Genomic DNA, 57,671 nt, shown 5'->3' on the forward strand with positions numbered 1-57,671 from the left:
TACAGGCTCGAACCATACCCCAGGCAAGCATGCACGGTCAAAATCGTAAGATTTTAAATATAAAGAGGACTAACCCATAAAGGATTAGCCCTCTTTTTTTGAGATTGGGTATTTATGTCCCAGCCTCTTATTATATTGATTATTGTAAGAATTACTATTTTTTATATCCAAAATCAGGAATACTATCCCAACGTTTCTTGAAGTAATGCGCTACTGCTTTAGGTCTTCTTTCACGAGTGAAAATACCTTTTTTATTTCCTTGAACTCGAATAATACCTGTAGACGTTTCAAAATCTGCAAAGTTCCAAGTTTGTTCACCTATAAATTGTGGGTATTTATCAATCACTTCATGATTTGCTTCATAATAACGAATTTGATATTCTTCTGTAAATAATTCATCATTTAATGCATGCATGCCTGCAACTGTATCAGCACCATATTCGGTAAACATGATTGGTTTTCCTGGTTGTTTTTCAGTCCAACCATCTAGCTCTTTAGCTAAAGCTGTCTTTGCTGCTGCTAAATCTGCAGTTTGAGTGTACCAACCATAGTATCTATTAAGACATAAGACATCAACCAAGTCTTGAACTTGGCATGTGTCAGGTTGCGAAGTTAAAATAGTTACTATTGTAACTGGTCTATGTTGCGGATCACTTTCGCGCGCTAAATTTACCAATGGTTCAAAATATGCTTTTGCTCCTGGTTCATCTGACGCAGGTTCATTTGCAATAGACCACATAACGACACAGGCATGATTTTTATCACGTTCAATTAACCCCTGTATGACTGCTTCATGCGCTGACTTGGTACCAATTTCTTTAAATGTATCTCTAGTCTTGCCACCACTTAAAATGGCATTGAAATTCAGATGTACACCAACTGCGGTAGTTTCGTCTATAATAACTATCCCTTGCTCATCTGCTAAGCGCATTATCTCTTCAGAATATGGATAATGTGACGTTCTAAATGAATTAGCGCCAATCCATTTCATCAGATTAAAATCTAGTACATTCGTTACTTCATTCATTCCTCTACCATTATAATAGCTATCTTCATGTTTACCAAAGCCTTTAAAATAAAATGGTTTGTTGTTAATAAGGAATTTACCATCTGATACTTCTACAGTTCGAATTCCACAACGTTCAGTATAAATATCTACTACTTCACCATTGATACTCAAGCTAACTTCTAAATGATATAGATAGGCATCTAAAGGCTGCCATAAGCGTGGATTTTCAACCTTTATCTCTCCTTTATCACCAATTGCTGAACCGACAACTTGACCATCTGCATCGATGAGTTTTGCATTTATATCACTAGTTGTATTACTCTTAGATACTTTATAGTTAACATACGCAACGTCGTCGGATACAATAGGAACAATTTCGATATCTTTAATATAAGTGTGTGGCGTCGTATATATTTTTACGGGTCTGTGCAAACCCGCATAGTTAAAGAAATCAAAGTTAGGTGAATTTTTCTTAATTACACGTCCCTCTTTATCTGTATATTCACTATATTCACCAACTGGTAAGGTAGTTTCATCTAAGACATTATTGACACATACGGTTAATCGATGGGGTGTGGTATAAGAAACATGATCTAATTCAATCTCAAAAGGTAAAAATCCTCCCTGATGTGAAGTTACTTCCTTACCATCTATATAGACGGTAGCTTTATGTGTTGCTGAACCAAATCTCAGAACAACCCTTTCATCGCTCAACACTTTGGGTATGGTAAACATTCTTTCATACCATACATTACCTACATGATTTCGAATATCTGACGTCACTCCCTGGTCATTATATGAACCTGGTACCGCCATAACTTGGTTAGTCTCTATAGGTTGTGATACATCAATATGTTCATTAGGTTGTTCTAATTTAAAGCGCCAAACACCATTTAAATCAATGATACTTCTATACGTATTTACAATTGGGTATAACATTTTTTAAATACTCCTTTTCATCTGTCAAAATCTATAATTTTTCTTATATTTCCTCTCTAAGTGCTAACTCCTTAACAATTTGCTTATGTTTACGATCAGTCAATGGATAGCCAAATAAGAATATTAAAACAGCAATCATACAAGCAGTAGCTGGCACCAAGAAGAACAAGATTTTCAATCCTTGTAAAGTACCCTCAGATTGACTTACATTGGGTACAAGTCCGATAAGTGATAATGCCGCACCAGGTACAAACCCTGCTAAACCTTGCGAGATTTTTCTAGTAAAGCTATAGCTGGCGTAAATAATCCCTTCTGAGCGAAGTCCTGTTTGCCATTGACCATACTCTACAACATCCGCTATAAATGCCCAAGTTACCGTATTCGGTATTACTAAGAATAGCTGAGCAAGTGTATTGATCACTAGGAACATAACGACATGATCAGAGAAAAACATAAAGTTTATAAATTGGAAAATAATAAATCCACTCACACCAATAATTGCCGTCATTTTTTTACCAAATTTTTTACTTAAAAAAGTAGTGAGTATTAATGCTGGTATTAATACTATAAAGTTCAGTGTACTGACTACACCCACTAAATTTGGCTCATCCAACACGTATTTAAAGTAATATAACTGTGTTGTTTGTTGTAAAAATAGAGCAGTAATCGTTAATAACGTATAAACTGCTAAGACAATAAATGGTCTGTTTTTCAATAAATTTAAAAATGCTTTACGACCAAGTCCTTTTTCATTTGGTCTTTCAACCGTATGTCGTTCCGTAACACCTCTATAACAAATCATATGTAGCGATACTCCTACAATCGCTAACATTCCTACTGCAATCGGATAGCCTATTTGATGATTTGGAAAAAGGCTAACAACAGGGATAACCACGATACCTGAAATAAACATAGCACCTTGTGAACCTAAATTACGAAATACTGAAAGTTGCGTACGGTCCTCAGCATTAATTGTCATCGAAGCTGACAGCGAACCGTAAGGGATATTTACAAATGAATATGCTGCATTAAAAAGTAAATATGTTACAAAAGCCCAAACGATTTTACCGGTTTCACTAAAATCAGGCGATAAAAAGGTCATAACGGTTAAGATTGCTAATGGAAAGCTACCATATAAGATAAAAGGCTTGAATTTACCCCGTTTCGCAAAGTTTTTTTGATTATCTACTAATGTGCCTACACCGGTATCAACAAATGCATCAAAAAATTTAGATACTAAAAATACGAGCCCACCAATCCATGAAGCTATGCCTAATATATCTGTATAGAACATGAGCAAATAGATTTGTCCCATATCGAACATCAAACCATTACCTAAATCGCCGAATCCATAGGACAATTTTTCTTTAAATTTCAACCTTGGCTCTTGAATTTCTTTAAAACGCTTCAACTTACTATGTGATGGTTTTAATTTTGCTGTAACCATATCGATTACCTCTTTCCACTAATAACGTGCTTATTGCTACACTTTTCGACACCTCATTAGTATATATTCGTGATTTTATATACACTGACTAACACTCATAAGTATATGTAAGCGCTTACTAAAGCACTTGAAAATATTCACTCCATAAATTTAATCGATTGATCAGGTCGATTGCATACATCCCCTGTATGTATTTATAGAGCGCTTACTTTTATTATATTTTTAAAATAAAGACAGTCAATCTTAAAATAACAACGTTGTTATTTTGATAGAAACGTCTCTGTTAATTTTTACTTTTTTAAAGTATGCATAAATACGATGGTTAACGCTTTTAACTTCAATAACCAATACATCAGCAAACCATCTATTTGTGCACAATCTATCAATTGAAAAGGATTTTTAAATCTCTTTTCGCATAGCATTTTCTGCATAATTTTAAAATTATTTTGACATTTTTAATAATATATTTACTAAAAATAACATATTTTGATTATTATTCGTTTATCGAAAGTAATCGTCAATAAAATTCTTTATGCATTGTTCTATACTTCAAGGGTGTAGTACCGTATTGCTTTTTGAAACATTGGGTAAAGTAACTTTGTTCTTTAAACCCTACATAGAGCGCGATTTCGGACACAGTCATTTTCGTTCGTGTAATTAAATCGCGACCTTTTTTTACTCTCAATTCAATAATATATTGTGAAATAGATTTTTGAGTTTCCTGATTAAAAATTCTAGACAAGTAACTAGGCGCTAAATCAACATAAGTTGCTAATTCTGTTAGAGTCAACGGGCTGTCTAAGTTTCGTTCTATATATTGAATTACTTTACTGATTTTAGGACTATAAGCATTCGCCTTTGTTTTCATAACACGTTCTGAATATTCTTTAACGATGTCCCGTATAATTTCATATAAGATTTCTCTATCCATCGTTTGATCTATCAATGCAGCATACTTTTCAGAAATTTCATCAATATGGAGCAAACTGATACCTGCTTTCTCTCCAGCTTTACGACATAATGTATTAATTAAAAATGCTTTGTATTGTTCATTGGACACATCATCCTTTACTCTACGCAATCCTGTTACAGATAAATTCATCTCATTTAAAATTTCTAATGCCTCATTAACATTACCATTTTCAACGGCAGTGAGCAGTTGATTTTCTAAATTATAGCGCTGTTCGATTTCTCGTAACGTATAATCGCTCTGTGATTTAGATTCTGCAAGCATCTCAGTATTTGAATGAAAATTTAAATCTACTTTTTCTGTCTCATATACAATATTTCTCTTTTTCAAAAATCGAATTGACAATCGGCACATCTTTTGCGCTTTTACCTGATGACACAGTGGTATACGTAATAAATATTGCTTTAATATATAAAGTTTAGAGATTTTAATGCCTGCTAGTTGAAGCAGTTCATTACAACGTCGTTCATTTGGCCGTTGTTCCATATACGGACCTATAATATAGACCTGTTTATATTTTTTGAATTTAAAGATTAAAAAGTTAACATCAAAAATATTAGTATAATGGTAGATTTTATTACTAGCCATATGAACAATAAAATGCTTTAACTCCCTTTTAAATTGTTTACGTGATGTATTCGTAAATGGTGTCTTAATATGATCACTAATACCTTTTAAGTCATTCATATCATAACCTTCTAATTGAATACCTAATAATTGCAGTGCATTCATCTTTAAAATTTCTAATGTTTCTTCATTCAAAAAAACCCCCCCCTATTCCTTTATTTTATTATACCTAAAAATAAAGATGAGGTGTGTTTTGAAATGATTACGCCATTTCATTCATGTCGCGTTTATGACATATCATTGGTGATTACAATATACTTATTATATTTCTTTCTGACCAAACTTTAACTTAAATGGTGCATAAAACAATACAAAAATTAATACAAGTCCTAAGTAACCGATTAATGGATAGAAAATAGCTACTAAATCTGTAAAACCAACAAAACTGAGACATAATCCTATGATGACAGTCATCGTATAGAATACTTTAAATCGCTTCGTGTCTACAACTGTAAATCTTGTAGCAAACGCGTAAAACATACCTAACCCTGTATTAAAAATCATACCAAAAATAACAATTGCCATAATTATCCCAAGCACTGGTGATATATGATTTACGATACCTAACATTGGCATTTCCAAATTTCCAACAACATTTATTTGTGTGAAAATAGCTAGATGGCTCAATACAATCATAATGCCTAATGCTAGTCCACCAACTAACCCACCGATAGCTGCAACTTTCGTATTTTTCTCTGAGCCTCCCATCACAATCGCCATAGAGGCACCCACTGCTGTATTGAATGATGCATAATTTACACCAGCTACAAACCAATTTGGTAAAGTAGATGGTTTGGCATCAGAAAGAGTGTTTAATTGGGAAAATGAGCTATCTACCGTCACAAAACTATAAACCGAAATAATAATAATAAATACAATTAAGAATGGTGTGATATTCCCAATCACTTTGACTACGCCTGCTACTTTTAACATACCAGCAAGTAGTATGAGTATAGTCATTAATAATGTACCTACAATAGAAGGTACTCCAAATTGTTGATTAAGATTGGAACCTGCACCAGCAATCATAACGACCCCTACGCCAAAGAGAGTAAATATAATGACCAAATCAATAATCCAACCAAGCAATTTACCAAATAATGACTTGCCAGTTATACGATGTATCACTACTTTATGCGAATCTGTATTAGACTTACTACCAAGCCAGACTAACATCATGCCTACATAAGTAAATAAAGCCGTCGTTATGATTGCCCCCATTGTACCCTTCATGCCAAAACTTGTGAAATACTGAAGTACTTCCTGACCTGAAGCAAAGCCAGCACCAACAATGACCCCAATAAAAGCACTTGCAATCAATAATATTCTTTTCATTATTTCTCCCCCTATATCTATGTCACTGGTCCCTTTACCAATAGCCCTCAACCCTTTTCTATTATTAAAGATGAACATCAAAATAATTCAAAACGAGTCATGTCTAATATGTAAAAATAATTTCAACTACTCTATTTTAGCATTTTCAATATAATTCATGTTGTAATATTAATGTTCTAACAAATCAAAACCATATAAATATAAATTTCATCGTGATCATAATTTAGAAAGTTTTTGTTCTAAATAATCCTTTATTTGTATTAACAATATATTTTTGTATCACCTAAACTGATTGTTGATGTACTAATCTCCCTTTTCATTAGTGCCATTCACTGTCAAAGCCATCGTATAATACTTTTCATATCGAATTTTTCAAAAAAATAAACCAAACTCAAAAACACCCATGTTAAATAAGCTTGTACTTAGCCATTTAACATGGGTGTGTTAATAAGTTTGGTTAAACTATTGCTATACTACTAATATTAGTCTAATCTATTTTCTATGTTATTATGCGCGCATTCAATTTTTTAGACAAACAGACTTAAAATCAAGATAAAGACGAGGCCTGAAACTGAGATGACCGTCTCGAGTAATGACCATGTTAAGAAGGTTTCTTTGACCGTTAAACCGAAGTATTCTTTGAACATCCAGAACCCTGCATCATTAACATGAGACAAAATAACACTACCTGCACCAATTGCTAATACAACTAATGCAACATTAACATCCGATGCTTGTAGCAACGGTAAGACAATACCAGTTGATGAAATAGCTGCTACTGTTGATGATCCAAGCGCAATACGAAGCACTGCAGCTACAAGCCACGCAAGTAAAATTGGAGACATTTCTGTACCTTCAAACAATTTAGCTATGGTATCACCGACGCCACCATCAATTAATACTTGTTTGAACGTACCACCACCACCAATAATTAAAATCATCATACCTATTGGATAAATTGCATTTGAAACTGAATCCATGATGTCAGCATTTTTACGCCCTTGTTTGACACCCATAGTAAATATAGCAAACAAGACAGCAATCAACATTGCAGTTGCTGCTGTACCAATAAAGTAAATAAATGATTCAAAACCATTTGTTGCTGATTCATGTCCTGTTACTAATTGTACTATAGTAGATAATAACATTAAGATAACGGGTGACACCGCAGTTAAAAAGCTTATACCAAAACTAGGCATTTCTTCTTCAGAAAATGCTTTTTGAGCACCTAAGGCCGATATATCACCTTCACGTGTATAAGCCGTTGGTGTGATTTTTTGCGCAATTTTATTAAAAAGTGGACCCGCAATCAATGTCACGGGTATAGCGATAATAATACCGTACAGTAATACATGTCCTAAGTTCGCTTGTAATTCTTTTGCAATTACAACTGGCCCAGGATGCGGTGGTAAAAATCCGTGAGTTACAGATAATGCTACTACCATTGGAAGGCCCAATTTTAATTGTGATACATTGGCACGTTTAGCAATTGTAAAAACTAATGGAATTAATAATACAAGGCCTACTTCAAAGAATAAGGCAATACCTACAATAAATGCAGCAACTAACATCGCCCACTGTACATGCTTATGACCGAATCTCTTTATAAGCGTATCTGCAATTCGAGTAGCACCGCCACCATCTGCTAGTAATTTACCAAGAATAGCACCCAGTCCAAATATTAAGGCAATATGCCCTAACGTACTACCCATACCATTCTCTATGGTTTCTACGATTTTATCTAAAGGCATACCTAATAATATAGCCGTAACAACAGATGTAATAATGAGTGAAATAAAAGTGTTTAATTTCAAGAAAATAATGAGTGACAATAATACGACAATGCCTATTACCACAGTGATCAGTGGCCAAATTGTTTCAAACATGTTCGTTCTCCCCTTTCAAAATAAAGATTGTATTTTAGCTATTAAACATAGCACACCAATCTTGGTACCGCTTTCTTAATTACATAAAAGTTTTGTCTTTAAAAACAAATCACAGGCAAGTCAGTGTCATGACTAATAACCCTATGTTTCAAATGTTTTAGTCACGACTGGCTTCATGCCTATTTTTATTTATTCTTTTTCATTGATATGTTCACGTTGGAACGCAGCTATTTCTGAATAACGTTCTTCTAATGAACGACTCAAATTAATAAATATGGCTATCAACTGTTGATAAGTTTTTACATTATCATCATCAGGTTGATGTTTGTTTGTTGTTCCAACCATATCTTCTATAATTGAAAAATCATCAATTTCTCCCAATGCCTTCATACCTAGTACACAAGCTCCTAAACAGGAACTTTCATAACTCTCTGGAACAATTAAATCGGTATCAAAAATATCTGACATCATTTGTCTCCAGAGTTCACTTTTAGCAAAGCCCCCAGTTGCCTTTATTGTCTTAGGTGTTTCATTCATCACTTCTATGAGTGCAAGATAAACCGTGTATAAGTTATATAGTACGCCTTCTAATGCAGCTCTAATCATATGCTCTTTCTTATGTGATAACGTTAATCCAAAGAATGAACCTCTCGCGTCAGCATTCCATAATGGCGCACGTTCTCCTGCTAAGTATGGATGGAATATCAATCCATCCGCGCCTGGTTTAACGTTATTAGCTATTTTAGTAAGCACATCATACGGGTCTACACCCAAACGTTTCGCTGTCTCTACCTCACTTGCTAGCAATTCATCTCGTAACCAACGTAGTACAACACCACCATTATTAACTGGTCCACCTATGACATAATGATCTTCTGTTAATACATAACAAAATATTCTTCCTTTATAATCCGTTCGTGGTTTATCAATCACTGTTCTAATTGCACCAGAGGTTCCAATTGTCACTGCAACTTCACCTTTTTTAAATGCATTAACACCTAAATTAGAAAGCACACCATCACTTGCCCCAACAACAATAGGCGTATTTTCATCAATGCCCATTAACGTGGCATATCTCCGGTTCATACCTGTTAAAATATGAGTTGTTGGTACTATTTCAGGCAAGTGAGCTTCATCTATGCCTAAGAGCGCTAACACCTCTTTATCCCATTGCAACGATTCCAAATTTAGCATTCCTGTTGAAGATGCCATAGATTGATCTATCACAAATTTCTCAAAAAGTTGATAAAAAATATACGTTTTTATATCTGCAAACTTTGCGGTTTGATCAAATATTTCTTGTTGTTCATGCTTCATCCAGAAAATTTTAGATAAAGGTGACATCGGATGGATGGGAGTACCTGTTCTTTGATAAATTGCATCACCATTATGGTCGTTTTTTATTTTTTCTGCATAACGACTTGAACGATTATCCGCCCAAGTTAAATTTTCTGTTAAACGCTGATTACTTGCGTCCATCGCAATTAAACTGTGCATCTGTGCACTAAAAGAAATTAGCTTGAGATCTTCTTTATTAATGTTCGCTTCTCGCATAACGTATTTTATCGTCATTAACACTGCATCAAATAATTCATCTGGATTTTCTTCCGATATTTCCACATTTGGTGTATGCAATGGATAACCAATATTATGTTTCATTATAAACTGACCTTTTTCGTCATATAGTACAGACTTTGTACTTGTAGTGCCTATATCGACACCAATCATGTATTTCATGATTTTCCCTCCCAAATTCTTGCTACAGTAGCTAACTAAGTTAACCAAAAGCCTTCGATATCTTCGCCTACATCATCAAAATTCAAATGGAAAGCTTCTTTTAATTTCTTAGCATCTTTATGCTCAATAGCCTCTATAAATATCTCATGATTATGATGAATACGTTCAAAATCCTCTGGATTTACATTCATTCGTTTACGCATAGATAATAATATGAGTGCTTCCATAACAGGTCTCAAATTATTCCAAAAAGTTTTCAAGTATTGATGTTTAGAAGCCATAATCGTTACTTCATGAAATTTCATATCATGTTCAGTGAATGCCTCTGCATCTTCAAACTTAACCGCAACTTTCATCATTTCAAGTTGCTTTTTTAATTCCTTTACAATTTGGGCATGGTCTAACGTTTTAATTCTACTAAAAGCAAATGACTCGAGCATAATCCTTAAATCATAAAGTTCTTTTTTCTCTTTGTCTTCAAATGACAATACTTCCGCACCCATTCGTTCAAGATGAATCAGTTGGTCTTGCTTTAATAATTTAAATGCATCTCTTACTGGAGATCGACTCACATTATATTCTTTAGCAATTTGATTCTCCGTCAATAATGTATCTGGTGCAATGCTACCATCCACAATACTCAAACGAATTTCTGCTGCAATTATTTCACCCTTTGAAACACCTTCTAACCATTGTTCAGGGTAATTGTATTTCACTAGAACATCACCTCGTTACTGTTAATGCATACTTGTATACAAGTATGGTAATACACAAACATCAATTTTGCAAGCGCTTGCAATGATGATTTAAATCCTCCGTATATTAAAAAAACCGACATGCCAGGTTTCTAAACCTACCAAGTCGGTAACTATTTTTATTTTAGTGAAAATAATTTAGTAGTGGATGCTTTAAAATGATTACATTTGCTTTGATGATTTCGTCAATTTCATGCGCTTATCTATGGCCATACAATGACTCGTCTCATGACAATGTGGACACTGCAACTTTCTAGTCTTTGGTGTATGAGATGCCAATAGCCAAGCCATTATATTTGGCTTAATAACTTCTTGGCAATTCGGACAAACATATATCAGACGCTTATAGGTTAAATGCGTTAAATTGATAGCAAAAGCAATCATAAATGGCAAGACAATAAGACACGGCAACCATTTTTTCGTAATCAAGCTTGTTACAAGTGCTGTGTATTGTATAAGCGCTACAGGTAACACTTGATATATGATTGAGCGCGTTAAAGTATTCAGGTTGTCATTGTTAGTAACATATTGCTTAGTTTCTAACAATTTATTTAATGGTGCCTTAGACTCTTTACCAATAAATTTATTAAATTGCTTCATTTCTGATAACAAAATTTGATTTTTATAAATTTCTTGTTCTATGTCTAATGCGCTTTGTTCAATCATTGATCGTACCGTTTTTAATTTATTATTTTCTGCTAAAAGTTTTTTAATATCTTTTAAACGAAATCCAAATCGTTTAAGCATTAAAATAATTTCTAAGTCTTGCTTACTTTTTGCGTCAAATCGACGTCTCCCATTTTCTTCATTCTTAGTTGAAGCTAAGAGACCCTTTTTATCATAATATTGAATCGTTCTTATTGAGACATTGCAACATTTTGCTAAATCTCCAGTTTGGTATTGTGTCATTTCTTTAACCCTCCTCAATAAGAATATAAATGACGACGTCACGTAATAAGCAAGTAGTTTATTTAATTATCAAATACTTCTGAATGTATTTCCTGCATTTTACTTTCCACTGAGGTAATATCGTTTGCACATTGTTTCAGTATGTCCTTGTATCTTTCTGTATTATTTGTATTTTTATAACGTATTTTGTGTTCTAAACTTGCCCACATATCCATACCAATTGTTCTAATTTGAATTTCTACTGGTACAGTTTCCACAGAATGTGCTAAGTATACTGGAATTGTAACTACAATATGTAAACTTCTATAGCCATTTTCTTTGGGATGTTCGATATAATCCTTACGTTTAATCAAGTTAACATCATCTTGCTTTAATAATAAATGTTCAATAACATATATATCGTCAAAATAATTACAGATGACTCTTATACCCGCGATATCTAATATATTTTCTTTTGCTGAGTCAGTGTTAATCACAAAACCTTTTCTGTCTAATTTTTAATTAAACTTCTTAGTTCCTTAACACGACGTTCCATATGATGAATGGGGTTATGTTTGTACATTTGTTGAAATTGATCATCTAGAATGTCTAGTTTTATGCTAATCTCTTTCAGTGCTGAAGTATACAATTGTTCTAATGCAACAAATCCAACAACCATGTCCAATGCTTCTTCTGACCCATTAATATGATTGATACTTTCTTTAAATTCTGCTTTCAAATCGTCAATGTTTAACGAAGGTTTACGTTCTATATACATTTGCCGTACCTCCAAATAAGTAACTTCTTTTAATATTTATTATAGCTAATTTTAGGTATTTTATTAAATTAAAAGGATACTAAAAACGTAAATTAACACTATATCATATGTATGATCTTAATATGCACTGTTATATTTTCACTGCAATAAACTCAATATATATAAGGCAACCCAATTGCGCAAACATCGCTTTGAGTTGCCTTATCATCATTCATAATTATCCTGAAATATCTTCATTTACTCATCTTTTTTATGTTCAATGATTTTAGTTTGACGATTATCAACAATATTACGTGCGCGTTTCATCGCATCTGTTTTTTTCTCAAAACTATCTGACGCCTGTTTAGCTCCATCTGACTTAATCTTCCATTCCTTATCTTCATAATAGACATGAACATCTTTTTGATTTAATTCAGGGTGTGCAGAATTATCTTTTTCGTGCTTTGTAATTTTTTTGTTTTTCAAAGTTTCCAGTTCTTTCTCGGAAGCATCATTAAACCATGATTCTGCTTGTTTAGTAGCAATTGGTATGACATTACTTTCTTCATAACCATCTTTTAACATTGCATTTCCAATATCAATCGCTTTTTTACGTTCAAGTTTATCCATATTTTTCCAACTTTGAGGGTAATCTTCCATTGTCCAAGGCATTCATAAGCCCTCCTTTTATTATCATATCTGTATCAACCACTATTATATTACCACCCTATCTATCCCATAAACGCAATGACCATTCATATTAAATTCCTTGTATTTTTAATTTGAAATGGCGTTTAAAAAACTTGAATGACCCCGCAGACTACCGTCAGACACACCTGAGACTAACCAACTCATAGCACGCTATTTTAGCAAGGCTTGATAGATAAAAATAAATAAGCCAACCATCTAACATATACGTAGAGATGATTGGCTTATTTTTAATTAAGTGATAATTTAACTTCTTTTCTAGCATTCATACAATTATTTTGTATACTCATTAGAGAAGATTTTATATGCGTATATTGCGGTAATGCAGAGATTTCTTGAACTTGAATATTTGTACCTCTTTCAAAATGTTTTGCTATATTTTCAAATACTAGTAAATATTCTCCCATCATTTCATCATCAATATGATAGCGTTTTTCATTACTTAAAGCTCTTGTTAGCATAAAGCTAATCTCTTCCAGGGCGTATATACTTGGATAATAGTACTGAACAACCATTTTATCACTGAATATTTCACCATTTGCACTATTATAAACTTGAATCATATTATTTAATCTCACACTCAATTTTAACATTTCTTTTTTGTCTTGCTCTCTTGATGCATATCTATTGCTAGAGAATAAGTAGTGAAATAATATAGCTTCGTCTCTTGCTACTGCTGCAAGCGTATCTGGTAACATAGAAGAAGCTGTTTTCCTTCCAATGATAAGCAAACAAACTACAGCAATAATGATTCCCACAATAACATCAATAATTCTTGGCAATGCTATAAGAATAGTTAGATGGTTAGATGCTAATCCATTTAATAAGATGACTTGTATCGTAATAAATATGACAGCAAATGAATAATTGGCACCTACAAGCATTTCTGTTACACCAGCAGCCAATGCGAGTAAAATAATCGCAACCGGTACAGGTGGTGTCGTTAATAAAATTAATGATAATACTAAGACACCTACAATAGTACCTATGCCTCTTGAACCGGCTCTTTCAAAACTGTGCAAGGTCGTAGAGCCTAGTAATACTGTGTGTGTACTTAAAGGTATCCAATAAGCTTTTTCAAAATCAAACATTAATGCAATAAAGATTGAAATTGACATGATAACGATATATCGAATTGTATTTCTAAATATAAATGAATCCAACGTCAAATTTTTTAACATACGGTGACCATAGATTGGTACGCGGATATCAATTTCGTGTTCTACTCTGTCACTATTAGCATTCATTATTGCATCAACTTTAATGATACTATCTACCAAACTTTGATATCGTTTATCGAAATCCACCTTTTTTGTCCATTGCTGTGTTGACTTGCCAAGTGAATAAACTCGCTTAATTATAAAGTCTGTCATTTCTTTGATTTCTGTTGGTAACGGACGTGCTTGCTTTTCATTTAGTTCTAATAATTCGGAATGAATACCTTGAGCAGTATTATGTAATAATAATAAGCGCTGAAATTCAGGTGAAGCTTTTGATTTTGAGGTACTTGACGTTATTAACTGATTATCTGAATTTCTGAAAGCTGTCACTGCAAATTGTGATGCTTTTGCAAATGCCTTGGGATTATCAAAGTTATAAATCAATTGTTTGATAATATTATAATCATTTTTAATCGCTTTGATTTCTGTAGACTCTTTAGATAGTAAAATCACTACGACTACAATAAGTGTTGCTAATAATCCACCTATAAACATAGATAAACCTCTTGTTAAAGCTTCTTCTGGAGACACAGGTAAATTGATTGGTAAACTGAATGCTACGATAAAGAAGGTAGAAGAGGGCCCAGGGATATTTAACGAACTAAAAATGTAGTATGGAATAACTGTTACTAATAGTAGTAACACACCAAATATAATTGGTTGGTTTACAGTAAGTGTTCCTAAAATCATCGCGATAGATAATCCTAGTGATGATAATAAAACGATGCGCAATTTTGATCTTGCAGGACCGCCAAATACATAAATATGTGCTAAAGTCCCTGTTGAAATGAGCAATCCTGTAGAGAAGTGATTGGTTATATAGCCTATGAGTAATGGAATGAGCATCAGTATACACTGTCTAACCCCTTTAGCAACATCGATTTTCATCGAATTAAAACGTATTAATGACCTTAAATATTGAATCAATGTTGTCATGCATCTCCTTTTATTTTTAATATTTTATTTTTTCATACATCCTATAAAAGCGCATATAAAAATACGTTACTATTTAATAACGTATTTTTATAGAAAAACATATAGGTGAAGTAAATGACTAATCTACTTCGTATTTTATAAAAACTATATCGTCATTCTAAATAAATTCATGCACGAATTTATTATTACACTTTACTATTTTAACACTTTTTTCAAATTTTAGTTGAGTGTTATACTCCAAAATCAAGTCGATTTTGTTAAATTCTCCTCAAAACCAATCGTTATTCTGCTTCTTTTATATCTTCATCTATTGTCGAATAATCTATATCTGTATCTAAAAAGGCTTGATTATTTACTGGGAAATGTTGTTCCAATGTTTCAATGTTACTTAATTCAACTGAACCACTGTTCATTTCAAAATCCAATACATGTCCACCAAAAGTTCTATCTTCATCAACAAAATGAAGATGAAAGCCACCAGCAGCTATACCGTGAAAGAGTTGTGGCGAATAAAATCCAACGACCGTCCCATGTACTTGCTCACGAACATATTCTGGTTGTCGTTTGGCAGACTCTATTAATTTTGTATATGGTTTTTCCTGTTTCGGCATCATTCTGACATGCATCGTTTCAAATTTACCTGTAATCTTAACCGCAATAAATATATTATTACTCAAAGCATCGTGTTGTATCTTATCTAACAGTGCCTCATCATCTGTAATGTTCCGCACATCAAAATGTGTATCTACTTGAAAAGGTGTCACAGTTGCAAACGGTGTGTATTCTTTCCCTGACAGCACTTTAAATTCACCATGCTCATTCGCATGATACGCTTTTCCATCTAAGATAATCACTTCACCATCAGAACCAGTCAAAGTCCCAATACCTAAATCACCGTGTTCTAAAATTTCATCTATAGTAGCTGTGCCTTCTAATAAGCCAGCCATTAGCGTACCTAAAGTTCCGTGTTGATATAACATGATTTATGCTCCTTATGAATATTAATATATAGTTTACTTAAATTGGTGCTTCGCCTATCTTCCATTATGAAATTATACACTTTTTCCAGCCAATACGATAGCCTTGTGCCTATACTGTGATAAAGAAAAAATGATCTTGCAAACGTTCGCAAGATCATTCTTAGGTGAATTAATTTGAACTTAACACTTTAATCACAGGTTCTGTAAGCAAATATTGTTTAACTTCAGCAAAGAATTTTTGAAAATGCTGAGATTCATTATGCGCCTCTAATGCGTATTCATTGCGATATTGCTCAATAAAAGCAAACGTATTAGGTTCATCCGTTCTTTCAAAATGTGCATAATATAATGCACCTTCTTCTTTATTCGCAGCAATAACTAATGGTTCTACTAGCGCTAAATAACTGTCTCGATATTCAGGGTTTATTTTCATAATAGCATTAACAGTCACCATAATGGCTCCTCCTTATAAACTTTATGCTTATTGATTTCCTGTATTAAAGCATCATAAACATTATAGGTCTTCTTTTTCAATTAATAATGGTTGATCTGGTTTAACAAAGAACCACATAATAATTGCAAATACAACAGGTATGATAACTAACTCTAACGTCAGTGTCCATCCTACAATATCAACCATCATACCAGCTAGTAATGGACTTAATAATGCACCAATATTCCCCCATAAATTCATCCATCCTGATACTGAGCCTGAGAAGTTACGTCCTAAGTCTGTAGCTGCTGCCCAACTCATTCCTGTAGCAATGCCAATTCCTCCTAAGCACAGTGACAACCAGAACACATTAACTACTAAATTATCCGTTTGTAATGACATAAATAATGAAATACAAAATACTATAAAACCAATAATGGCAATTGAAGCACGTGCAATAAATCTTGATTTACCACTTTGCAATAATTTATCAGATATTGCACCACCACATAATATAAGTAAAAACATTGCAATCCAAGGTGCACCTGCTGCCCATGCCATGTCAGGGTCAGTAAGTTTAACATGATATTGTTCTGTTAGATAGGTTGGTAACCATATCAAAAATAATGAAACAACAAACTGCACAACAAAGTATTGTGCTGCTAAAGCATAAAAGCTAAATCGTTTTAAAAAGATATTCCAAGGTGCATTAGATTTCTCTGTCTTGATAATATCTCGATTTTCCATAATATAGCTTTTTTCTGCTTCATTAACCATTTTATGTTGTTCTGGTAAGTCTTTAGCAATAACCATCCATAGTATAGCAAGCACAAAACCAACTGCACCAAAAATATAAAACACTGCTTGCCATCCAAACATATTCACAATTGCAATCGTTACAACTGGTGCTATGACTGGTCCAAAATAAGATCCAGCTAATAATGCACTAGATGCACGCCCTTTTTCACCTTTTGCAAACCAGTTTGTATTAAAAACTGCATTAGAAGGATACATAGGTGCTTCACCAATACCAAACAAGAAACGTACCGCATATAACATCCCGTGATTCTTTACAACACCCGTTAAGATTGTAAACGCGCTCCACCATACAAGGGCAATCGTTAACATTTTTTTAGAACCAAATTTCTCTGCTAAAAATCCAGAAGGAACTTGCATCAACGCATATCCAAGTGAGAAGAATGATGCTAGTAAGCCAAATTGCGTTTTATTTAAATGTAAATCTTCCATCATTGGACCGGCGATAATTGATATATTTGAACGATCCATATATGCGATTACCCCAATAATGAAAAATGCTATTGCAAAATACCATCTAATATTTGTTCTTTTTTGTTCCATGTTTTCTCCAACTTTCTCCCTAACTTATATAGTCATCATATGACCTATTGTTTTTAGATATTACCACATTATGAAATCGCTTACAACGACTTTTTTCACAATTTCTTTATTTAAATAGAAAATAGCAAACTACTTCTATTACTATTTGTAAAAAATCATCCTCTAGCCCTATAACAGAACAATGCAAAATCAGAAGTTTTAGACTATAATAAAAAAGTATATTTAAATTTAAAAACTAAATTGTACTTTAAAAGGAGTTCATTGCAGAATTATGGAACAGATACTTACTGATTTTATTAGTACTTGGGGCTATGCCGCAATTACCATATTAATATTACTTGAAAATATATTGCCCTTTATACCATCAGAAATCATATTAACATTTGCAGGATTGATGTCAGTTAAATCCGATTTATCAATTCCATTACTATTCATCATTTCTACAATCGCATCATTAGTAGGTTTACTTGTTCTATATTATATAAGTAGACTCGTTTCAGAAGCGCGCTTATATCGCTTTGTCGACAAATACGGTAAATGGATTAAACTCAAAGGAAAAGATGTTGCGCGAGCAAATAATTGGTTTAAAAAATATGGCCCGTTTGCTGTTTTTATTTGCCGCTTTATACCTGTCTTACGTGTGTTGATTACAATTCCAGCTGGTATTAATCGAATGAATGTTGTAGTATTTGCTATTTTGTCTTTAATTGGTACAACGATATGGAACTTTGCACTTATTTACCTTGGTAAAATGTTGAGTGGCAGTTGGGATGTTTTAATGAATGGTATCCACACGTATTCATACATTATGTATGTCATCATTATGCTTGCAGTGATTTGGTTTATATATAGATTATTCAAAAAAAATAGTGTCCAATAACGAAAGCTTTCAAGTATGCAGTCCTTCTTCAAATTTAAGTTAAGGGCTGTTTTTATTTTAAAAAAAAGGGCTAACTTCCCCTTGAAGTTAGCCCTTTTTATCTATTTAAAAATTTCTCCCTATTCATTACAAATACTTTCTATAATCAATGAATACATCATAATCAAACCCCTTATGTTAAATTATGATTCTTTTTGATCTTTACCACTTTTTACTAGTCGACGTACATCCGTTAAATCCGCTTCAATATCAAGTTGTGGTTTTTTCGTAATCATACTGATGACAACTGTAACGATTAAACTAGCTAAAAACCCTGGTATGATTTCATATAAATTAAAGAAATCATTGACATCACCGAGTGGTTTAACAAATGCAATCCATATAATGACAACAATGGCACCAGCTAACATACCACTAACTGCTCCTGTTCTACTTAAACCTTTCCAATATAACGATAAGAGTACAAGTGGACCAAATGCAGCACCGAAACCAGCCCATGCATTACCTACTAACCCCAAAATGGTATCATTGGGTGACCAAGCAATCCATATGGAGATTATCGCTACGACAATAACCGATAAGCGTCCTACTAACACAAATTCTTTTTCATGCTTTTTCGCCGCCTCTTCGCCACGAATTAATTTGTAAAAGTCTTCTGTTAACGAACTTGAAGTTACTAACAATTGTGAAGAAATTGTACTCATAATCGCAGCTAATATAGCGGCAAGCAAGAATCCACCAACAAGCGGATGGAATAAAATTTGTCCCATTAAAATAAATAACGTTTCCGGATTTTGTATATCTGTTCCGCTTTGATTAATAAAAGTGATACCCGTTAGCCCTACACCTACTGCGCCTAACAAGCTAATTGCCATCCAACCAATACCAAATCTTCTTGCTGTTGGTAATTGTTTGACTGACTTGATAGACATAAACCGCACAATAATATGCGGTTGACCAAAATAACCTAATCCCCATGCAAAGAATGAAATAATACCTATGAAAGTTGTTCCTTTAAATAAGTCTAAATTTGTCGGTTTTAATTCTGTTGCTTGTGAAAATGTATCAAGTCCACTTAATTGCAACATAGCTACAATTGGCACCATGACCATAGCAATAATCATCACGACCCCTTGGAAAAAGTCCGTCAATGAAACTGCTAAGTAACCACCGAAAAATGTATAAGCAATGACAATCACCGCTACAAGTAACATACCAAAATGATAGTTAATACCAAATGCACTTTCAAATAACACCCCGCCTGATACCATTCCAGAATGTGTATACAACGTAAAGAATACAACAATAATGGCACCTGCAATTATTTTAATAGCATTAGATTTATCATCTAATCTATTTTTAAAGAAATCAGGTAATGTGATTGCATCTCCAGCTTTTTCTGTATAGACACGAAGCCGCGGTGCTACAACTATATAATTTATGTATGCTCCTAATGTTAATCCAATCGCTAACCAAGCTGCCGAAAGACCAGTTGTATAAACTTCTCCAGGTAACCCCATAATCATCCAACCACTCATGTCAGATGCTCCAGCAGATAAGGCAGTTACATATGGACCAATGTTTCTACCACCCAACATATATTCACTTACATTACCAGTCGATTGTTTAAAACCATAATAACCAATACCCAGTAAAACAATAAAATAAATGATTAGCATAATGTATGTTTGCCAATTTGGATTGACTTGACTTGCTAATGATGCTCCCAATATAAACATGAAACAAAACGCCCCCTTATAATTTTGTTACATGCATATATTATACAAAACTTATCAGTAAATTAAACAGTAAATCAATAATTTTTTCTTTAATACACGTATGAAATAGCTGATAATGTGTTTAAACACTGATACTACAAGGTTTAAGCCACTAAAAATTATAAAAGTAATTTTACTTTTTAAGAATAGTAATACAACAAAAAACATTCATAAAAATGTATGTTTGCTACAATATTTATATTTATACCCATTTTATTATATTTGAGTAACATGAGTTTATGTATTCATTTTAATAAACGTCTGATTTAGATGAAGGAACATGACATTTTCTTAATATGTAAAGAACTTAATCCATTTTTTAGAATTTAAATTAACTTCATAATATAATAGGAATTAGACACACCCATTGACTATAATGCTACAATAAGAAATATATAATGGAAGCGTTTTATTAAAATGTATTTTCATAACTGAAACCTATACAACTGGAGTGACATAATAATGCATAATACAGCAAATAAAAGTTTAAAAGATAGATATTTAGATTTACTTTCGCAACAATTCAAGACCAAAGAAGAACTTGCTACAGAAATTATTAATTTAGAATCTATTTTAGAACTACCTAAAGGTACAGAACATTTTGTCAGTGATTTGCATGGAGAATTTCATGCTTTCCAACACGTACTGCGAAACGGGTCAGGTAACGTGCGCTCAAAAATCAATGATATTTTTCAAGACACATTAACACGCAAAGAAATCAACGAATTTTCTGCGCTCGTATACTATCCAGAAGAAAAACTTAAATTAGTGAAAAATAGTTTTAGCTCAAAATCAGAACTTAATGCGTGGTATATCACAACGATTAATCGTTTGATAAAACTCATCACCTATGCTTCTTCTAAGTATACACGCACAAAATTGCGAAAATCCTTGCCTAAAAACTACGTATTTATTGTTGAAGAACTTCTATATAAAAGTAATAAATATAATAATAAACATTCTTATTACGAAACATTGATCAATCAAATCATAGAATTAGAACAATCTGATGATTTGATTATTGGCTTATCTTTTACTGTCCAACATCTTGTAGTGAATCATCTTCATGTTGTTGGGGACATTTATGATAGAGGTCCTGAACCAGAAAAAATCATGGAAACACTTATTGATTACCCGTCAGTAGATATTCAATGGGGTAACCATGACGTACTTTGGATTGGTGCGTATGCCGGGTCCAAAGTTTGTCTTGCAAACTTACTCCGTATTTGTGCACGTTATGATAACTTAGATATTATAGAAGATGCTTATGGTATCAATTTAAGACCTTTATTAACGCTCGCGGAGAAATATTATGACGGAAACAATAAAGCATTCAGACCTAAAAACCCTAAAAACTTAACTGACTTAGAACTCGAACAAATTACAAAAATTCATCAAGCCATCGCAATCATACAGTTCAAATTAGAGGCACCCATCATTAAACGCCGTCCTACATTTGAAATGGAAGAACGCCTAGTATTAGAAAGTGTTAATTATGATACAAATGAAGCAACACTCTATGGAAAAACATACCCTCTAGAGCATACTTGCTTTCAAACCGTTGATCCTAATGACCCTAACAAGTTAACGGATGAAGAGTCTGACGTAATGGACAAATTATTATTATCTGTTCAACAATCAGAGAAATTAAAACGACATATGACATTCCTGATGCAAAAAGGTAAACTTTACTTGCCTTATAATGGCAATTTATTAATTCATGGATGTATTCCTGTTGATGAAAACGGTGAAATGGAATCTATGGTCATTGATGGTATTAAATATTATGGTCGGGATTTATTAGATCACTTTGAAGCGTATGTAAGAGAAGCATTTGACCACAAAGATGTCCAAGATGATTTAGCTACTGATCTCGTATGGTATCTATGGACTGGTAAATATTCTTCGCTATTCGGTAAACGTGCTATGACTACTTTCGAACGCTACTTTATTAAAGATAAAACAGCACATAAAGAAACCAAAAATCCATACTATCATTTACGCGAAGATGTAGATATGTGCAAAAAGATGCTGAAAGACTTTGGCTTAGACCCTGAACAAGGTCACATTATTAATGGTCACACACCGGTCAAAGAAATAGACGGTGAAGATCCAATCAAAGGCGAAGGAAAAATGATTGTCATCGATGGCGGCTTTTCAAAAGCTTATCAATCAACCACAGGTATCGCTGGCTATACGTTACTGTATAATTCTTTCGGTATGCAACTTGTCGCACATCAACATTTTAATTCGAAAAAACATGTACTACTTAATGGTGCCGACGAACTTTCTATTCGTCGTGTCGTAGATAAGGAATTACAGCGCCAAAAAATAAGAGATACCAATACAGGACAAGAAATTCAAGAAAAAATTGATATACTAAAAGAGCTAATGCATGACCGCTATGTAAATTAGTAAATACTCATAAAACCCCTATCTGCACATCTGTGAACTGACCCCAAATAATGGGAATAAAATAAAAACACTTTCGTTGAATTCATTTAAAATGAATCCTACGGAGGTGTTTTTTTCTATGAAAAGAGTGTCGTATTCATTAGAAACAAAGTATAAAATTATTGAAATGAAGAAAGCTGGTTATGCTATTAAGGAAATTATGGAAGCGTTAAATATTAGAAATAGAACACAAGTGAAAACGTGGTGGAGATGGTATCGAAATGGGGAAACTTACAGATTTTCTCAACAAGTCGGCAAGCAGTATACTTATGGTAAAGGGCTGGAAGAGCTCTCAGAAGTAGAACAATTAAAATTAGAAAATAAAAGAAAAGATATTGAATTAGATATTTAAAAAAGTACAAAGAATTGGAAAGGAAGTGGTACCAACAGTAATCGTAGAATTAGTTAATCAACTAAAGCATAGGTATTCAGTCAAAATGATACTTAATGTTTTAGACATACCCAAATCAACATACTATAGATGGAAACACAAAAATGATAAAAATGATAACTTGACGCAAAAAGTCATTCAATTGTGTAAAGACAATCAATATACCTACGGTTATCGAAAAATTACAGCCTTGATTAATCAATTGTCTTCAGTACCAGTTAATCATAAAAGAATTCAGAGAATCATGCAGGAGAATAATCTAAACTGTCGAGTTAGACCTAAAAAGTCAAAAAGCATTGGTAAACCTTATTATAAAACAGAGAATTTATTACAAAGACAATTTAAAGCAAGCCAACCAATGGAAGTATTAACAACAGATATTACTTATTTACCTTTCGGTAACTCTATGTTGTATTTATCTTCAATTATGGATGTTTATAACGGAGAAATTGTTGCGTATAAAATAGATAACAAACAGGATCAAAGCTTAGTAAATGATACATTGAATCAAATTGATATACCTGAGGGTTGCATACTACATAGTGATCAAGGAAGTGTTTATACATCCTATGCTTACTATCAATTATGCGAAGAAAAAGGCATTATCAGAAGTATGTCCCGAAAGGGAACACCAGCTGATAACGCCCCGATAGAAAGTTTCCATTCCTCGCTAAAGTGTGAAACTTTCTACATCAACAATGAGCTCAATAGCTCTAATCAAATTGTAATAGATATTGTCGAAAATTACATTAAAACTATAATAATAATCGAATTCAACAAAAACTAGGCTACTTATCCCCTATAAAATTCAGAGAATTAGCAGCCTAGAACATAGTGTTTTTATTAAATTCCCGCCTTACGGTTTCAGTGCATCACTCTAGTTCGTGCAGATAGGGGTTTTTATATTTTTGAATGTAAATAGGCATCTTTCAGATAGCCAATCGTGCCTACTTCTGAGTTTATAATATTTTGATTACCACTTTTGAAAGTGACTTCCTTAGTATCATCAATATGATAGAGCACCATATCATGCGCTGTTAAGTTATGCTTGTTAGATACAGGCATTTCTAAAATATTATGCTCTACGATAAAGCGATTAAACCAATGAGACGTAAAATTAGAATCAAAAAGAATATGATTTTTAATTGGGCCGTCTACATTACTCCGAGCGTGTTCATCACTAAAAGAAACTGGCATCATATTTACATTTTTCAGACCAAATTCTGGCACTAATTCATTGAATGCTAAGCTATTAAACACAAAGGATTGCGTCATCAACAAACATTTATTGTAACGTGTCATATCAGCATAAATACGATCATTGCTGGATAATAAGTTACCTTCAAACACTTCAAAACCTAAATCACTTGCGCGCTCTGATGTGTTATTAAATAAATTGAACGCCATTACTGGAATATTGTGTTCTCTTAATTTCGCACCTAAATGGAATGAAAATTCACTTTCTCCAACAATAATGACACCAGGTGGCTCTGTACTAGAGAGGTGCATCAATTTGCTTAATGGTATAAAACTAAAACCATAAATGACAACTGTCACAAAGACTAATCCAAAGGTTACTGGAGTGATATACTCTGCCATGGGCGTACCCTTTTCTACAAATAAACCTCCAAAAAACTGGGCAACAGTAAGTACAACAATGCCTCTCGGTGCCATCATTGATACCATAGCTCGTTCCCGTTTAGAAATTTCCGTATTTATTGTAGATAATAATATGGATAACGGTCTTACTAAGATAATCATAACTGCACAAAAAATAAATAATTTCCAAGACATAATACTTTCTAATACATTTAATGTTAATGAAGATGTAATTAATATAAAAACAGTAGAAACCATTATGGATGATGTATTTTCAATAAAATGGTCTGATTCTTTAAATATCAAATCGTGTCGTTTCATACGTGCCATCATCAAACCAAATATTGTTACAGCCAGTAAGCCAGATTCATGTAATATCTCATCACAAATCGCAAATATTAACAAAATAAATACCAATTGAATTGGTGGCATTAAATTTTGTGGAATAAGATCCCTTTTAATTAACCACATAAATAAATAGGACGCACCAAATCCAATCACAATAGCAATGACAAAACGTAATGCAAAACTTAAAATTATTTGAATTTCAAAACCTTGTTCAATAATTTGAAAAACATAAAAAGCGCCTAAAGCAATCATTGGTCCAATGGGATCAAGGATGATACTTTCCCACCTTAATATCGAATCCACACTTTTCCTAACTTTAGCTTGTTTTAATAATGGCTGTATCACAGTAGGACCAGTGATTAAAAACAATCCACCTAAAACAAGGGAAATGGTTGTAGAAAATCCTAATACAAAGTGCAATGCAATTGCCCCTAATATCCATGCAAACACAGCACCCACAGTAATTATTCTTATAACGGCTTTAGAGATTCCTTTTAATTCACGAAAATCTAAATTACTACTACCTTCAAAAAGAATGATTGCAACTGCTATCGACACTAACGGACTAAATACGGATTGTCCTAAACTTTCTTGGGGGTTAATCAGTCCAAAAATAGGTCCAACAAGCAACCCTACAATAGCCATTACTACGATGGATGGCCATTTTATTTTATTGGCGAACCATTGGCTGAATATACCCAATGCCAAAAATATAACAATGAGTAATGTTAACGGTAAGTTTAATAAAGTCACTTTATTCCCTCTCTTTAATCCAATTTAAATTTCATTTTATTCTAAGAAACACTTTAATTACGCATATAAGAAAACATACTATCAAATTTTTTTATTTAACGCATTAAATGAACCTTCATCATTTACCCATTTTGATGCAGTATTAATCTAACCCGTCTTTGCACATATCACTATGTACTTTCTTAAAACATGATAGTCATCATAATAAAACCCTTAGGGGTATGATGATATATACCGAAATGGAAATCATGTTTGACTTAACCTCTCAAAAATTAACAATAATGTCACTATTTTACTAAATGCTAGCTTTACATTATGTTTTGACAAAACTATAATTATTATGAAAATCTTATAATAAAATAATAGGATGTTATGTTATATGTAGTATGCTGAATGATTCGATTCTTTAATGATTGCTACTATGCATTACAATAACGAATACACAAACTTTATTTTCAGCTATTATTTTTATATCTTTTTTACTTAAACAGAAGGAAAAGAAAGGTGACTCATGTTATGAATGATGGCATCAATTACAAAAAATTCATCACCCCCATTTTGATCGGTATCATCATCTGGTTGGCTGCCCCAATTAGACCAGAAGGTTTAGATATTGCCGCTTGGCATATGTTTGCAATTTTTGTAGCAACTATTATTGGCTGTATTACACAACCCCTACCAATCGGCGCCGTTGCAATGATTGGTTTTACGATTTCAGTATTAACCCATACTGTTAAAATTGATACCGCTGTTTCAGGATTTGGAAATAGTAGTATCTGGCTCATTGCCATGGCATTTTTTATATCACGAGGATTTGTAAAAACAGGACTTGGCAGACGTATCGCATTACAATTCGTAAAGTTATTCGGAAAGAAAACACTAGGTTTAAGCTATTCCCTTGTTGGTGTCGATCTTATCTTAGCACCTGCCACACCAAGTAATACAGCACGTGCAGGCGGTATTATGTTCCCAATTATCAATGCTTTATCTCGTTCGTTTGGTTCAAAACCTGAAGACGGCACACAACGTAAAATGGGCGGATTCCTTATCTTCACAGAATTTCATGGCAACTTGATTACAGCAGCCATGTTTTTAACTGCCATGGCAGGTAATCCATTAGCTCAATCTTTAGCCAAACATCAAGGTGTAGATATCACTTGGATGCAATGGTTTTTAGCAGCACTCGTGCCTGGCATCATCTCATTGATACTTGTTCCATTAATCATTTATAAATTGTACCCACCTGAAATAAAGGAAACGCCTAATGCTACGTCATGGGCACAAAACGAACTTGAGTCTATGGGAAAAATGGCAACAAGCGAAAAATATATGATTACTATTTTCTTAGTAGCGCTTGTACTTTGGGTATTAGGTAGCACATTGAATGTTAACGCTACATTGACAGCCTTTATTGCACTTTCACTGTTACTTATCACGGGGGTTCTTTCTTGGAATGACGTACTGAAAGAAACTGGCGCTTGGAATACATTAGTGTGGTTCTCCATATTAGTAATGATGGCCAATCAATTGAACGAACTGGGCTTTATTCCATGGTTAAGTAAATCCATATCAGGAAGTTTAGGCAGTCTAAGTTGGCCAATTGTTTTAGTGTTATTAATCATATTTTATTTCTATTCTCATTATTTATTTGCAAGTTCAACAGCACATGTTAGTGCAATGTATTCAGCGCTATTAGGTGTAGCAATTGCTACAGGGGCGCCACCACTTTTCAGTGCTTTAATGTTAGGTTTCTTCGGTAACTTAATGGCGTCAACAACACACTATAGTAGTGGGCCAGCACCGATTTTATATTCGGCAGGTTATGTTTCTCAAAATCGTTGGTGGACTATGAATGCCATACTTGCTGTATTTTACTTTATTGTATGGTTAGGCATTGGATCACTGTGGATGAAAATCATCGGTTTAATGTAATTTTAAGGCCCCATGTAACGATTTCAACGACATGAATTATGTGTGAAACGTGTCGTTAAAATCGTTACATGGGGCTATTTTATTTTAATTGTTAAACCATGATGTTGTTGTAATCACTTCTGCATAGCGTGTAAGTATTTTATTTATTAAAAATTGATGTTTCTCTGTGTCATTATCATCAACTGCATCTGATAATATGGTTAATTTAAAGTCCTTATCTGCCGCTTCAACAGCAGTCGATAATACTACGCCACTCGTACTAACACCGGTTAACACAAGGTGATCCACTTGTATGCCACGTAAAAGTACTTCTAAATTACTGCCTGTAAACGCGCTTAAACGATGCTTTGTTACAATGACTTCATTTTCCTGAGGTCTCAATGCATCAATAATTTGTGTTGATTCATCATGTTTATTCATTGCTATATCATTTGTCTTCATTTGCATAAACATTTTATTGTTGTCAGAAACTTCCATGTATTTGCCCGAAAATGCCACTCGTACAAAAATGACAGGCACATCATGATTACGTGCTATTTCAATTGCTTTTTGATTATTGGAAATGATTTTTTCTTTTTGCTTTAAGCCGTTTACAATGCCATTTTGCATATCCATTACTACCAGTGCTTGATTCTTATTCAACTTGACCCCCACCTTTTATATTACTTTCATTGCTCAAGACAATTATAGACGCATTTCATTTATTTTTCTAAAATTATAATTATAAAAAGGAACGAGGTAGAAACCTGATTTTTCTAAATAGATTTCTGCCCCGCTCTTCTTAAATTGACTAAATTTGAAAAATCTCTAAAGTCATTGCTATTTTAAACGTTTAGCAATTGCTTAAATTCTGATATACAGTAAACCAGAACTTATGTCACATGCTTATTTTATAGTAAATCCATTGTGTTATATGCGGTTATTTAATAAATCTTGTCCCGCTGTCACACCTGCCTGCGTTAATTCGTGACTATTAACCCATACTTGAGTTACATTTGCACCACGACTTTCAAATATTTCTATGACACGTTCACTATCTTTAGTTGTTACAATTGGGTCGTTTTCACCCATTGAAAGTAATACTTTCATACCACTTAAATCCTTATCATTCGTAATATCTATCGGATAAAGTGGTGCATATAACAATGCCGTTTCAAATAGGATATCTTGATGTAAAATCATGCTAATTGCGATATTGGCACCATTTGAAAACCCTACTGGAATGACTTGGGATAAATCAAAACCATAACGTTCTGCTGCTTCATGTAAAAATGAAGTCAGTCTATTTGTACGCAATTCTAAATCTTCAATATCGTATTGCCCTTCATCAAAGCGTTTAAAAAAGCGATTCATCCCATTTTCAGAAACTTCACCTCTTACGCTTAACACGTTAAAGTTAGGATTAAGCAATTGGCTTAATGGTAGTAAATCATTTTCATCTCCACCAGTACCATGTAACAAAAGAAATGTAGGTGCGTTTGATTCTCCTTCTTTAAAAATATGTTCCATATCTATGCATGCTCCTTTCAAATGATTAATTTCTATATACGAATTGATGGTAGTATTCGAAGTAGTTCTTCTCTTCTATCTTCAAACTGTGGTGGTAACACTAAACTAGATCCTAAGGATTCAAATCGCTCATCAACTGTGAAACCAGGTCCTTCAGTGGCAAATTCAAAAATAATACCACCATGTTCTTTCATATAAATCGCATTAAAATAGTGTCGATCTTTGACTTCAGTCACACTATAGCCTTTACCGGTCATTTTAACCATCCAACCGCGCTGTACTTCATCTGTTGGCAGAGACCAAGCAATATGGTGTACAACACCACCCCCCCCACTGAACATTAGCTTCATTCCTAACCTTCTTGACAATCACATGATGACGCCATGCACCTACTGTTTCTAAATGTACATGATTTTCATCTTGCTTCATTTGATTAAATCCCATATCGTTCACCAATGTGTTCAAAGTTGCTTCTGGATTACCAGTTAACAACGTTACACCATGAAATCCAATAATTTGTAAGTTCTCACTAGGATAATCTTCTTCTGTTTCCACTAAAGCTAATGGCAAACCATGAATGTCGTTAAATTCTAATGTTTCTCGATCAAATAACATTGTTTCTTCTACTTTAATTTGATGTGTTACTAGATGTACTTTCCATTCATGACGTGTGTCTTTAGGAATTCTAAAAGCAATACGTTCCACTTGTCCGTTGCCTATACGACCTTTGCGTGCATTTGGCCAATTAAAAAACGTTAAAATTGTTCCATTTGCAACATCGTCATTCGCAAAATATAGATGGTAGGTTGAAGGATCGTCATAGTTCACTGTTTTTTTTATTAATTTAAGCTTTAACACATCTCTATAAAATTGAATATTTTCTTCAGGGTTACCTACGATTGCTGATATATGATGAATGTGTTGAATAGCTTCCATTTAATCTCCTCCAGTTCCAGTCAAAATATTCTTTCACATTGCACAACACTATTTAAAACAGCTCAAATCAAAGTCAATTATCTACTTGTATCAAACGGACGTATTTCTGACTCAATATATGCTCTTTGTGATTCTAAAAACGGGGGTAATGCTAAACTTTCACCCAGTGTTTCATAGGGTTCGTCACCCATAAACCCTGGACCATCGGTAGAAACTTCTATTAAGATATGTCCTATTCGTGCATATAAAGCTTCAAAATAAAATCTATCTACCAGGCCAGAGTTACCAATGCCTAATGCGTTATATTTTTCTAGCCATTGCTCTATCGCTGCATGGTCTTTTAATCTAAATGAAACATGATGTACTTGACCATATCCTTGTCGTGCCTCAGGACCTTCACTATCTTTTCTTAAGATGACTTGACCACCATTTCCACCTTCACCGACTTCCAGTATTGCTACGTTTTCTTCTACATGAATTGGTTTCATGCCAAATACTTCTTCAAGTATTTTCATAAAATCTTCAAAATAACTTACAGTAATTTCTATAGGTCCAAGGCCATAGATCGCTTTTTCCATTGGTACTGGACCATTTTTCCAAGGTTTACCTGGGGCAACACCTTTATTGTGCTCATCAGATACAAGTTGGTAACGTTGACCATCAACTTCTTCGAAAAGCAATACCTTTGTATCAAAGAGTGATTGAATACCATCATGTTTGATATTAAATTCATTAAATCGTTGTTCATAGTATTGCAACGCTTTATCATTAGGCACTCTAAATGAAGGTCGTGTAATTGAATTTGTACCTGATGAACCTTTAGGGTTATTTGGAAAATCGAAGAATGTCATATCTGTACCTGGTGAACCTTCATCATCTGCAAAAAATGTATGATACGTATAGATATCATCTTGATTCACTGTTTTCTTAACGAGTCTCATTCCTAAAATTTCTGTGAAAAATTTATAATTTCTTTCTGCATCATCAGTCATTGCTGTTACGTGATGGATACCTAATAATTGATTATTTGTCATAATAAAAACTCCTTTTTATAATTTTATCTCGATTTCGAAGTAATTTAAGCTAAAATTTTAAGTGCTTCTACTTATTCAATAGGTTGAGCACTTAGTTTTTTTAAAGCTTGTTGCAATATCGTTATTTCATCGTCAGTTAATACGGAAAATGTTGAAGTTAATGTTGCAGCATGATCAGGAAAAATTTCATCCATCATTGCTTGTCCTTTTTCAGTCAATGAAGCGTTTGTCACACGTTTATCTTGTTTATCTCGCTTTCTAGTGACGCATCCCTTTTCTTCAAGTTTATCTACTACATACGTAATACTACTACTTGCAATAAGTACTCTATTACCAATACGTTGTATCGGTTGATCGCCCTTGTTATAAAGTAATTCCATAACCGCAAATTCAGTTACATTTAAGCCATATCGCTGGACATCCTTTCTAACAATCTTCATTAAATGATCTACCGTTCGATTTAAACCAACAAATGAATTTAAAGATTCTTGTGTACGATTCATAGATTCACCCACCTTCCGAATTTTATTTCGAATTCGAGATAAATTATAACGCCCTCGGTAGCACCTGTCAATCAATTAGTATAAAAAGTATACTTTATATGGAATAACCTGCCTTTTACCTGCTTGTTGATTGGATATAAATTAACATAAACATCGCTCTTAATTTTATAAAAACTTACTATTTCGTTTCTAATTATAGTATAAGTGGTATGCATACAGTGTGGAGGTGTCATGAATGAATCAATTATTTATAAATAACGAATTTATAGCAAGCCAATCTACTGACACAATGGATGTAATTAATCCTGCAACTGAAGAAAAAATAGATACGATTACGTTTGCTTCAGAAGCCGAAGTCAATGACGCTGTAGAAAAATCAAAACAAGCACAACTAGAATGGGAAAAAACGCCAGAACCAACACGTGCAGACCATGTAAAATTGCTTATTCCGTTACTCGAGCAAAATAAAGACACATTAGCCGAACTTTATGTTAAAGAACAAGGTAAAACCTTAGCCTCAGCAAAAGGGGAAATTGACAAAGCCATTCAGTTCATTGATTATATGACAAGCTTAAGTATGAATAATAAAGGAGAAGTGCTACAAAACAGTCGGGAAAATGAAACTATTTTATTAACTAAGAAACCTATTGGCGTCACTGCTGGTATCGTTCCATGGAACGCTCCAATTATGGTATTGATGAGAAAAGTCATTCCTGCTATTATTACTGGTTGCTCAGTTGTCATTAAACCAAGCGAAGCAACTTCTTTAATCACATTAAAGTTAGCTGAATTAATACGCGCTTCAACCATTCCTGCTGGTTTAGTACAAATATTACCAGGCAAAGGAGAAACTGTAGGAACACAGCTTGCACAACATCCTGATATCCAACTTATTTCGTTAACTGGTAGTATGCGTGCCGGAAAATCTGTATATGCTGAAAGTGCAAATACAGTTAAAAAAGTGAATTTGGAACTCGGTGGCAATGCGCCCGTCATTATTACGCCAAACGCGAATTTGGACAAAGCTGTGAGCTATATCGTTACAGCAAGAATAAATAATGCCGGTCAAGTTTGCACTTGTCCTGAACGAATTTTTGTACACCATGAAATTCATGATACATTTATCAATAAATTAAAATCACAAATGGAACAATTGCATGTTGGCGATCCATTTGACGCATCTACAGATTATGGCGCAATTATTAACCAACAACAACTCGATAGCATAGATGAAAAAGTACAAAATGCTGTGAAAAATGGGGCGAAGTTAATCACTGGCGGTCACAAAATAGAACGTCCTGGTTTCTTTTATGCTCCTACGATTTTAGACAATATTAACCCTGAAGATGTTGCTTTCAAAGAAGAAATATTCGGCCCTGTATTACCCGTGGTGACATATACTGATTTTGATGATGCAATCAGCCAAGCCAACCATACGAATGCAGGCTTGTCTTCATTTATTTTCTCTGAAAACTTAAAAGATATTATGTTAGCAACTGAAAAACTTAAATTTGGTGAAGTTTATGCAAATTGCGAAGCAGAAGAAGTCGTTAATGGTTTCCATGCAGGTTGGAGAGAATCAGGTATAGGTGGCGCCGATGGTACTCATGGTTTAGATGAATATTATAATACAACTGTTTCCTATATTAGATATGATTAATCAACCTAATCCCTAACATTGAATAAAAAAGATTTAATATGTAATTCAAAGTGTCTTCATATATGAGATGATTAACACTCACTTTATTTCGCATACGCTCACACTTGTATAAGCATAGCGATTTGAAATCAGACACACAAATCTGGTTTCAAATCGTTTCTTTAATTTTTCACACTTTAACAGTGGTTTCTCAACCATTTTTTAATTTGTTAAAAAAAGCGCATGTATCATCATCTATGATAATACACGCGCTTTCTTATTAATTATTCAATGCTTTATTCAATGATTTCATATTTTCTTTCATAAGTGATTGATACGACACATCTTTATCATTCACTTCTTTTTCAGATAACGTAGCCATATTATGAAAACTAAGCGGTGTTGTATGGGACTCTTTTTGTATTACATCTGTGACTTTAGAAGATATATTCTGTTCATATAACACATAAGGTTGTTTTGTTTCATTAATTCGCTGAACAATCTCCATTAAGTCTCTTTGACTTGGTTCTTCATTATTCATACCGCTCACACCTACTTGTTTAAATCCATAACGATTAGCTAAATAACCGATAGAATCATGTGAAATTACAACTGTATCTCGCTTTGGATTTGACGTGATATGGCGCATTTGTTGATTAATATGATCTAAATCAGCAATCAGTTGTTTATAATTTTTTTCATAATACGCTTTATGTTGTGGGTCTTTTTCCACCAAATCTGTTTTGATTGATTTCACAATTTTTTTATTTAATACTGGATCAAGCCAAACATGTGGATCATTACCACTTTCTTCATGATCATGTTCATGTTCATGTTCTTCGTGATTATGGTCGTGTTCATGATTTGCTAATAAATCGTCATGCTTTAAATTAGCTGCTACAGGTAATTTTAAATGTTTATTATTAATGGAACCAGCTATTTTTTTTGCGACAGAATCCATATCTTGATTAGAATAGATGAATAAGTCACTCTTAGCAATATTAACCATCTCTTTTTGAGTTGGTTCAAATGAATGCATATCGGCGCCTGGTGGATAAATCGATTCAACCTCTACATATTTACCGCCAATTTGTTCAGTAAAACTTTCAAAAGCAAATGCCGTTGTATAAATTTTAAGTTTATTATTTGTACTGACGTCTTTTTTCTCATTTTTATTGATATTACTACACGCACTTAGTGCAATCATCATGACACATGCCAGTATAATCATTATACTTTTCTTCAAAAAACGCCCCTCCAAATCGAAATTATTCCGTTAAAACTATAAACTTAATTTCACATTATTTCAATACTTTTAGCTCATTCTTTTCATTAAATTGATAAATTGTTTGAATTTCATGAAAATGTGATATTAAATAAGTATAAACAAAATTCGAGGAGCGATAAAATGGCTGAAATTAAAAAAGGCAATAACAAATTTTATATTGGTAACGACGAGAATAATCCACAAGCTCAAATCACTTTCAATCAACAAAGCAACAATCAAATTGATATTGACCACACCGGAGTTCCAGAAGAATTAGGTGGCCAAGGCATTGGCTCTCAACTGGTTAAAGCTGTCATTGATTATGCACGAGAAAACAATTTGAAGGTATCTGCTACATGTCCATTTGCTAAAAATGTCATTGAAAAACACGACGAATATCAAGATGTATATTCTGGCTAATAAATAAGCAACAATAAAATAGGCATAGAAAATCAGTTGAGTTTCAAGATTTTCTATGCCTATTATTATGTTGATATACTATTGGTAAACGTCGTTGTAATATATCATCGCCACTCATTATCCGTTCTGTAATAAATACATATTATGATAAATACCTTTTTGCGCTATTAATTGCGCATGTGTGCCATGTTCAACTATTTCTCCCTTATTTAATACAAAGATTTGATCCGCATCTTGAATGGTAGATAAACGGTGTGCTATCGCTAATGTAGTACGTCCCTTCCTCATTTTATTCAAAGATTTTTGAATTTGCTCTTCAGTTTCTGAATCTATATTCGCAGTCGCTTCATCTAATATTAATATTTTAGGGTTAGTTGCTATGGTTCTCGCAAAAGCTATTAATTGTCTTTCACCACTTGAAAATGCACTTCCTTTTTCAATGACCTTATGATCATATTGATCTGCTAATTTTTCAATAAAGTGATTTGCATGAACAAATTCTGCTGCAGCTTTCACCTGCTCAAATGTCATTGTAGGATGATATAATTTAATATTTGTTGCTATTGTTCCATAAAATATAAAGGCATCTTGTAAGACCAAACCAATTTTTTCTTTTAATTCTGATTTAGATATCGTTTTAAGTGAGTGACCATCTATTTTAATCTCTCCACGATGGAATTCATAAAAGCGCATAAAGAGATTTATAATAGAACTTTTACCAGATCCTGTATGACCAACAAGCGCAATCATTTCTCCAGGTTTTGCGGTGAAGCTAATATCTTTTAAGACATCTGTTTCACCATCATAGCTAAAACTTACCTGATTGAATTCAATCTCACCTGACTTAATCGTATGTTGCGCTATTGTTTCCTGTTCTGGTTCATATGTGTCATCATCGATAAGTGCAAATACCCTACTGGCTGAAACAAGCGCTTGTTGTAAGATATTTAAGTTTTGACTCACCTGATTGATAGGCTCAAAAAAACGTTCCATGTACTGAACAAATGCGAAAACTACTCCCGCAGTGATACCAGTAGTAAAGCTAATAATGCCAAAATAGCCCAAAATCATTACAATAGCAAAAATTGAAATAGAGCTAATTGCAGGACGAAGTAATAGACTATCTAATTTTACAGTTTTCAACATATATTGATAATGTTCATCATTAATTTCATTAAATTCTTTATTTAACCGGCGTTCTTGATTAAATGCCTGTATAATTTTCATACCTTCTATAGATTCTGCTAACTTTGAGTTTAAATCAGACAAGCGTTGTCTAGACTTTGAAAATAAAAAGGCAGAATATTTTCTGTAACTGGCTAATATCACGATGATTATTGGAAAAAAGATAAGTGCAATTAAAGCTAACTTGACATCTAACACAAACATCATAATATAACTTGAAATCATCATAAAGAATGCCATAATAAACGTTGAAAAAACGCCTACTATCATATCAACAATGGTTTCAGTATCATTGGTGAGTCGAGAAACGATACTACCACCTGGCACTTTATCAAAGTATCTCATACCTAATTTACCTAATTTATTAAATGCATCAATTCTTAATTGTTGAATTACCTTAAATGCTAAGTATTGAAATAAATACTGGCTGAAATAAAGTGTGATTGCTCCTACTAATTGTATGCTGATAAATAGCACAATTAACCAAATCATTGCTTCTTGAGGAAAATGGCGTGGCGTTAAATAGTCGTCAATAAATATTTTCACCATATAAGGCGTCATCATACTGGCAACGGTCGATAATATTAATGTAATAAATGCCAATACAATCGTCCATTTATAGGGTAAGGTATATTTAAATAATCTGATAAGCGCACTACCTTGATCTTTTGCCGTTAAGTTAGCATTCTCAGTCATTTGCACCATCCCCTTCTGTTAGACTATCCAAGTTGCGAGACAGTTGTTCATGCAAAGCTTGCGATTGGTACGTATCATAGTACCAACCTTTTGCACTCATCAATGTATCATGGTTTCCACGTTCGATAATGTGTCCTTCATTCATTACGATAATTAAATCGGCGTGCTTCACAGCACTCATTCTATGTGCTGTTATAATATTGGTCTTACCACTTCTAAGACGTTCTAAATTATCTAATATGGCCTCTTCTGTTTGAGCATCCACCGCTGATAATGAATCGTCTAAAATAAGGATCTCTGGATTAACAAGTAATGCCCGAGCAATAGAAACGCGTTGCTTTTGGCCTCCTGACAATGACACACCTCTTTCTCCAACCACTGTCTGGTAATTGTTAGAAAATTGCATGATATCATCATGAATATAGCTAAGTCTACTCGCTTCATATATTTTTTCATCATCTATGGATTCATGACTAAATGCAATATTATTTCTTATTGTTGTAGAGAATAAAAAGTGCTCTTGGGGAACATAACCAAATTGCTTCCTTAATAGTTCTACATTATAATCGCGGATAGGATGACCACCATATTCAATATCTTCTGCGTGTTGCACATCAAATTCTCTCAATAACAACCTAATCAAGGCACTCTTACCAGAGCCTGTGCGTCCAACAATGCCAACTGTTGTACCTTGTTTTATTGTAAAATGGATATCATAAAGTCCCTGTTCATCATTACCCGGGAAATGAAATTGCTTAATATTAAATGTTATATCACCTTGTGGCATCTCATCAATTGAATACGACGTATCGATATCATTAGATAAATTTCCAATCTCCTCTATACGCTCATAAGAAGCTTTGGCCCTCTGAATAATATTAAAAAACAGACCTAATGCCAGTAATGGCCATACAAGCATACCGAGGTAAGTCGTAAAGGTAATTAACTGCCCTAAACTAATATCGTTATGAAACACCATCTGTGCACCAAATGCAATTGATAAGAAATAACTCACACCAATGACTAAGGTAATCGTCGGATCAAAAAGTGCATCTATTTTGGACACTTTCAAATTTTTCGCTACAACATCATCACTCAAGTCTTTAAAATCGGCCTGATCACTTGCCTCATAACCGAATGTCTTAGTTACCTTGATTCCAGCTACACTTTCTTGTGTCTTATCGTTTAATTTACTAAACGCTGCTTGTGCTTTTTTAAATCCCTTGCTCAGTAACGAACCATAAACACTTGTTAACAACACCATAAAAGGCAGTGGTATCAAAGCAATTATCGTCAATTTCCAACTAACTGTTGTTGCCATTGTAATAATGACTGTACCACCAGTAATTAAAGAATCTGCAATCATCAAAATTCCTGCACCAGCAGCATTCTGTACAGCTCTAATATCATTAGTAGCATGTGCCATCAAATCACCCGTTCTTCTGTTTTGAAAAAAGATGGCACTCATTTCCGTATATTTTTTATATAGATACGTTCTTAATATTTTACCTAACTTTTGACTTGTCCCAAATATTGACAACCTCCAAATGTATCTGAGCACATACGTTAATATGGCTGCAACGACGAGTATCGCTAAATATATTGTTAATAATTGGGGCGTTAATTTATTAGAAGTCATCTCATCAATTGTACGACCAATGATTTGAGGAGGTACGATTTCAATTAATGCAATTAATAGTAATGTAATCAAACCAACGATATAACTTATTTTTTGTTGCTTAAAAAACCAACCTAATTTCAAAAACACCTTCATCACTTCACCACCCGCAATAACTATTCAAAACATAACTTGTGCTAATTATATATAAATCATCATCTTAGCCTCGTCTCGAGTAACGATTTATCATAATATGCAAACGCTTATGTCTCATATTTTACCACAAGTTAATATATGTAAATAGAATGGATAAATTACACCCGAATATAGTATTATTTTAATTATGTCTAAACCATTAGCATACTCAGATTTAGAAAATCAATTGTCTTATTTTGTACTAGCTAGTATTTTTATTAAATCACTTTAAATACTTATCCCACTTCAAACAATCCGATTCATATCGTAAGACGATGCACATTTGATAATAATGCCCTTTGCAATATGACAACAATTACACATTTAATAAAATGAATTAACATTGCAGGACAACTAAATAATTTTTTGTTTCATAAACACTTTATATTGACTAAGTATAATTTTTATACTAAAATTCAACTTGTACTAATTACAAATACATGTAATCAATAAGGAGTAAACCTATGACTTTTCACGATAAAAATGCGACTCAAGTAACCAATATCACATTAAATGTCGCTGATTTAAAAAATATGATTAACTTTTACACACAAATTTTAGGTCTAACTATAAAAACAGAAACGTCTGATGAAGTTACGTTGAACATCGGTCTACACGGGCATACGCTCACACTTCAAGAAATTGTAAATGGTCGTCAGCCTTCTTTGAGAGAATCAGGATTATTTCACATGGCACTCTTATTACCGACGCGTCAAGATCTCGGTAATTTCTTATTTCATGCTGCAAGTTCAGGTGTTCAAGTTGGCGGTGGCGATCACCTTGTCAGTGAGGCGCTCTATTTTGCAGACCCTGAAGGTAATGGGATTGAAATTTATTACGATAGACCTAAAGAAGGTTGGATTTGGAATGACAATAAAGTTAAGATGGATACACTTGAAGTAGATGCTAATGACTTAGTTGAACAGCGAAGCACAACTGGGTGGCAAGGTATGCCTGATGATGCAAAAATTGGCCACCTACACCTAAAAGCTGCTGATATAGGTCAATCTCGTCATTATTATCTCGACGAACTTGGCTTAGATCACGTTTCTGATTTACCACAGGCTGTATTTATGTCAACTAATCACTATCACCATCACGTTGCTTTTAATACTTGGCAATCTAATATGTTACGCCAAAACAATAGCCAAAGTTTAGGTTTAACACATATAGAAATATATAAACCAAATGCACAAGAAACACAATTTATTGGACCAGAAGGTTTCGAAATTTTAGTTCATAGTAATACTTCCTTAGTTGCTGACAAATCCAAATAGAGAATAATGTCGATTTAATGGGTTATCTTGTATAGGGACCTATTGATTTAGTATCAATGTCAACGAGTGAAATGACTAAACGCTATGGTTTCATTTATGTAGATCAAGATGATTACGGTCAAGGTACTAAAAAACGTATTAAAAAAGATTCTTTCGACTGGTATAAAGATTTAATTCAATCAAATGCACGTGATTTATAATATAAAAAGCTTGGTGCAGTTGCACCAAGCTTTTCTCTATTTATTCTAGCCATTCAACAATATCGTCTTGTGTTTGACGAACTTTGGCTTTTGGTTCCGTTTCTCTATAGCCAAACGCTACCATCACTGATGGCGCAAAGTTTGTATCATCAATCAAACCTTCATCAGTTAAAAATTGTGTAACCGCATCTAAATCAAAGCCTTCTATTGGACATGAATCGATATTTAATAATGCTGCACTCGTCATCATGTTACCCAGTGCAATATAAGTCTGTTTTCTCGCCCAATCTAATAAAGATTGCTCATTGTCATTAATGTGAAAATTAGTTTGAAAATCATCAAATTTCTTTTCTGTAGCTGGAATGCTTGCTTCACTATATTTTTTTACATTTCTTATCATATGTTGTACGTAATCTGATTGTGAAGTTACATTTTTGCGTGCTAAAATTAATACAAAATGACTTGCTGTATCAAGTTGCCCTTGCGCACCCCAACTGATTGCTTTAAGTTTATCTCTAATTTCACGATTTTGAATAACTACAAATTTCCAAGGCTCTAAGCCTAGCGAACTGGGTGAAAGTCTCCCCGCTTCTAAAATTGTATTAAAATCACTCTCTGAAATTTTTTTGTTTGCATCAAAGCGTTTTGTTGCATGTCTAAAATTAAAAGCATCTAAAATCGTTTGTTGCATTTGAGTCATCACTTTTGAAACCTACCTTTCAAATTAATAATTTATACATGTAGTATAGCGATTTGAAAATCCTTATCAAAATAATATGTTTATAAAAAAGTAGGATAGAAATACATTTTTCTCAAAAGGTTTTTTGCTTCTACAGTAGTCATTCACTAAACATATCACATGCCTAGTCGGCAGGTTTATAAATGTTCTGCCTCTTGCAGTCAGGCAATCATAATGATTTATTTAGCACTTCTGTTTCAATGACGCTGAGCACGCCTTGATTATCGTTCGATGGTGCAACATGATTTGCCACTTCAAATAACATTTCATCTTCACTGTTTTCCATCACGTAACTATGTTTAGCTAATTGCAACATATCTAAATCATTATTTGCATCACCAAATGCCATCAAATTCGCTGCATCAAGTTGCCAGATATTCAATAAACGCTTCAATGCCTGCCCTTTTGTTATACCTGGTATAATAATATCAATACTATCATGTCCACTAGACACAGTTTCTAGTTTTCCATTGAAGTGCTTTTTAAGATCTTGATCAAGTGTCGGGTGCGTCTCACGATTAATATTAAATGCAATTTTCACATAATCATCTTTGGGTAAGTCTTGTAAGGAATCTATTTCTTCTAGTTGACGATAATAGAAGTGGGCATCTTTTTTAAATGCTTCAGTATTTTCTTTTAAAATATATGCGCTACTTAGGCCACAAATAATTAGGTTATTAACCCCTTGCTCGATATTCAAATAATCTATAACTTGTTGATAAAAGTCTCTATCAAATGCTTGATAATCATATAGATTATGCCCTTCATAAATGACTGCACCATTTTCAGCTACAAAATACATATCACGCTCACCAAAAATTGATTTTAATTTGGCATACTGATTACCACTAGCAGCTATCAATTTAATATTTCGTGCTTTCAATTGTTTAAATATACGTTCAAATCGTTCTTCATCATATGTTTTATTAGTATTTAAAAATGTACCATCCATGTCAACTGCAATTGCTTTTATCATAATGTCCCCTCAAACCTTCCGATTTATATGTTCACCTTTTATTATATCGGCAATGTTGGTCGATTCAAATGAAATCTATTACCTTATATAATATCTATAAAAAACAGAATGAAACATAAACCTACTTTTAGTAAGATTTTCTTGTTCCATCCTGTATGAGATGACCTACTTCATATATTCAATAATATTAGAACTTCTATCTATGTTCGATTTTTAGTTCATAGCCAATTGAAAGACAAAATTTTGTCCCGCACATCGCTTATTTAGTATTTAATGTTTTAATAAAATTCAAGTAGTCTTGTGTATTCTCTTCTAATTGACTCGGTGTAATGGTAAAGGCGCTATATAACTTATGTACGCCAATATAATTTGCAGATACAAATCGAGTTGTCGCTATCATCGGACTCACCAACTCGTCAATCGTAAACTTAACATTACCTTCCTGCGTATATGCTTCCGCAACAGAACCAATAGAAATCGCCAATCCTATGTTCTTCCCTTGTAAAGCATGACCATTAGAACCATACGCCCAACCACGGGTGAATACTTCATCTAAATACTGCTTCATTAATGGTGGAGAACTATACCAATACAATGGATATTGAAAAATAATATGCTCGTGCGCCTCTATCAACTTCTGTTCCTTTTCAATATCGATTTTACCATGCGGATATTCTGGATAAAGTTCATGAACAGTTACGAGTGACTCGTCTTCAGATAATGCATCTCGCCACTTTTTATTTACTGTAGAATTGCTAATATCAGGATGTGCAATAATTACTAATGTAGACATATGGGCAATACCTCTCTTTATTTAAAATTTACTCTATATATAGTAAGCTCCTAATGTTAAATTTGAAACTTATTTGCCTAATTTAACTAATTTAAATAAGCAAGTCTAAAAAAACATACTATTGCTGAACTGTCTAGAAACATTACCTCCTTGTTTAACGCTACTTATGAAATGTCCATTTTGCTATCTATAGCGTTAAATTCTATTTTTTATTTGCTACACCTTTAGATGGTGAGATGATTGAACCCACACTATTAAAAAAGCTTATCAGAAATTATAATTCTGATAAGCTTTTTTTATTTTTTAACACGTATTTTGGAAACGTAATTTGATTTTTCTTTAATATCAAAAATTGTCAAACCCACAATATCTTTTTTCTTACCAGGAATAATGATGCTGATAATATAAGAGAAGATAAATGCAACTAAGAATGAAATAATAGATACAAAGAATGGCGAATTCCCTCCACCAATACCGTTAAAGATATAGGCAAAGACAATACCTAACACAAGACCACATATAACACCAACAGTATTTGTTCGTTTCGTAAAGATACCAACTGCAAAGACGCCAGCTAATGGTACACCAACAAGGCCAGTAATTAATAAGAATAAATCCCATAAATCATTTGAATCGGAAGCAATTAAATAGATTGACATAGCAAAACCAAACAAACCTGAAAGTACAATCATCCATCTAGCAAAAGCGACTTCATCTTTTTCTTTACCTTTACCAAAGAACCTATGTTTGATATCAACAGACAGACAAGCTGAAATTGAATTTAAGCTGGATGAAATTGTAGACTGAGCCGCTGCAAATATTGCCGCTATTAATATCCCTGCAATAAATGGTGGCATTTCAGTAAGAATAAAATACGGTACGATTGATGATGTATTAAAACCATCCGGCAAGATACTTTCGTGTTGATAGAAAGAGTAAAGCATTGTTCCCATACCATAGAATAGGGGGGCTGAGATCAAAGCTAATGCCCCATTCATCCATAATGATTTTTTCGTTTCTTTCATCGAATCTGATGCTTGATAACGCTGCACAACATCCTGACTTGCAGTGTATTGATGTAAATTATTAAAAATATTACCTAAGAAAATAATTGGAATTGCTGCAGCTGCTGTATTGAATTTCCAGTTATCTGCACTGATTATTTTTTTATGCGCTAACGCATCCGTAACAACAGTTCCCATCCCACCTTGAATATGTATAATACCCAAGATAATAATGGCTGCAGCACCACCTAATAGAATGATACCTTGAATGAAGTCACTCCATACTACACCTTCAAAACCACCTAAGAAAGTATAGAGGATACATAATATACCAACTAAACTAGCTACGACGTATGGGTTTAAATCAGAAACTGCAGTGATGGCTAATGTTGGTAAATAAATAACAATAGCTACCCTTCCCAAATGGAAGAGTACAAATAATAAAGAACCAATTACACGTACGCTTGGTCCAAACCTTGCCTCTAAATATTCATAAGCTGATGTCACTTTTAATTTTTTAAAGAATGGTACATAGAAATAAATTAAAAGTGGAATGATCGCGACAATAGCTATATTACCTGCTATGTATGACCAATCAGTCAAGAATGCTTTTTCTGGTGTCGACATGAACGTTATTGCACTTAATGTCGTTGCATAAATAGAGAAACCTACCGCCCAAGAAGGCAAGCGGCCACTAGCTGTAAAGAAACTATCAGTATTTTGACTTGCGCGTTTTGTAAAATATGCCCCAATCAATAACATGATTACAAGGTAAGCTATAACAGCTACCCAGTTCCATATACCAAACCCTACTTGTTGCATTTACTTCATCCCCTTACGTGATGTCTTATAAGTTATAATCCTTAATAAGTTGTTCCAACTTGTGTCTGTTATTTTCATTAAATGGTTTAAATGGACGTTTCGGTATACCACCGTCAATACCGCGTGAGGCCAATATTTCTTTCAATGTAGAATATATCCCCATAGACAATACATTTTCGATAATATTATTTGTTTCATGCTGAATTTCATACGCTTCTGCGATGTTTCCGCTTTGTGCTTTTTCAAATATTTGTCTTGCACGTACGCCGTTGACATTATATGTAGAACCAATTGCGCCATCTACACCCGATACGGCTGCTTGTACTAACATTTCATCAAAACCAGATAGAATTAATTTATTAGGAAATGCCTTGCGAATTCTTTCCAATAAAAAGAAGTTTGGTGCAGTATATTTCACGCCTATTACTTTTTCATGATTAAAAAGTTCACCAAATTGTTCAATTGAAATATTTACACCTGTTAAGTCAGGTATTGCATATATAATCAAGTTATTTTGCGTGGCTTCAATAAGTTCAAAATAATAATCTTTAATTTCTTCAAATGAAAACGGATAATAAAATGGAGTCACAGCTGAAATCGCATCATATCCAAGTTCAGTTGCATACTTACCAAGTTCAATCGCTTCGTTTAAGTCCAACGAACCCACTTGTGCAATCATTTTGACATCATCATTTACAGCCTCTTTTGCAACTTTAAATACTTGTTTCTTTTGCGCTTTACTTAGCAAGAAGTTTTCACCAGAACTACCATTGACATACAAACCATCTAATTTTTCTGTCTCAATTGCATTTTTGGCAATTTGCTGTAAACCTTCTTCTTTCACTTGTCCATTTTCATCAAATGGTACTAACAACGCGGCATATAAACCTTTTAAATTCTCTTCCATGAGATAAACCTCCATCTATTTTTATACGTTTTCTTTTTAAAAAGCATGTATTTTCTGACTCGCTTCAAAAATGTTCGAGATATGCTATTTACAGTTCAAATTGTAAACGCTACCATAAAGAGTATCAATAGTATTTTGAAAAAATTCATCATTTATACTAAAAATTAATGAAAATATTTTTCAAACTTATTATATCTATACTTTTAAATTTAAAAATGATACATATATATTTGAATAAATTACAGGAGGCTATACTCATGAAGGATTTCAAAATCGCCATAGATATTGGAGGGACTGACATTAAAGCTGCCGTTTTAGATGACAAGTTAAATTTTGTAGACTATCAAAAAATAGCTACCCCTAACAATATAAACGAATTTATAGTTGATAAAGTTTATGCATTAGTTGAACATTTTCAAATGAAATATAATTTGTACCCTTTGTATGTGGGTATCTCTAGTGCAGGCATCATCGATGAACAAAATGGTATTGTGGCTTATTCAGGGCCTACAATTCCGAATTTCAAAGGTACGCATTTTCCTAAATTACTTGCACCACTCAATGCACACGTTAAAGTTTTTAATGATGTCAATGCTGCTTTATTAGGCGAACTTCAACACCATCCTTATAGTGCAGATAACATTTTCTGTCTAACTTTAGGAACAGGTATTGGCGGCGCATTTTATAATAAGCATACCCAGCTGTATAATGGTGAGCGAAATCGTGCAAATGAAATTGGCTATCTCCTTTATAAAACAAGTGATCAGTGTACATTTGAACAGCGTTCATCCACCAATGCACTCAAATCATTAATGAAATCAAAATCATTCCCTTATCATAATGATGTTCCAATGCTATTTGAGTTAGCTGAACAGCAAGATGAGCTTGCTTTAGATATTCTCAATCAATGGAGCTTCAATGTTGCAGAAGGTATTGCTCAAATCCAAATCATTTATGATCCTGGATTAATCTTAATTGGTGGTGGCATCTCATCTCAGGGACAAAATTTACTCAACTATATCATTCCAAAAATACCGTTTTTCTTACCACCAGAATATGGACATGCTGACATTCAAACCACTCAAACTAAAAATCACGCCTCATTATTTGGTGTTGTTACACAATTTTAAAAAGATCCATGAAACGCTTTAGTAAATGATTAGCGTTTCACGGATCTGTCTATGATTCATTCAATATAATTTTCTTCGTATGTTGGTACACATGATGCATATAATCATCATCTAATAATAAATAACTTACAATATCTATTAAAAATAATGTTGCTATCTGTGTATTAATAAATCTTGTATCATTAATTCTTGATTGATCAGTCGTAATCAATACTAGATCTGCACATTTCGTCAATGGGCTACCTTCATAATTCGTTATAGCTACGACATAGGCACCACGGGCGTGTGCCACTTCGGCCGCTGCTATCAACTCAGTTGTTGCTCCGCTATTCGAAATTGCTACAAACGTATCGGAAGTAGTTAATAATGACGCGAAAATTTTCATTTGATGCGCGTCTGTCGATACATTCCCTTTTAATCCCATACGCATCATTCTATAATAAAATTCTGTCGCCGATAATCCGGAACTACCTAGACCAGCATAAATGATTTGTCTACTTCTCATAATTTGATTCACAAAGCTTTGAATTTTTTCATCCGATATAAATTCACCTGTTTGTTGAATAATATCTTGATGATATTTATGGATACGTTGAATCAACGGACTATTTTCAATCACTTTATCCGTCATTTCTTGTTGTAAATTGAATTTCAAGTCCTGAAAATTATCATAATCTAATTTATTACTAAAGCGTGTAATCGTTGCAGGTGATGTGCCAATGGCATAAGCTAATGAATTTATTGTTGAAAATGAATCGTCAAACTTATTATTTTGAATATAATCAACTATTTGTTTGTCTGTCTTGGTAAATAAGTGATGGTAACGTTGAATACGATTTTCAAATTTCATAAAATCCCCTTCTTTCAGATTTTCGACCTATTATACTATAAATGAAAATGTTTTTCATAATAATGAAATGTATTGATTAATATTTTCTTAGTGTTATATTAAAAATACAAATCTAATACAACTTAAATTATAGATTAAATCTACTAAAGTTATGGAGTGTATAATTATGTTACCACAGGGATTAATAGTGTCATGCCAAGCATTGCCAGATGAGCCCCTACATTCATCCTTTATTATGTCTAAAATGGCATTAGCAGCATGTGAAGGTGGCGCCGTTGGTATAAGAGCTAATTCAAAAGAAGACATTATTGAAATTAAAAAAGAAGTCGACTTGCCAGTGATTGGAATAGTTAAACGCGATTATGAGCAATCCGACGTTTTCATTACTGCAACAAGTCAAGAAATCGATGAATTAATTGAAAGTGACTGTGAAGTAATTGCTTTAGATGGAACGATGCAAGAGCGCCCTAAAGAAACCTTATCAGAACTTGTAACATACATACGTCAAAATGCACCTAATGTTGAAATTATGGCAGATATTTCTACACTTGAAGAAGCAAAAAATGCAGATGGCCTTGGGTTTGACTACATTGGTACAACTTTACGTGGTTATACTTCCTATACTAAAGGACATATTTTATATGAAAATGACTATCAATTTTTAAAAGATGTCTTAGCGAACGTAGATGCTAAAGTGATTGCTGAAGGCAACGTCCTTACTCCTGAAATGTACAAAGATGTGACTAATTTAGGTGTTTATTGTACTGTCGTAGGTGGTGCTATAACAAGACCTAAGGAAATCACAAAACGTTTTATAAATGTTTTCGATCAATAAAAGAATATAATAAGACCTTATCTTAAAAATGATATGTGTACTGATGTCACATTCACTTCTATGATAAGGTCTTTTTCTATTTACACCGCTTCAGCTATAAATATCTTTCGATCTTCCCACGTATTCGTTTGTTCATTATAATTGTCACAAGTTATTAAAGTTAATTGTCTCTTACTTGTATTTTGTTCATCTAACACTTGTATATCTTCAGGTTTCACATCAAATATTTTCGTTATTTTATAAACATTATCTTTGTTGCCTATCTTAAAACGTACTTCACTACCCTTTTTGGCTTTAGACAAATTTGAAAATTGATAATCAGATGATCCAGTATTGGTATGACCTGCAATGGCAATGTTTTGATCGTTTAGTGACTCATCGCCTTCTGCAAAGCTTACACCTCTATTTAACTGCTTAGGCGTAGCGGGTCCAGGATAAACTGGCGTCTTAATCTCTGCATCTGGTACAGATAAATACCCAACCATTTCAGCTTTATCTTTAGGAATTTCATACTGACTATCTTTTCTATTTGCAGCATCATTATCGTATGTTTCTATTTTTTCTTCATTTTCTTTGTCCTTAAAATATTGATCAATGTGTGGTTTAGCGAATAAATAAATTGCTGTTAAGATTAATAACACACCAATTAATGTGATGAGTCGGTTTGCCCATTTTTTCATACTTGCGTAACTCCTTTTTCAAACAATCTTGACTTTAAATTTTATAATAAGTATAGCACAATACAAAAGCTATCATGTAGTTTATTTGCAGAACCATAATGCTCTTCAATGTAAGCTTTTGTAACACAAATTTGCTGTAGCTTTAGATTGAGTGTTAAATAAAAAGTGACAGTTATTTTTATTGTATTATATAAACAAAGGGTGAGCTTACTATGATAAGACAAGCAACGAAATCTGATTTACCAAATATTTTAAATATCTATAATGATGCTATTTTGAATACAACTGCAGTATACACATATACGCCACAGACACTTGAGTCTCGTGAAATTTGGTTTGAGCAAAAAGCAAAAAATAGCGAACCCATTTTTATTTATGAAATACACGGTGAAGCAGTTGCATTTGCCACATATGGCGCTTTCCGTGATTGGCCAGCCTATCAATACACAATTGAACATTCTATTTATGTAAACAAACTTCATAGAGGTAAAGGGATTGCATCACAATTACTTAAGAAAATTATAAATCATGTTCAAGATGAAGGCTATAAAACGTTGATTGCAGGTATTGATGCTACAAACGATGACAGCATTTATTTGCATAAAAAATTCAATTTCCAACATTCTGGAACTATTCAAAATGCTGGCTATAAATTTGATAAATGGTTAGACCTTGCCTTCTATCAATTAGATTTAAGTAAATAAACACAAGTTAATATTTTATAATCTATACCGACACGTTACTTCAAACGTTTAAAACTGCACCATAGTGGTAGATAATAATGTATATAGATACTAAAAGGAGTGTTTGCATGTCAGTATTATCTAATGAAACGCGTGTGAAAATATTAGCCGATTTGATTGAAATTCAATCAATCAACGAAAAAGAGTTAGATGTTGCACATTATTTGCAAAAGTTATTTGAACAGTATGGCATTCATTCAGAAATTTTAAAATTAGATGGTGAAACTTCGCGTGCTAACTTGGTAGCTGAAGTTGGTAACGGCAAGCCTGTTGTTGGTGTTTCAGGACATATGGACGTTGTTACAACAGGTGATACTGATCAATGGAACTATGATCCATTTAAATTAACAGAAGATGATCAGGGCAGATTGCATGGACGTGGCTCTGCTGATATGAAATCCGGATTAGCAGCATTAGCCATTAGTTTAATAGAAATACAGGCAGCTGGTACTTTAAATCAAGGTACCATTCGTTTCATGGCAACTGCTGGTGAAGAAGTAACAAGTAATGGCGCCGCACTTTTACATGAAAAAGGTTATATGGACGATGTCGAAGCTTTATTAATTGCCGAACCTTCTCAGGATGGTATTGTTTATACTCACAAGGGTACAATGGATATTCAAGTGACTTCAAAAGGTAAATCTGCGCATAGTTCAATGCCAGAATTAGGATTTAATGCGATAAACCCACTTGTTGATTTTATTCATTATTTAAATGTTGAGTATAGTAAAGTTGATGTAAGTAGTGAACTTTTAGGTACACCTACAATGAACTCAACCATTATCAACGGTGGTGATCAAGTCAATTCTATTCCCGAGTACGCAGAATCATTATTTAATATGCGCACCATTCCAGCATTTGATAATAAGAAATTCGAAGCACTTTTTAATAGTATAAAAGAAAAAGTTGAAAAAGACGATAATGGTAGCATTACTGTTAATCCTTATGTTAATCGTGATCCTGTATACACTACAGGTGATAATGCCTTCCTTAAATTAGCGAAATCTTTAGGTGATGAATACTTTAACAGAGATTTGGATGTTACGTCATCAACAGCGACTACGGATGCATCTTATTTAATGAAAGATAAAGGGGACGACTTCTCATTTGTAATGTATGGACCAGGTGAAACAGGCCAAGCACATCAAGTCGATGAATATGTTTATAAAGATACTTATTTAACTTTCATAGACCTTTATACTCAAATGCTCCCACAATATTTAAATGATTTTAAATAGTAAACCTTCATTGTGAAATCGTTGTTTAATAAAGTAGTATTTAAAGCAATAACGAAAGAGTCCAAGACATTTTTGTCTGGACTCTTTTCGTTATTTGAATGATATTATTACTTCTTAACACGCTAATAATTTATTTAATTTCTGCTAATCTTCATAACAAAATACCAATTGACTACTTATTCATTTCTACCCATTTTACTAACTCATTTAAGTTACTAACGGTCATCGTAGGTGCTTGTCCATTATTATCAAATTGCATTTTGCGACGGTTTACCCACACAGTATCAAACCCAAAATTAGCCGCGCCTGTCACATCCCATGAATTAGAAGAAACATATAATACCTCCGACCTATTCACATGATAGTAATCTAAAATCAATGCGTAACTTGCAGGACTTGGCTTATACTGTTTAATTTCATCTACACTCATAACCGTATCAATATCATCACTAATCTTTGAATTATCAACTAACGGCATTAACATACTATCATTGCCATTCGATAGTACACCTATCTCTAAATTTTTAGCTTTTAAATCTGAAAATACTCTTGGTATTTCTTTAAAATAATCTAAATCTAAAAAGGCATCAAACAATTGATTGATATCTTCTCTATTATATTGAATTTTATGTTTGTCTAAGGTAAAGCGTAATGCATCTTTAGTTAAAATATCAAAAGTGATATAACGTTGCATTATTTGTTTTAAAAACATGTGTTGCAATTGTGTTTTCCGCCATAACTGCGAAATAGAGGAGGCTTGCGTTTCATCAAATTGATTCAGCCGTTTTTCAAGTGATGACATATCAAAAATAGTTCCATACACATCAAAAATAATAGCTTTATACATGTTTAACCACCCTTTCATCGATCAACAGACTTATTTACACTTTAGCACCAAATTGATAAATCGAAACAGTATTTACTTAAATTCTATGTTTTATTACTAAACCTTTATTTTTTTGATTTGTTTGATTCTAGCATTTATCATATTTATACGCATGACATAAATAACTTAAAGCATCTAATTGTTAATTTTGTGTAAAATCACATTTTTAGCATTATTTGAATAAAAAGCGGTTATAGAATACTAAGAGAGGAGGCTGGTTGTTATGAAAAAGGTATTTTTAATTGATTTATTAAACCTGTTTTTCATTGCACTCGGTTATTTCATGCTAATTACAATCCTTCTATTTTCTTTCGACTTATTTGAAATTAAAACAACCGGTTCCGTATTTCTAGTCACACTTAGTCAAATGACCTTTATTAATATATTTAATCATTCAATATTTAACGGATTATTCACTTTATTTTTAGCTATTTCATTCATACTCTTCATATATAAATCAATTGATTTATATATGCAGCGTAGGTAAACTGAAATTTCCCCTTATCATTATCTTGGTATAAAATATTTCATTACAACAATTAAAATTTATCACAATATTACTTCTGTTTCCTTTAAATAGAATTTAATTTTATGTTGTAAAAATACATTTATAGTTATATAATATTTATATAGAATGCATGTGCTTATATATCTAGGCTTGTATTGTGCCGTTAATCACCATAGTTATATTCCATTCCCAGAATTAAACTTTATGCACCCATTTTAATTTATGATATAAAGCAGCATTCTTGAAAAAATGTGCGTTTGCTTTATCGTACATTAAAAAAGAGAACTAAAGTCACATTCAGGCTACGACTTTAGTTCTTCTTTAATTTATTCTGGTTTACCATTCGGATAAACCATGACTTTTAATGAACCACTTTTATTCGTTCTCGCTTGTTCCATGGCTTCTTTCGCTTGATTTAAATCATAAGTGTCAGTGAACATCGTTTTTAAATCTGCCGTAGTAGAAGTAAGCATTTCGATCCCCATATTATAAGTATTCGCATATCTAAATATACCCACGATATTAATTTCATGATTTGCTATAAAAGGAATATTCAGCTCAATATTTTCTTGTTGAGGTAAACCAACAATAGCCAATGTGCCACCATTATTTAAGACAGATAGCGCATTTTGCAGCGCTGTAGGATTACCAGCAGTTTCAAACGCATAATGTGCGCCTTTGCCTTCTGTAATTTCATCAATGCGTTCAGATACATCTTCTTCTTTAATATTAATTGCATGTGTTGCGCCTAATTTCAGTGCCTCATCTAAACGAATTTTTTCGAGATCCGACACAATAATTTTAGTAGCTCCAAATGCTTTCGCTGCTACTACTGCCATGAGTCCTACAGGCCCCATGCCCATAATAACAATCGTTGATCCTGGTTGTACACTTGCCCTTTTACATGCCTGAATGCCTACTGAAAATGGTTCATTAAGCGTTGCCTCCTCATATGATAAAGCATCCGGTATATGGAATAAAAAGCCTTCAGGATGGCTAATATATTGACTAAAGGCGCCATCTATTGGGGGCGTTGCCAGGAAGCTTACATCTGGACATAAGTTGTATTGCCCTGACTTACAATACTCACATTCTCCACAAGGTATGCCAGATTCGATAGCTACTCTATCCCCTACTTTAAAGTTTGTTACCTCACTTCCAATAGCTGCTACTATACCTGAACATTCATGCCCTAGAATCAATGGCTTTTCAACAACAAATTCTCCAACGCGACCGTGCTCATAATAATGTACATCGGAACCACACACACCTACTGCCATTACTTTAACCAGCACATCTGTTGCTCCTATTTGTGGTACCTTAACTTCTCTAATTTCCATATCTAATGGTTTGTTTAACAATGAAATGTTCATCGTTTCTGGAACTTTATTTGTCATAATAGTATTCCTCCTATATTATTTAATATTTAATAATTGTTGTGTTAACGTCTGTGTTTGGCTATATACTTGTTGATAGACATTAAAATACTGTCCAAATGTCTTGTGATTTTCTAAATTCGGATAATATGTCTTATCATATTTAATAAATGCGTCTACAAATGCTTCCATGGATTCAAACCACCCTAAGCCATAAGCTGCAAGCATTGCTGCACCCATACTTGGTCCCTCTTCATATTTCAATGTTGTGACTTCTGTATTAAAAACATCTGCTTGAAGTTGTAACCAAAAGCTATTTTTAGCTCCGCCACCTATTGAAATCATGCGCTTATTTTCAGTATGTGATTGTGACATATATTGATAAGATTCATAGAGTGAATATGTAATCCCTTCAATAGTCGCTCGTGCAATATCTGCTTTGGTTGTACTACGATTTAAACCAATAAAGCTACCTCGAATAAAAGCATCTCCATGAGGTGTACGCTCACCTTGTAAATATGGAGTGAATAACAAACCGTTTGCTCCAATTTCAGAATTTGATGCTTGTTGCACAATATCGTCAAATGACGCGTCATCAAAAAATGTCTGTTTCAACCAATTCAAACTATCTCCAGCACTAAGCGTGACACCCATTGTATATGTCATGTTGGATAAAGCATGATTAAAATAATGTATATTATTTCCTAAATCATTTTCTTTACCTTGCATACATGTTAATACAACACCAGAGGTGCCTATACTGCACAATGTTTGCGTTTCATTAATGACCCCTGCGCCTAAAGCACCACAAGCATTATCTGCGCCTCCAGCAAAAACACAAACATCATTTTCAAGTTCTAATGACGCTTTTACATCTTCTGTAAAATTTCCTACATACTCATGTGAATCCATTAATTTCGGATAAATATTTCCTAATGATAATTCAGCACCAACACTTTTATCCCACTGTTTTGTATCTGGATTAAGTAATAGTGTGCCTGCAGCATCACTGTATTCCATTGAAATATCACCGGTCATTTTGTATCTAACGTAATCTTTAGGAAGTAAAAAAACACTTAATTCTTGCCAATGTTTTGGCTCGTTTTGCTGTAACCACAATAATTTAGGTAATGTAAAACCTTCTAATATTGGATTTTCTAACAATGTATCTCCAAAGTGGTTTTTGATTAACTGGCATTGTTCTGTCGTTCTGGTATCATTCCACAAAATAGCATTTCTAATAGGTTCACCTTGTTTGTCTAATGCAACTAATCCGTGCATTTGACCAGAAAATGATGCACCAGATATATGTTTATTTTTCATTTCTTCAGATTTAATCAGTGTTTTTATACTTTCTTTAACAGCGTTAACCCATGACTCTGGATCTTGTTCGTTATATCCAGGTTTGGGTTGAATCAATGTCAGTGGTTCACTTGTCTGTCCTATTACTTCGCCACATTGATTAACAGCGATTGTTTTAACTGCACTTGTACCTAAATCAATGCCTAGAACGACGTCTTCCATTTATATCATTCCTTCACTCATTAGTATTGTGTTTGTGTATTTGTTTCAGTTACGCTATAAACCTCTATACCCGGCTGACGCACTTTTATAAAGTAAGTTATCACTGCCCCTATAAAATAACAAATTGCAAAAGCCCAAACGACACCAACTTCATTAAAAATGGGTAGAATTAACGTAGCCATCGCTGGCGCAACAAAATTACTTAAACCTGCTGCTAAATTATGTGACGATAAAGTAGCACCGATATGATTTGGTTCCAACGCTGTAAAGATTGCAAAAATAGGTACGAAAGCTGACTGCGTAATACCAAATAATATTGCACATAGCGTTGCAATAGCAAATACATCTCCACTTAGCACAGGTAAATAATAGAAAAGCAATGTCGTTACGCCACAGCCGATACAACCAAATAACATGACTTGGCGTTTCCAACCGATTTTATCTGCTATCACGCCCCAAACAATATCACCTATTATACAAGTAATGTGCATTGTTCCCCATATCCATAACCATTGTTGCATTGAAAAACCAATTATTTCTGTAAATAATACGGGAAAGATGACGACTAAACCAAATAAAGATAGTTGATTAATAATTCTTACTAAAAACACTTTAATAATATCTGGATTCTTGTAGACTATGCTCACTTCTTTAAGTACTTTTCCATATCTTTCTTTAATTGGCATATCTGCGTTCGGTTTGATATTTCTCTTACTTACTACATAAAATGCAATTATGCCACCTAGCGCAATCCATATCACCGACATCCAAAGTGTTCCCATAAACCCTATATGTGGAATAGTATAGCTAGGTAGATAGGTACCGATAACCCCCATACCGACTGAAAACATTGCCCAGAACCAACCTATTGCGGTTGCTAAACGCGCTTTATCTGTGATATATGTCACCCAAACTAAAAATCCATAAAGAAATAAAGGATAACCTAGCCCTCTAATTCCATACATGAGAATCATCATATTGTAATTTTCCATACCAAGTCCAAAGACTAAAAATAATATATGGAATACTAACCAAATACTAGTACCTAACACCATAACCTTTCTTGGTCCATATACATCTGCTAATACTGCGGCTAACCACGAACCTACAACCACCATAACGCCATACACTGTAAATACTAATGATGCTTGACTACTTGAGAATCCTAAATCAACAATGTTTTTGGATAAAAATGCTTGTTCTATCCCATCACCCGTCATAAAAATAAAGATTGCAATAAGTGCTGCAAAAATTATTTTTGGTATCCCCATCCAAGTACTTTCATTCTTCTTACTAAGCGAATCTTTCAAATTTATTTCCCCCTTTAAAATTTTAACAACCTACACTTAAACGTTTAAGTTTTATTTAATAAAAATCCACGCTTTCTGGATTTTATTAGTTATTAAAAGTACATGATTCACGAATTATCAATTTCGTAGATAACTTGACCGATTGCACCTGTTCACCTTGTATAAGCTTGTAAATCATTTTAGCAGCAGCCTGCCCTATTTCTTTAACTGGTTGAGATATAACAGTTAATTTAGGTGTATAAATTTCATTCCAATAGCTATCGTCAAAGCCTACAATAATCACATCTCTTTTAATTACTTTCGCGCTTTCATTGATAGCTTGTAAAGCGCCTAGTAATAATAAATGATTCGTAGCAACAATTCCGTCAATACCTTTTTTCAGTATTTTCTGTGTAGCTTCATAACCACTTTTTATTTGAGCATTTGTACCTAGTTGCCGATTACTGTAATAAATGCTTGTTTCATCAAGGGGCACATTAAATTCCAAACAGGCGCTTTCATAGCCCTTTTTTCTTCCAATGGTCGTGCTTATATCAGGATTAGCGAGTAATAAACCCACCTCTTTGCAATTGCTTTCTAATACTCTTTTTGTCGCAATATACGCAGCTTCCTGGTTATCTACTGATATAGAAGGTAAACTTGTTGCTTCAAGTTCTCTGTCCAATGTCATGATTGGTATCTTCAACCATTCAGAATTTATATGAAATTTTGATTTTACAGGAACAAGTATAATAGCGCTTACATTTTGTG

The 57,671-nt window shown here is 33.4% G+C and carries 45 protein-coding genes and 4 pseudogenes (1 of these 49 running past the window's edge); 13 read left to right on the forward strand and 36 right to left on the reverse strand.

Annotated elements, in window-relative coordinates; genetic code table 11:
* Window positions 1-154 precede the first annotated feature (154 nt).
* The 14 genes and pseudogenes from uidA to BTJ66_RS06985 form a co-directional block, all read right to left on the reverse strand.
* A complete protein-coding gene (gene uidA, locus BTJ66_RS06920; protein ID WP_099090242.1) occupies window positions 155-1,948 on the reverse strand; it encodes a beta-glucuronidase in 1,794 nt (597 codons plus the stop codon).
* Between the two features lie 43 nt (window positions 1,949-1,991).
* A complete protein-coding gene (locus BTJ66_RS06925; RefSeq protein WP_099090243.1) occupies window positions 1,992-3,395 on the reverse strand; it encodes an MFS transporter in 1,404 nt (467 codons plus the stop codon).
* A 517-nt stretch (window positions 3,396-3,912) separates the two neighbouring features.
* Complete coding sequence (locus tag BTJ66_RS06930; RefSeq protein WP_193433021.1) at window positions 3,913-5,127, reverse strand: helix-turn-helix domain-containing protein; 1,215 nt, start codon at window positions 5,125-5,127, stop codon at window positions 3,913-3,915.
* 126 nt (window positions 5,128-5,253) lie between these two features.
* Window positions 5,254-6,327 (reverse strand): YkvI family membrane protein, encoded by a 1,074-nt coding sequence (locus BTJ66_RS06935; protein ID WP_099090244.1) that lies wholly within the window; start codon window positions 6,325-6,327, stop codon window positions 5,254-5,256.
* Between the two features lie 527 nt (window positions 6,328-6,854).
* Entirely contained in the window at window positions 6,855-8,213 is a 1,359-nt protein-coding gene (locus BTJ66_RS06940; RefSeq protein WP_099090245.1) for a gluconate:H+ symporter, read from the reverse strand.
* Window positions 8,214-8,402: 189 nt separating this feature from the next.
* On the reverse strand, window positions 8,403-9,950 hold the full coding sequence (gene gntK / locus BTJ66_RS06945; protein WP_099090246.1) for a gluconokinase: 1,548 nt from the start codon (window positions 9,948-9,950) through the stop codon (window positions 8,403-8,405).
* Between the two features lie 35 nt (window positions 9,951-9,985).
* On the reverse strand, window positions 9,986-10,666 hold the full coding sequence (locus tag BTJ66_RS06950; RefSeq protein ID WP_099090247.1) for a GntR family transcriptional regulator: 681 nt from the start codon (window positions 10,664-10,666) through the stop codon (window positions 9,986-9,988).
* Between the two features lie 201 nt (window positions 10,667-10,867).
* Window positions 10,868-11,614, reverse strand: coding sequence for a MerR family transcriptional regulator (locus BTJ66_RS06955; RefSeq protein ID WP_099090248.1), 747 nt, complete (start codon window positions 11,612-11,614; stop codon window positions 10,868-10,870).
* Between the two features lie 62 nt (window positions 11,615-11,676).
* Window positions 11,677-12,371: pseudogene (locus BTJ66_RS06960) on the reverse strand (GTP pyrophosphokinase).
* A 237-nt stretch (window positions 12,372-12,608) separates the two neighbouring features.
* Window positions 12,609-13,022, reverse strand: a complete 414-nt coding sequence (locus BTJ66_RS06965) for a DUF2188 domain-containing protein (protein ID WP_099090249.1) — start codon at window positions 13,020-13,022, stop codon at window positions 12,609-12,611.
* A gap of 266 nt (window positions 13,023-13,288) precedes the next feature.
* A complete protein-coding gene (locus tag BTJ66_RS06970) occupies window positions 13,289-15,214 on the reverse strand; it encodes an FUSC family protein (protein ID WP_238597604.1) in 1,926 nt (641 codons plus the stop codon).
* A gap of 281 nt (window positions 15,215-15,495) precedes the next feature.
* On the reverse strand, window positions 15,496-16,194 hold the full coding sequence (gene budA / locus BTJ66_RS06975; protein ID WP_099090250.1) for an acetolactate decarboxylase: 699 nt from the start codon (window positions 16,192-16,194) through the stop codon (window positions 15,496-15,498).
* Between the two features lie 169 nt (window positions 16,195-16,363).
* Window positions 16,364-16,648: a putative quinol monooxygenase gene (locus BTJ66_RS06980; RefSeq protein WP_099090251.1), complete on the reverse strand. Its 285-nt coding sequence runs from the start codon at window positions 16,646-16,648 to the stop codon at window positions 16,364-16,366.
* Window positions 16,649-16,708: 60 nt separating this feature from the next.
* Complete coding sequence (locus tag BTJ66_RS06985) at window positions 16,709-17,986, reverse strand: pyruvate MFS transporter (RefSeq protein WP_099090252.1); 1,278 nt, start codon at window positions 17,984-17,986, stop codon at window positions 16,709-16,711.
* A 271-nt stretch (window positions 17,987-18,257) separates the two neighbouring features.
* On the opposite strand from BTJ66_RS06985, the gene uptA reads away from it, so the two are divergent.
* The gene (gene uptA, locus BTJ66_RS06990) at window positions 18,258-18,866 is read left to right on the forward strand and encodes an undecaprenyl phosphate transporter UptA (RefSeq protein WP_099090253.1); all 609 of its coding nucleotides are present in this window, start codon (window positions 18,258-18,260) and stop codon (window positions 18,864-18,866) included.
* A 182-nt stretch (window positions 18,867-19,048) separates the two neighbouring features.
* On the opposite strand, the gene putP is transcribed toward uptA, so the two are convergent.
* Window positions 19,049-20,605, reverse strand: a complete 1,557-nt coding sequence (gene putP, locus BTJ66_RS06995; RefSeq protein ID WP_099090254.1) for a sodium/proline symporter PutP — start codon at window positions 20,603-20,605, stop codon at window positions 19,049-19,051.
* Between the two features lie 501 nt (window positions 20,606-21,106).
* On the opposite strand from putP, the gene BTJ66_RS07000 reads away from it, so the two are divergent.
* Window positions 21,107-23,059 (forward strand): fructose-1,6-bisphosphatase, encoded by a 1,953-nt coding sequence (locus BTJ66_RS07000; RefSeq protein ID WP_099090255.1) that lies wholly within the window; start codon window positions 21,107-21,109, stop codon window positions 23,057-23,059.
* A gap of 118 nt (window positions 23,060-23,177) precedes the next feature.
* Window positions 23,178-24,317, forward strand: a pseudogene (locus tag BTJ66_RS07005) (IS3 family transposase).
* Window positions 24,318-24,389: 72 nt separating this feature from the next.
* Here BTJ66_RS07005 and BTJ66_RS07010 read toward each other — a convergent pair.
* Entirely contained in the window at window positions 24,390-26,189 is a 1,800-nt protein-coding gene (locus BTJ66_RS07010) for a cation:proton antiporter (RefSeq protein WP_099090256.1), read from the reverse strand.
* Window positions 26,190-26,705: 516 nt separating this feature from the next.
* On the opposite strand from BTJ66_RS07010, the gene BTJ66_RS07015 reads away from it, so the two are divergent.
* Window positions 26,706-28,121 carry an anion permease gene (locus tag BTJ66_RS07015; RefSeq protein WP_099090257.1) on the forward strand — a complete coding sequence of 472 codons (1,416 nt, stop codon included), beginning with the start codon at window positions 26,706-26,708 and terminating at the stop codon, window positions 28,119-28,121.
* 84 nt (window positions 28,122-28,205) lie between these two features.
* Here the strand turns inward: BTJ66_RS07015 and BTJ66_RS07020 are convergent, their stop codons facing one another.
* The 5 genes and pseudogenes from BTJ66_RS07020 to BTJ66_RS07040 form a co-directional block, all read right to left on the reverse strand.
* Window positions 28,206-28,763 (reverse strand): cysteine hydrolase family protein, encoded by a 558-nt coding sequence (locus tag BTJ66_RS07020; RefSeq protein WP_238597605.1) that lies wholly within the window; start codon window positions 28,761-28,763, stop codon window positions 28,206-28,208.
* Window positions 28,764-29,030: 267 nt separating this feature from the next.
* Entirely contained in the window at window positions 29,031-29,630 is a 600-nt protein-coding gene (gene mhqD / locus BTJ66_RS07025; protein WP_099090258.1) for a methylhydroquinone degradation carboxylesterase MhqD, read from the reverse strand.
* Window positions 29,631-29,662: 32 nt separating this feature from the next.
* Window positions 29,663-30,566, reverse strand: a pseudogene (locus BTJ66_RS07030) (VOC family protein).
* Window positions 30,567-30,643: 77 nt separating this feature from the next.
* Complete coding sequence (gene mhqE / locus BTJ66_RS07035) at window positions 30,644-31,600, reverse strand: ring-cleaving dioxygenase MhqE (RefSeq protein ID WP_099090259.1); 957 nt, start codon at window positions 31,598-31,600, stop codon at window positions 30,644-30,646.
* 71 nt (window positions 31,601-31,671) lie between these two features.
* On the reverse strand, window positions 31,672-32,103 hold the full coding sequence (locus tag BTJ66_RS07040) for a MarR family winged helix-turn-helix transcriptional regulator (protein ID WP_099090260.1): 432 nt from the start codon (window positions 32,101-32,103) through the stop codon (window positions 31,672-31,674).
* 235 nt (window positions 32,104-32,338) lie between these two features.
* Between BTJ66_RS07040 and aldA the strand changes: the two genes are divergently transcribed.
* Window positions 32,339-33,763: an aldehyde dehydrogenase gene (gene aldA / locus BTJ66_RS07045; RefSeq protein WP_099090261.1), complete on the forward strand. Its 1,425-nt coding sequence runs from the start codon at window positions 32,339-32,341 to the stop codon at window positions 33,761-33,763.
* Between the two features lie 259 nt (window positions 33,764-34,022).
* Here the strand turns inward: aldA and BTJ66_RS07050 are convergent, their stop codons facing one another.
* Window positions 34,023-34,988, reverse strand: a complete 966-nt coding sequence (locus tag BTJ66_RS07050; RefSeq protein ID WP_099090262.1) for a metal ABC transporter solute-binding protein, Zn/Mn family — start codon at window positions 34,986-34,988, stop codon at window positions 34,023-34,025.
* Window positions 34,989-35,150: 162 nt separating this feature from the next.
* On the opposite strand from BTJ66_RS07050, the gene BTJ66_RS07055 reads away from it, so the two are divergent.
* Window positions 35,151-35,429, forward strand: coding sequence for a GNAT family N-acetyltransferase (locus tag BTJ66_RS07055; RefSeq protein ID WP_099090263.1), 279 nt, complete (start codon window positions 35,151-35,153; stop codon window positions 35,427-35,429).
* A 117-nt stretch (window positions 35,430-35,546) separates the two neighbouring features.
* Here BTJ66_RS07055 and BTJ66_RS07060 read toward each other — a convergent pair whose 3' ends face one another.
* Together BTJ66_RS07060 and BTJ66_RS07065 are read right to left on the reverse strand one after the other, a co-directional pair.
* Window positions 35,547-37,310, reverse strand: coding sequence for an ABC transporter ATP-binding protein (locus tag BTJ66_RS07060; RefSeq protein ID WP_099090264.1), 1,764 nt, complete (start codon window positions 37,308-37,310; stop codon window positions 35,547-35,549).
* The gene (locus tag BTJ66_RS07065) at window positions 37,303-39,084 is read right to left on the reverse strand and encodes an ABC transporter ATP-binding protein (protein WP_099090265.1); all 1,782 of its coding nucleotides are present in this window, start codon (window positions 39,082-39,084) and stop codon (window positions 37,303-37,305) included. The genes BTJ66_RS07060 and BTJ66_RS07065 overlap by 8 nt, the downstream gene beginning before the upstream one ends.
* Window positions 39,085-39,587: 503 nt before the next feature.
* Between BTJ66_RS07065 and BTJ66_RS07070 the strand changes: the two genes are divergently transcribed.
* Both BTJ66_RS07070 and BTJ66_RS07075 read left to right on the forward strand, forming a co-directional pair.
* On the forward strand, window positions 39,588-40,400 hold the full coding sequence (locus tag BTJ66_RS07070; RefSeq protein WP_099090266.1) for a VOC family protein: 813 nt from the start codon (window positions 39,588-39,590) through the stop codon (window positions 40,398-40,400).
* Window positions 40,397-40,600: pseudogene (locus BTJ66_RS07075) on the forward strand (family 1 glycosylhydrolase); the annotation flags it as partial. The gene BTJ66_RS07070 and the pseudogene BTJ66_RS07075, both read left to right, overlap by 4 nt.
* Window positions 40,601-40,640: 40 nt before the next feature.
* On the opposite strand, the gene BTJ66_RS07080 reads toward BTJ66_RS07075, so the two are convergent.
* The 5 genes from BTJ66_RS07080 to BTJ66_RS07100 form a co-directional block, all read right to left on the reverse strand.
* Window positions 40,641-41,300, reverse strand: a complete 660-nt coding sequence (locus BTJ66_RS07080) for an NAD(P)H-dependent oxidoreductase (RefSeq protein WP_099090308.1) — start codon at window positions 41,298-41,300, stop codon at window positions 40,641-40,643.
* 208 nt (window positions 41,301-41,508) lie between these two features.
* Window positions 41,509-42,315, reverse strand: a complete 807-nt coding sequence (locus tag BTJ66_RS07085) for a Cof-type HAD-IIB family hydrolase (protein WP_099090267.1) — start codon at window positions 42,313-42,315, stop codon at window positions 41,509-41,511.
* A 259-nt stretch (window positions 42,316-42,574) separates the two neighbouring features.
* Window positions 42,575-43,108, reverse strand: a complete 534-nt coding sequence (locus BTJ66_RS07090) for an NAD(P)H-dependent oxidoreductase (RefSeq protein WP_099090268.1) — start codon at window positions 43,106-43,108, stop codon at window positions 42,575-42,577.
* Between the two features lie 296 nt (window positions 43,109-43,404).
* Window positions 43,405-44,934 carry a sodium:solute symporter family protein gene (locus tag BTJ66_RS07095; protein WP_099090269.1) on the reverse strand — a complete coding sequence of 510 codons (1,530 nt, stop codon included), beginning with the start codon at window positions 44,932-44,934 and terminating at the stop codon, window positions 43,405-43,407.
* Window positions 44,935-44,959: 25 nt separating this feature from the next.
* Window positions 44,960-45,841, reverse strand: coding sequence for an N-acetylneuraminate lyase (locus BTJ66_RS07100; RefSeq protein ID WP_099090270.1), 882 nt, complete (start codon window positions 45,839-45,841; stop codon window positions 44,960-44,962).
* Window positions 45,842-46,098: 257 nt separating this feature from the next.
* Here BTJ66_RS07100 and BTJ66_RS07105 point away from each other — a divergent pair, with 257 nt between their 5' ends.
* Complete coding sequence (locus tag BTJ66_RS07105) at window positions 46,099-46,971, forward strand: ROK family protein (RefSeq protein WP_099090271.1); 873 nt, start codon at window positions 46,099-46,101, stop codon at window positions 46,969-46,971.
* A 49-nt stretch (window positions 46,972-47,020) separates the two neighbouring features.
* Here BTJ66_RS07105 and BTJ66_RS07110 read toward each other — a convergent pair whose 3' ends face one another.
* Window positions 47,021-47,821 carry a MurR/RpiR family transcriptional regulator gene (locus BTJ66_RS07110; RefSeq protein WP_099090272.1) on the reverse strand — a complete coding sequence of 267 codons (801 nt, stop codon included), beginning with the start codon at window positions 47,819-47,821 and terminating at the stop codon, window positions 47,021-47,023.
* Window positions 47,822-47,987: 166 nt separating this feature from the next.
* Between BTJ66_RS07110 and BTJ66_RS07115 the strand changes: the two genes are divergently transcribed.
* Window positions 47,988-48,656: an N-acetylmannosamine-6-phosphate 2-epimerase gene (locus BTJ66_RS07115; RefSeq protein ID WP_099090273.1), complete on the forward strand. Its 669-nt coding sequence runs from the start codon at window positions 47,988-47,990 to the stop codon at window positions 48,654-48,656.
* A gap of 80 nt (window positions 48,657-48,736) precedes the next feature.
* Here the strand turns inward: BTJ66_RS07115 and srtA are convergent, their stop codons facing one another.
* Window positions 48,737-49,336 carry a class A sortase SrtA gene (gene srtA / locus BTJ66_RS07120; protein WP_099090274.1) on the reverse strand — a complete coding sequence of 200 codons (600 nt, stop codon included), beginning with the start codon at window positions 49,334-49,336 and terminating at the stop codon, window positions 48,737-48,739.
* Window positions 49,337-49,548: 212 nt separating this feature from the next.
* Here srtA and BTJ66_RS07125 point away from each other — a divergent pair, with 212 nt between their 5' ends.
* Both BTJ66_RS07125 and BTJ66_RS07130 read left to right on the forward strand, forming a co-directional pair.
* Entirely contained in the window at window positions 49,549-50,040 is a 492-nt protein-coding gene (locus BTJ66_RS07125) for a GNAT family N-acetyltransferase (protein WP_099090275.1), read from the forward strand.
* 107 nt (window positions 50,041-50,147) lie between these two features.
* The gene (locus BTJ66_RS07130; protein WP_099090276.1) at window positions 50,148-51,317 is read left to right on the forward strand and encodes an ArgE/DapE family deacylase; all 1,170 of its coding nucleotides are present in this window, start codon (window positions 50,148-50,150) and stop codon (window positions 51,315-51,317) included.
* A gap of 172 nt (window positions 51,318-51,489) precedes the next feature.
* Here BTJ66_RS07130 and BTJ66_RS07135 read toward each other — a convergent pair whose 3' ends face one another.
* A complete protein-coding gene (locus BTJ66_RS07135) occupies window positions 51,490-52,164 on the reverse strand; it encodes a haloacid dehalogenase type II (protein WP_099090277.1) in 675 nt (224 codons plus the stop codon).
* Between the two features lie 262 nt (window positions 52,165-52,426).
* On the opposite strand from BTJ66_RS07135, the gene BTJ66_RS07140 reads away from it, so the two are divergent.
* Window positions 52,427-52,690 (forward strand): hypothetical protein, encoded by a 264-nt coding sequence (locus tag BTJ66_RS07140; RefSeq protein ID WP_099090278.1) that lies wholly within the window; start codon window positions 52,427-52,429, stop codon window positions 52,688-52,690.
* A 347-nt stretch (window positions 52,691-53,037) separates the two neighbouring features.
* On the opposite strand, the gene BTJ66_RS07145 is transcribed toward BTJ66_RS07140, so the two are convergent.
* The 4 genes from BTJ66_RS07145 to BTJ66_RS07160 all read right to left on the reverse strand — a co-directional run.
* Window positions 53,038-54,108: an NAD(P)-dependent alcohol dehydrogenase gene (locus tag BTJ66_RS07145; RefSeq protein WP_099090279.1), complete on the reverse strand. Its 1,071-nt coding sequence runs from the start codon at window positions 54,106-54,108 to the stop codon at window positions 53,038-53,040.
* Window positions 54,109-54,126: 18 nt separating this feature from the next.
* The gene (gene xylB / locus BTJ66_RS07150; RefSeq protein ID WP_099090280.1) at window positions 54,127-55,611 is read right to left on the reverse strand and encodes a xylulokinase; all 1,485 of its coding nucleotides are present in this window, start codon (window positions 55,609-55,611) and stop codon (window positions 54,127-54,129) included.
* A gap of 20 nt (window positions 55,612-55,631) precedes the next feature.
* Window positions 55,632-56,921 (reverse strand): MFS transporter, encoded by a 1,290-nt coding sequence (locus BTJ66_RS07155; RefSeq protein WP_238597606.1) that lies wholly within the window; start codon window positions 56,919-56,921, stop codon window positions 55,632-55,634.
* 85 nt (window positions 56,922-57,006) lie between these two features.
* Window positions 57,007-57,671, reverse strand: partial view of a LacI family DNA-binding transcriptional regulator gene (locus tag BTJ66_RS07160; RefSeq protein WP_099090281.1) — the 3' portion only. The gene runs 349 nt beyond the window's last position; only the last 665 of its 1,014 coding nucleotides appear in the window; its start codon lies beyond the right edge, outside the window; the stop codon is at window positions 57,007-57,009.

The sequence above is a fragment of the Staphylococcus edaphicus genome (assembly GCF_002614725.1).
GTDB classification, from domain to species: Bacteria; Bacillota; Bacilli; order Staphylococcales; family Staphylococcaceae; genus Staphylococcus; species Staphylococcus edaphicus.

Coding starts and splice junctions, on each gene's coding strand:
- uidA (WP_099090242.1), bottom strand. CDS start 1,948: ATGTTATACCCAATTGTAAATACGTATAGAAGTATCATTGATTTAAAT.
- BTJ66_RS06925 (WP_099090243.1), bottom strand. CDS start 3,395: ATGGTTACAGCAAAATTAAAACCATCACATAGTAAGTTGAAGCGTTTT.
- BTJ66_RS06935 (WP_099090244.1), bottom strand. CDS start 6,327: ATGAAAAGAATATTATTGATTGCAAGTGCTTTTATTGGGGTCATTGTT.
- BTJ66_RS06940 (WP_099090245.1), bottom strand. CDS start 8,213: ATGTTTGAAACAATTTGGCCACTGATCACTGTGGTAATAGGCATTGTC.
- gntK (WP_099090246.1), bottom strand. CDS start 9,950: ATGAAATACATGATTGGTGTCGATATAGGCACTACAAGTACAAAGTCT.
- BTJ66_RS06955 (WP_099090248.1), bottom strand. CDS start 11,614: ATGACACAATACCAAACTGGAGATTTAGCAAAATGTTGCAATGTCTCA.
- BTJ66_RS06965 (WP_099090249.1), bottom strand. CDS start 13,022: ATGCCTTGGACAATGGAAGATTACCCTCAAAGTTGGAAAAATATGGAT.
- BTJ66_RS06970 (WP_238597604.1), bottom strand. CDS start 15,214: ATGACAACATTGATTCAATATTTAAGGTCATTAATACGTTTTAATTCG.
- budA (WP_099090250.1), bottom strand. CDS start 16,194: ATGTTATATCAACACGGAACTTTAGGTACGCTAATGGCTGGCTTATTA.
- BTJ66_RS06980 (WP_099090251.1), bottom strand. CDS start 16,648: ATGGTGACTGTTAATGCTATTATGAAAATAAACCCTGAATATCGAGAC.
- BTJ66_RS06985 (WP_099090252.1), bottom strand. CDS start 17,986: ATGGAACAAAAAAGAACAAATATTAGATGGTATTTTGCAATAGCATTT.
- uptA (WP_099090253.1), top strand. CDS start 18,258: ATGGAACAGATACTTACTGATTTTATTAGTACTTGGGGCTATGCCGCA.
- putP (WP_099090254.1), bottom strand. CDS start 20,605: ATGTTTATATTGGGAGCATCATTAGCAAGTCAAGTCAATCCAAATTGG.
- BTJ66_RS07000 (WP_099090255.1), top strand. CDS start 21,107: ATGCATAATACAGCAAATAAAAGTTTAAAAGATAGATATTTAGATTTA.
- BTJ66_RS07015 (WP_099090257.1), top strand. CDS start 26,706: ATGAATGATGGCATCAATTACAAAAAATTCATCACCCCCATTTTGATC.
- mhqD (WP_099090258.1), bottom strand. CDS start 29,630: ATGGAACATATTTTTAAAGAAGGAGAATCAAACGCACCTACATTTCTT.
- mhqE (WP_099090259.1), bottom strand. CDS start 31,600: ATGACAAATAATCAATTATTAGGTATCCATCACGTAACAGCAATGACT.
- BTJ66_RS07040 (WP_099090260.1), bottom strand. CDS start 32,103: ATGAATCGTACACAAGAATCTTTAAATTCATTTGTTGGTTTAAATCGA.
- aldA (WP_099090261.1), top strand. CDS start 32,339: ATGAATCAATTATTTATAAATAACGAATTTATAGCAAGCCAATCTACT.
- BTJ66_RS07055 (WP_099090263.1), top strand. CDS start 35,151: ATGGCTGAAATTAAAAAAGGCAATAACAAATTTTATATTGGTAACGAC.
- BTJ66_RS07060 (WP_099090264.1), bottom strand. CDS start 37,310: ATGACTGAGAATGCTAACTTAACGGCAAAAGATCAAGGTAGTGCGCTT.
- BTJ66_RS07065 (WP_099090265.1), bottom strand. CDS start 39,084: ATGAAGGTGTTTTTGAAATTAGGTTGGTTTTTTAAGCAACAAAAAATA.
- BTJ66_RS07070 (WP_099090266.1), top strand. CDS start 39,588: ATGACTTTTCACGATAAAAATGCGACTCAAGTAACCAATATCACATTA.
- BTJ66_RS07080 (WP_099090308.1), bottom strand. CDS start 41,300: ATGACTCAAATGCAACAAACGATTTTAGATGCTTTTAATTTTAGACAT.
- BTJ66_RS07085 (WP_099090267.1), bottom strand. CDS start 42,315: ATGATAAAAGCAATTGCAGTTGACATGGATGGTACATTTTTAAATACT.
- BTJ66_RS07090 (WP_099090268.1), bottom strand. CDS start 43,108: ATGTCTACATTAGTAATTATTGCACATCCTGATATTAGCAATTCTACA.
- BTJ66_RS07095 (WP_099090269.1), bottom strand. CDS start 44,934: ATGCAACAAGTAGGGTTTGGTATATGGAACTGGGTAGCTGTTATAGCT.
- BTJ66_RS07100 (WP_099090270.1), bottom strand. CDS start 45,841: ATGGAAGAGAATTTAAAAGGTTTATATGCCGCGTTGTTAGTACCATTT.
- BTJ66_RS07105 (WP_099090271.1), top strand. CDS start 46,099: ATGAAGGATTTCAAAATCGCCATAGATATTGGAGGGACTGACATTAAA.
- BTJ66_RS07110 (WP_099090272.1), bottom strand. CDS start 47,821: ATGAAATTTGAAAATCGTATTCAACGTTACCATCACTTATTTACCAAG.
- BTJ66_RS07115 (WP_099090273.1), top strand. CDS start 47,988: ATGTTACCACAGGGATTAATAGTGTCATGCCAAGCATTGCCAGATGAG.
- srtA (WP_099090274.1), bottom strand. CDS start 49,336: ATGAAAAAATGGGCAAACCGACTCATCACATTAATTGGTGTGTTATTA.
- BTJ66_RS07125 (WP_099090275.1), top strand. CDS start 49,549: ATGATAAGACAAGCAACGAAATCTGATTTACCAAATATTTTAAATATC.
- BTJ66_RS07130 (WP_099090276.1), top strand. CDS start 50,148: ATGTCAGTATTATCTAATGAAACGCGTGTGAAAATATTAGCCGATTTG.
- BTJ66_RS07135 (WP_099090277.1), bottom strand. CDS start 52,164: ATGTATAAAGCTATTATTTTTGATGTGTATGGAACTATTTTTGATATG.
- BTJ66_RS07140 (WP_099090278.1), top strand. CDS start 52,427: ATGAAAAAGGTATTTTTAATTGATTTATTAAACCTGTTTTTCATTGCA.
- BTJ66_RS07145 (WP_099090279.1), bottom strand. CDS start 54,108: ATGACAAATAAAGTTCCAGAAACGATGAACATTTCATTGTTAAACAAA.
- xylB (WP_099090280.1), bottom strand. CDS start 55,611: ATGGAAGACGTCGTTCTAGGCATTGATTTAGGTACAAGTGCAGTTAAA.